The 56,649-nt window shown below is 65.8% G+C and carries 55 protein-coding genes and 1 pseudogene; 33 read left to right on the top strand and 23 right to left on the bottom strand.

What is annotated here, in order from left to right; all coding sequences use genetic code 11:
- Positions 1-55: 55 nt before the first annotated feature.
- Positions 56-1,621, bottom strand: a complete 1,566-nt coding sequence (locus G406_RS47175) for a DHA2 family efflux MFS transporter permease subunit (protein ID WP_051342154.1) — start codon at positions 1,619-1,621, stop codon at positions 56-58.
- Between the two features lie 171 nt (positions 1,622-1,792).
- Here G406_RS47175 and G406_RS59725 point away from each other — a divergent pair, with 171 nt between their 5' ends.
- Positions 1,793-1,987: a transposase gene (locus tag G406_RS59725; protein WP_169736705.1), complete on the top strand. Its 195-nt coding sequence runs from the start codon at positions 1,793-1,795 to the stop codon at positions 1,985-1,987.
- A 541-nt stretch (positions 1,988-2,528) separates the two neighbouring features.
- Positions 2,529-2,879 carry a DUF1330 domain-containing protein gene (locus tag G406_RS0115560; RefSeq protein ID WP_028934560.1) on the top strand — a complete coding sequence of 117 codons (351 nt, stop codon included), beginning with the start codon at positions 2,529-2,531 and terminating at the stop codon, positions 2,877-2,879.
- 848 nt (positions 2,880-3,727) lie between these two features.
- On the opposite strand, the gene G406_RS47170 is transcribed toward G406_RS0115560, so the two are convergent.
- The gene (locus G406_RS47170; RefSeq protein ID WP_064742933.1) at positions 3,728-4,750 is read right to left on the bottom strand and encodes a sigma-70 family RNA polymerase sigma factor; all 1,023 of its coding nucleotides are present in this window, start codon (positions 4,748-4,750) and stop codon (positions 3,728-3,730) included.
- Positions 4,751-4,864: 114 nt separating this feature from the next.
- On the opposite strand from G406_RS47170, the gene G406_RS0115550 reads away from it, so the two are divergent.
- Together G406_RS0115550 and G406_RS56830 are read left to right on the top strand one after the other, a co-directional pair.
- Entirely contained in the window at positions 4,865-5,323 is a 459-nt protein-coding gene (locus tag G406_RS0115550) for a YybH family protein (RefSeq protein ID WP_028934559.1), read from the top strand.
- A gap of 278 nt (positions 5,324-5,601) precedes the next feature.
- Positions 5,602-5,775 (top strand): hypothetical protein, encoded by a 174-nt coding sequence (locus G406_RS56830; protein WP_156934897.1) that lies wholly within the window; start codon positions 5,602-5,604, stop codon positions 5,773-5,775.
- Between the two features lie 9 nt (positions 5,776-5,784).
- On the opposite strand, the gene G406_RS0115540 is transcribed toward G406_RS56830, so the two are convergent.
- Positions 5,785-6,606, bottom strand: a complete 822-nt coding sequence (locus G406_RS0115540; RefSeq protein WP_028934558.1) for a hypothetical protein — start codon at positions 6,604-6,606, stop codon at positions 5,785-5,787.
- Positions 6,607-6,961: 355 nt separating this feature from the next.
- On the opposite strand from G406_RS0115540, the gene G406_RS54050 reads away from it, so the two are divergent.
- The 3 genes from G406_RS54050 to G406_RS55680 are packed head-to-tail and all read left to right on the top strand — an operon-like array spanning position 6,962 to position 9,944.
- Positions 6,962-7,579: a hypothetical protein gene (locus G406_RS54050; protein ID WP_156934896.1), complete on the top strand. Its 618-nt coding sequence runs from the start codon at positions 6,962-6,964 to the stop codon at positions 7,577-7,579.
- A gap of 39 nt (positions 7,580-7,618) precedes the next feature.
- Positions 7,619-9,277, top strand: coding sequence for a protein translocase subunit SecD (secD, locus tag G406_RS0115530; protein WP_028934557.1), 1,659 nt, complete (start codon positions 7,619-7,621; stop codon positions 9,275-9,277).
- A gap of 28 nt (positions 9,278-9,305) precedes the next feature.
- Positions 9,306-9,944, top strand: a complete 639-nt coding sequence (locus G406_RS55680) for a GNAT family N-acetyltransferase (protein ID WP_169736704.1) — start codon at positions 9,306-9,308, stop codon at positions 9,942-9,944.
- Here the strand turns inward: G406_RS55680 and G406_RS0115520 are convergent.
- A complete protein-coding gene (locus G406_RS0115520; protein WP_028934556.1) occupies positions 9,829-10,707 on the bottom strand; it encodes an alpha/beta hydrolase in 879 nt (292 codons plus the stop codon). The two genes, G406_RS55680 and G406_RS0115520, sit on opposite strands and share 116 nt — an antisense overlap.
- 1,103 nt (positions 10,708-11,810) lie before the next feature.
- Between G406_RS0115520 and G406_RS0115515 the strand changes: the two genes are divergently transcribed.
- From G406_RS0115515 to G406_RS47155, 4 genes are all read left to right on the top strand, one after another.
- On the top strand, positions 11,811-12,311 hold the full coding sequence (locus G406_RS0115515; RefSeq protein ID WP_028934555.1) for a hypothetical protein: 501 nt from the start codon (positions 11,811-11,813) through the stop codon (positions 12,309-12,311).
- A gap of 237 nt (positions 12,312-12,548) precedes the next feature.
- Entirely contained in the window at positions 12,549-12,827 is a 279-nt protein-coding gene (locus G406_RS0115510) for a hypothetical protein (protein ID WP_169736703.1), read from the top strand.
- A gap of 71 nt (positions 12,828-12,898) precedes the next feature.
- Positions 12,899-13,342, top strand: a complete 444-nt coding sequence (locus tag G406_RS0115505; RefSeq protein ID WP_156934895.1) for a hypothetical protein — start codon at positions 12,899-12,901, stop codon at positions 13,340-13,342.
- Positions 13,343-14,023: 681 nt separating this feature from the next.
- Entirely contained in the window at positions 14,024-14,749 is a 726-nt protein-coding gene (locus tag G406_RS47155) for an ATP-binding cassette domain-containing protein (RefSeq protein ID WP_064742932.1), read from the top strand.
- A 56-nt stretch (positions 14,750-14,805) separates the two neighbouring features.
- Here the strand turns inward: G406_RS47155 and G406_RS47150 are convergent, their stop codons facing one another.
- Entirely contained in the window at positions 14,806-15,348 is a 543-nt protein-coding gene (locus G406_RS47150) for a hypothetical protein (RefSeq protein ID WP_037076801.1), read from the bottom strand.
- 470 nt (positions 15,349-15,818) lie between these two features.
- On the opposite strand from G406_RS47150, the gene G406_RS0115490 reads away from it, so the two are divergent.
- The 7 genes from G406_RS0115490 (at position 15,819) to G406_RS47135 (ending at position 24,267) form a co-directional block, all read left to right on the top strand.
- Positions 15,819-16,733 (top strand): LysR family transcriptional regulator, encoded by a 915-nt coding sequence (locus G406_RS0115490; protein WP_028934552.1) that lies wholly within the window; start codon positions 15,819-15,821, stop codon positions 16,731-16,733.
- A gap of 103 nt (positions 16,734-16,836) precedes the next feature.
- A complete protein-coding gene (locus G406_RS0115485; protein WP_028934551.1) occupies positions 16,837-17,418 on the top strand; it encodes a TetR/AcrR family transcriptional regulator in 582 nt (193 codons plus the stop codon).
- A complete protein-coding gene (locus G406_RS0115480; RefSeq protein ID WP_211241165.1) occupies positions 17,415-18,182 on the top strand; it encodes a hypothetical protein in 768 nt (255 codons plus the stop codon). Before G406_RS0115485 ends, G406_RS0115480 begins: the two co-directional genes overlap by 4 nt.
- Before the next feature lie 232 nt (positions 18,183-18,414).
- Positions 18,415-19,707, top strand: a complete 1,293-nt coding sequence (locus G406_RS0115475; protein WP_084216100.1) for an ROK family transcriptional regulator — start codon at positions 18,415-18,417, stop codon at positions 19,705-19,707.
- On the top strand, positions 19,704-21,005 hold the full coding sequence (locus tag G406_RS47145) for an ABC transporter substrate-binding protein (RefSeq protein ID WP_084216099.1): 1,302 nt from the start codon (positions 19,704-19,706) through the stop codon (positions 21,003-21,005). The genes G406_RS0115475 and G406_RS47145 overlap by 4 nt, the downstream gene beginning before the upstream one ends.
- A gap of 226 nt (positions 21,006-21,231) precedes the next feature.
- On the top strand, positions 21,232-23,430 hold the full coding sequence (locus G406_RS54045) for a hypothetical protein (protein ID WP_051342150.1): 2,199 nt from the start codon (positions 21,232-21,234) through the stop codon (positions 23,428-23,430).
- Between the two features lie 78 nt (positions 23,431-23,508).
- Positions 23,509-24,267, top strand: coding sequence for a hypothetical protein (locus G406_RS47135; RefSeq protein ID WP_051342149.1), 759 nt, complete (start codon positions 23,509-23,511; stop codon positions 24,265-24,267).
- Between the two features lie 43 nt (positions 24,268-24,310).
- Here the strand turns inward: G406_RS47135 and G406_RS47130 are convergent, their stop codons facing one another.
- Positions 24,311-24,634: a hypothetical protein gene (locus G406_RS47130; RefSeq protein ID WP_051342148.1), complete on the bottom strand. Its 324-nt coding sequence runs from the start codon at positions 24,632-24,634 to the stop codon at positions 24,311-24,313.
- A 233-nt stretch (positions 24,635-24,867) separates the two neighbouring features.
- Here G406_RS47130 and G406_RS47125 point away from each other — a divergent pair, with 233 nt between their 5' ends.
- Entirely contained in the window at positions 24,868-25,530 is a 663-nt protein-coding gene (locus tag G406_RS47125) for a GntR family transcriptional regulator (protein WP_051342147.1), read from the top strand.
- Positions 25,531-26,382: 852 nt separating this feature from the next.
- Positions 26,383-26,826 (top strand): roadblock/LC7 domain-containing protein, encoded by a 444-nt coding sequence (locus G406_RS0115440; RefSeq protein WP_028934548.1) that lies wholly within the window; start codon positions 26,383-26,385, stop codon positions 26,824-26,826.
- Positions 26,827-27,996: 1,170 nt separating this feature from the next.
- Here G406_RS0115440 and G406_RS0115435 read toward each other — a convergent pair.
- A complete protein-coding gene (locus G406_RS0115435) occupies positions 27,997-29,211 on the bottom strand; it encodes an ABC transporter permease (protein ID WP_028934547.1) in 1,215 nt (404 codons plus the stop codon).
- Between the two features lie 303 nt (positions 29,212-29,514).
- Here G406_RS0115435 and G406_RS59720 point away from each other — a divergent pair, with 303 nt between their 5' ends.
- Entirely contained in the window at positions 29,515-29,793 is a 279-nt protein-coding gene (locus G406_RS59720) for an FDXHR family putative zinc-binding protein (protein ID WP_037076797.1), read from the top strand.
- 30 nt (positions 29,794-29,823) lie between these two features.
- Here G406_RS59720 and G406_RS0115425 read toward each other — a convergent pair whose 3' ends face one another.
- The 5 genes from G406_RS0115425 to G406_RS47115 all read right to left on the bottom strand — a co-directional run bounded on the left by G406_RS0115425 (position 29,824) and on the right by G406_RS47115 (position 35,550).
- The gene (locus G406_RS0115425; protein ID WP_281172441.1) at positions 29,824-30,513 is read right to left on the bottom strand and encodes a response regulator transcription factor; all 690 of its coding nucleotides are present in this window, start codon (positions 30,511-30,513) and stop codon (positions 29,824-29,826) included.
- Between the two features lie 114 nt (positions 30,514-30,627).
- On the bottom strand, positions 30,628-32,070 hold the full coding sequence (locus G406_RS0115420; protein ID WP_028934545.1) for a DedA family protein: 1,443 nt from the start codon (positions 32,068-32,070) through the stop codon (positions 30,628-30,630).
- A 17-nt stretch (positions 32,071-32,087) separates the two neighbouring features.
- Complete coding sequence (locus G406_RS55195) at positions 32,088-34,208, bottom strand: glycosyltransferase (RefSeq protein WP_028934544.1); 2,121 nt, start codon at positions 34,206-34,208, stop codon at positions 32,088-32,090.
- On the bottom strand, positions 34,205-34,951 hold the full coding sequence (locus G406_RS0115410; protein WP_156934893.1) for a DUF998 domain-containing protein: 747 nt from the start codon (positions 34,949-34,951) through the stop codon (positions 34,205-34,207). Before G406_RS0115410 ends, G406_RS55195 begins: the two co-directional genes overlap by 4 nt.
- A gap of 41 nt (positions 34,952-34,992) precedes the next feature.
- A complete protein-coding gene (locus G406_RS47115; protein ID WP_245607124.1) occupies positions 34,993-35,550 on the bottom strand; it encodes a class I SAM-dependent methyltransferase in 558 nt (185 codons plus the stop codon).
- A gap of 251 nt (positions 35,551-35,801) precedes the next feature.
- Between G406_RS47115 and G406_RS54035 the strand changes: the two genes are divergently transcribed.
- The 3 genes from G406_RS54035 (at position 35,802) to G406_RS0115390 (ending at position 39,181) form a co-directional block, all read left to right on the top strand.
- Positions 35,802-36,977, top strand: coding sequence for a sensor histidine kinase (locus G406_RS54035; RefSeq protein ID WP_051342146.1), 1,176 nt, complete (start codon positions 35,802-35,804; stop codon positions 36,975-36,977).
- 937 nt (positions 36,978-37,914) lie between these two features.
- Positions 37,915-38,271 (top strand): hypothetical protein, encoded by a 357-nt coding sequence (locus G406_RS0115395; protein ID WP_028934542.1) that lies wholly within the window; start codon positions 37,915-37,917, stop codon positions 38,269-38,271.
- A gap of 49 nt (positions 38,272-38,320) precedes the next feature.
- On the top strand, positions 38,321-39,181 hold the full coding sequence (locus G406_RS0115390; protein ID WP_169736702.1) for an NAD-dependent epimerase/dehydratase family protein: 861 nt from the start codon (positions 38,321-38,323) through the stop codon (positions 39,179-39,181).
- A 143-nt stretch (positions 39,182-39,324) separates the two neighbouring features.
- Here the strand turns inward: G406_RS0115390 and G406_RS47105 are convergent, their stop codons facing one another.
- Positions 39,325-39,768, bottom strand: a complete 444-nt coding sequence (locus tag G406_RS47105; RefSeq protein ID WP_211241164.1) for a hypothetical protein — start codon at positions 39,766-39,768, stop codon at positions 39,325-39,327.
- A 1,175-nt stretch (positions 39,769-40,943) separates the two neighbouring features.
- On the opposite strand from G406_RS47105, the gene G406_RS56825 reads away from it, so the two are divergent.
- Positions 40,944-41,336 carry a hypothetical protein gene (locus G406_RS56825; RefSeq protein ID WP_156934892.1) on the top strand — a complete coding sequence of 131 codons (393 nt, stop codon included), beginning with the start codon at positions 40,944-40,946 and terminating at the stop codon, positions 41,334-41,336.
- A gap of 197 nt (positions 41,337-41,533) precedes the next feature.
- On the opposite strand, the gene G406_RS58855 is transcribed toward G406_RS56825, so the two are convergent.
- A complete protein-coding gene (locus G406_RS58855; RefSeq protein WP_245607123.1) occupies positions 41,534-42,100 on the bottom strand; it encodes a GNAT family N-acetyltransferase in 567 nt (188 codons plus the stop codon).
- A gap of 197 nt (positions 42,101-42,297) precedes the next feature.
- On the opposite strand from G406_RS58855, the gene G406_RS0115370 reads away from it, so the two are divergent.
- Complete coding sequence (locus G406_RS0115370; RefSeq protein WP_028934539.1) at positions 42,298-42,642, top strand: VOC family protein; 345 nt, start codon at positions 42,298-42,300, stop codon at positions 42,640-42,642.
- Positions 42,643-42,872: 230 nt separating this feature from the next.
- The gene (locus tag G406_RS0115365) at positions 42,873-43,724 is read left to right on the top strand and encodes an alpha/beta fold hydrolase (RefSeq protein ID WP_028934538.1); all 852 of its coding nucleotides are present in this window, start codon (positions 42,873-42,875) and stop codon (positions 43,722-43,724) included.
- Between the two features lie 6 nt (positions 43,725-43,730).
- Here G406_RS0115365 and G406_RS47095 read toward each other — a convergent pair whose 3' ends face one another.
- A complete protein-coding gene (locus tag G406_RS47095) occupies positions 43,731-44,189 on the bottom strand; it encodes a heavy metal-responsive transcriptional regulator (protein ID WP_064742929.1) in 459 nt (152 codons plus the stop codon).
- Between the two features lie 51 nt (positions 44,190-44,240).
- On the opposite strand from G406_RS47095, the gene merA reads away from it, so the two are divergent.
- Positions 44,241-45,692 carry a mercury(II) reductase gene (gene merA / locus G406_RS0115355; RefSeq protein ID WP_028934537.1) on the top strand — a complete coding sequence of 484 codons (1,452 nt, stop codon included), beginning with the start codon at positions 44,241-44,243 and terminating at the stop codon, positions 45,690-45,692.
- Between the two features lie 18 nt (positions 45,693-45,710).
- The gene (merB, locus tag G406_RS47090; protein WP_084216096.1) at positions 45,711-46,337 is read left to right on the top strand and encodes an organomercurial lyase MerB; all 627 of its coding nucleotides are present in this window, start codon (positions 45,711-45,713) and stop codon (positions 46,335-46,337) included.
- Positions 46,338-46,372: 35 nt separating this feature from the next.
- On the opposite strand, the pseudogene G406_RS55670 reads toward merB, so the two are convergent.
- Positions 46,373-46,846: pseudogene (locus G406_RS55670) on the bottom strand (methylated-DNA--[protein]-cysteine S-methyltransferase); the annotation flags it as partial.
- A gap of 52 nt (positions 46,847-46,898) precedes the next feature.
- Entirely contained in the window at positions 46,899-48,365 is a 1,467-nt protein-coding gene (locus G406_RS0115340) for a DNA-3-methyladenine glycosylase 2 family protein (RefSeq protein ID WP_028934535.1), read from the bottom strand.
- A 235-nt stretch (positions 48,366-48,600) separates the two neighbouring features.
- Here G406_RS0115340 and G406_RS47085 point away from each other — a divergent pair, with 235 nt between their 5' ends.
- On the top strand, positions 48,601-48,933 hold the full coding sequence (locus G406_RS47085; RefSeq protein ID WP_051342175.1) for an Ada metal-binding domain-containing protein: 333 nt from the start codon (positions 48,601-48,603) through the stop codon (positions 48,931-48,933).
- A 271-nt stretch (positions 48,934-49,204) separates the two neighbouring features.
- Here the strand turns inward: G406_RS47085 and G406_RS0115330 are convergent, their stop codons facing one another.
- The gene (locus tag G406_RS0115330) at positions 49,205-50,026 is read right to left on the bottom strand and encodes a glutaminyl-peptide cyclotransferase (protein ID WP_084216094.1); all 822 of its coding nucleotides are present in this window, start codon (positions 50,024-50,026) and stop codon (positions 49,205-49,207) included.
- Between the two features lie 180 nt (positions 50,027-50,206).
- On the bottom strand, positions 50,207-51,214 hold the full coding sequence (locus tag G406_RS47080) for a septum formation family protein (RefSeq protein ID WP_084216093.1): 1,008 nt from the start codon (positions 51,212-51,214) through the stop codon (positions 50,207-50,209).
- Positions 51,215-51,434: 220 nt separating this feature from the next.
- Between G406_RS47080 and G406_RS0115320 the strand changes: the two genes are divergently transcribed.
- Positions 51,435-52,004 carry a GlcG/HbpS family heme-binding protein gene (locus tag G406_RS0115320; protein WP_211241163.1) on the top strand — a complete coding sequence of 190 codons (570 nt, stop codon included), beginning with the start codon at positions 51,435-51,437 and terminating at the stop codon, positions 52,002-52,004.
- Between the two features lie 59 nt (positions 52,005-52,063).
- On the opposite strand, the gene G406_RS0115315 is transcribed toward G406_RS0115320, so the two are convergent.
- The 3 genes from G406_RS0115315 to G406_RS0115305 form a co-directional block, all read right to left on the bottom strand.
- Complete coding sequence (locus G406_RS0115315; RefSeq protein WP_028934532.1) at positions 52,064-52,297, bottom strand: hypothetical protein; 234 nt, start codon at positions 52,295-52,297, stop codon at positions 52,064-52,066.
- 371 nt (positions 52,298-52,668) lie between these two features.
- A complete protein-coding gene (locus G406_RS0115310; RefSeq protein WP_028934531.1) occupies positions 52,669-53,019 on the bottom strand; it encodes a PASTA domain-containing protein in 351 nt (116 codons plus the stop codon).
- Between the two features lie 104 nt (positions 53,020-53,123).
- A complete protein-coding gene (locus G406_RS0115305; protein WP_084216092.1) occupies positions 53,124-53,939 on the bottom strand; it encodes a FadR/GntR family transcriptional regulator in 816 nt (271 codons plus the stop codon).
- Positions 53,940-55,185: 1,246 nt separating this feature from the next.
- On the opposite strand from G406_RS0115305, the gene G406_RS0115295 reads away from it, so the two are divergent.
- Both G406_RS0115295 and G406_RS0115290 read left to right on the top strand, forming a co-directional pair.
- On the top strand, positions 55,186-55,749 hold the full coding sequence (locus G406_RS0115295; protein ID WP_028934529.1) for an RNA polymerase sigma factor: 564 nt from the start codon (positions 55,186-55,188) through the stop codon (positions 55,747-55,749).
- Positions 55,739-56,065, top strand: a complete 327-nt coding sequence (locus G406_RS0115290) for a hypothetical protein (RefSeq protein ID WP_037076788.1) — start codon at positions 55,739-55,741, stop codon at positions 56,063-56,065. The genes G406_RS0115295 and G406_RS0115290 overlap by 11 nt, the downstream gene beginning before the upstream one ends.
- A gap of 207 nt (positions 56,066-56,272) precedes the next feature.
- Here G406_RS0115290 and G406_RS59715 read toward each other — a convergent pair whose 3' ends face one another.
- Positions 56,273-56,641 (bottom strand): SDR family oxidoreductase, encoded by a 369-nt coding sequence (locus G406_RS59715; protein ID WP_425414594.1) that lies wholly within the window; start codon positions 56,639-56,641, stop codon positions 56,273-56,275.
- Positions 56,642-56,649: the final 8 nt, after the last annotated feature.

The following is a 56,649-nucleotide window of genomic DNA, read 5'->3' as shown; positions in this document are numbered from 1 at the left end:
GAGGTCTGCTGGCGCTTGCATTCGTTGAGCGGTAGCCGACCGGTCATGGTGACCATCAGTGCATCATCCCCGCTATCGATTTGCGATCGGGTTGGACAGGCTCGCCCGGCTCGCCGTCGGCCGTTGGGCGCTCGCCCGCGCCGGCGTTCTGGTCGGCCTTCGGGATCTTCAGCCATATTCCGCTCAGTGCGCCCAGCGCGGTAGCGATCGCAGTCACCAGAAAGACGTTGCCGTAGGCGTCGGTCAGCGCCTCTAGCCGCAGCTGCCGCCACATGCGGTACAGCTGGGTGAGGCTGTGTGTGTCGAGCTGGGCCGGGAACGTGTGGTGCTGCCCGGCTAGCTCTGAGCGGTCGGCGGTGAGTTGCGCGCGGGTGTTGGTTTCCAGCGCGACGATCAGCGCTAGGCCCAGCGCGGAGGCTACCCGCTGCGCGACGTTGTTGATCGCGCCACCGTTGCTGACCAGGTGTGGGGGCAGGATCGCCAGCCCGGCCGCGAAGATGCACATCATTGCCAGTCCGTTGCCGGTCGCTCGTACGCAGGTCCATAGGATGATTTGGCTGTGTGGGGTGTCGGGGGTGATGCCGGCCATCAGGTAGGCGCCGTAGGCCGCGATGAGTAGTCCGATCGTGGTTGGCCAGCGGGGCCCGATCTTGTCGTAGAGGATGCCGGAGACGGGGGTGAGTACGGCCATCACCAGTGCTTCGGGCAGCAGGATCAGCCCGGCGTCGAACGGCAGGACGTTCTGTCCGGCCTGGAGGAACTGTGGGATGTAGAACAGCACCGCGAACAGGCCCACGAATAGGGTAACGAGCAGGATCAGCGAGTTGGTGAACGGCCAGACCAGGAACAGCCGCACATCTAATAGCGGTTCGCTCAACTCCAGTTCGATCACCACGAACAACGCGAGGCTGAGTACGCCGCCGGTGATCAGGATCAGGACCGGGTAAGAGGTCCAGCCCCAGTCGGGTCCCTTCGTCAGTGCCAGCAGGAGCACGAACAGGCCGGCGGCGATGGTGACAAAGCCCCAGAAGTCGAACGAACGGCGCGGTGCGATGGGGAATTCCCTGAGCACGATCGCGGCTGTGATCGTGCCGGTGATGCACACCGGGGCGTTGATGAAGAAGATCCAGCGCCAGTCCAGGTTCTCCACCAGCCAGCCCCCGATCGACGGGCCGGCGGCCGGTGCGAAGACCACGCCAAGGCCGTAGATACCCATCGCGGTACCGATCTCTCGGGGCGGCACGAGCTGGTAGAGCATCGTCAGCACTACCACCGGCAGTACGCCGCCCGGTATCGCCTGCAGGATGCGGAACACGATCATGGTCTGCAGGTCCCAGGCGAGGCCACACAGCGTGGATGTCACCCCGAACATCACCAGTGAGAGCAGGTAGATCTTGCGTAGCCCGATACGGTCACCGAGCCAGCCGCTCGCGGGTACCAGCACACCGAGGGTCAGCGAGTAGGCGGTGGTGATCCACTGGATGTCCTCGGTGCTGACCCCGAAGTCCTTCTCCATGTCCGGGATGGCGATGTTCACGATGCTCACATCGAGCACCGAAACGAAGTTCCCGACGATCAACACCAGTAGCGGAGCCAGCCAGACCGGGAGTTGTTTTGTCATGGGACCGCCGCCTGTCCTGAGACTCGGTTCCCCGTGAGACTCAGTGTCAAGCCCGAACACCCACCCGTCAAGGGTTCGACGAGCCTCACCAGAGCGCTCGCAAAACGCTATCGGTGCCTCACGTCGGAATGAACCGCATCATGGTCCGGGAGTCGACACACGGTTGCGCTGGTGTTTGAGCAGGTGGTCCAGTATTCGTCGAAGTGGGCGGCGATTGTGTCGATCGCGGGGAAGGTGGGTGTGTCGACGGAGTCATTGCGTCGGTGGGTCCGTCAGGTTGATGCGGGTGCTCGTGCGGGATCGACGAGTGATTATTCGACTGAGTTGAGGAAACTGCGTCAAGAGGTTAGGAACTGCGTAGAGTGAATGAGATCTTGAAGGCGGTCTCGGCTTTTTCGCGAGGGAGCTGAACCCTCGACCGCCTCGCTCGTAGCGTTTATCGCTGAGCATAAAGGACGGTTCGGGGTTTAGGACGAGTGCCAGGTTGGGTTGCTGTAGCGACGGGTAGGGCGTCCTATGCGGGCGTCGGGTCGTCCTCCGGTTGGTCGTAGGGAACATCGGAAGGTGTTCTGGACGGCGATTGCGCGTGGAGCGAAAATTACGGATGCGGGGCTCGCGGCCGGCGTATCGAAGGTCGTTGGAACCCGGTGGTTCGGCGAGCGTGGAGGGTGATTCCTCAATCAGTCTTTCATGCGGACTCGGGCCGGTATCTGTCGCTCACCGAGCGTGAGTTGATTGCACTGTGGCGCGCGAAATAATTGGGTGTTCGAGAGATCGCGCGTCGCCCCGGTCGCTCAGCGAAGCTGTGCGACGCCCGTCCCATCTGCCTGTGCGTTACCTGTCGGGTAATCGACGCAGGTACGTCTGTTCGCTACCATTATCGGTCCAGGCCGACTAGGAGGAGACCGTGCCTGCTTACGTCATCGCCAACCTGCACGAGGTGACCCTGCATCCGGAGATCGCCGAGTACATCGAACGGATCACCGCGACGTTCGAGCCGTTCGGCGGCCGGTTTCTCGTGCACGGGGCCACGGGGCAGGAGGTGAAGGAGGGTGGCTGGTCCGGGGACGTCGTGATGATCGGCTTCCCCGGGATCGCCGAGGCACGGGCCTGGTGGGACTCACCTGCCTATCAGGAGATCGCGCCGCTGCGCTCGCGGCACATCAAGAGCGACATCATCCTGATCGACGGCGTGGCCGCGGACTACGACCCGGCGACCACGGCACAGAAGATCCGAGCCACCCTGCCCGCGCGGTAGCGCAGGCTCCTGCGGCGATCGCCGCAGGGCTGATTGCGGTGGTCGCCGTGCGTCTGCTGCGCTCTCGCCCCTCATGAGGTTCGGTCGACAGGCAGCCCTTCGGCGCCGGCGACATCCGAGGGTCGCCGCCTCGGGGGATGTCCGGATTCGCCGAAAAGCGGGCGCCCCGGCCAGCGCCCGGTTGTTCGTCGGAATCCCTAATGGATAAATAAATTTTGCGCGGTCGCCATATTCGCCTCGGTGCTGTTGCTGCCGGGGACGGCCGCAAGTGTGGTGTTCTTGCTGGGCATGATCGCTGGACTGGTGCTGTTGTCCGTGATGACCAATGCCACCCGAAATCTTGCGCTCGCGCCCGACGACGCCCTCGACGAGAGACTGATCCGGTTGCGAGACTCCTACCGCTGGAAGGCCTACAGATTGCTCTCGCTGTACGTAGGGGCGACCGCGGGCCGTCTTGATCGTGTTCACGGATATCGCACCCCCGATCAGCCATGGCGTCTTCGAGGCCGTCATCCGACCCCTGGTACTACTCCTCGTAGGGCTGCCCACGCTCGTCACCTGTTGGTCACTGCCCGAGTGATGAGAAATCGGCCGGACAGAATGGCCCGAAGGGACCTGGGCTAATTCTCTGATAATAGGGGCATAAGGTCGCTGGCAAGGTGAACCGGCGGCCTGACCTTGTGAGATATTACTGCTGAGGGCGCGCGGACAAAGGAGATTGCTACCCCCTGGCCTTTGTCTGCGCGCCCTCAGCTTGCAGCGGCGATTCACCCTCGGAGCTACTGACAGAGCTGCCCGAATCGCGGCGCCGATCTTTCACTGTAGATGACCGCTTACTGTGCACAGATCTAGTGTCCCGCGCCAAAAATTCGCCTGCTAATTCCGGCGCCCAGATGCCGCCTGGCCGCGTTGCCGTCGTTGCGAGTACCCCGGTACGAGCTGCCTCCGGCGCCTTGCCAGACGACATCTGGATCACCGGACTTAGTAGGCGAATTTCCGACGCGGGACACGAGCTGACCGAGCCGATCCTGGTCGGCCAGGATATCGATCGATGTGATGAGCCCATTCGACACCGTGAAACTGAGTACCGAGAACGGCTGACCTGCTTGGCGATAGAAGACGCCGGGTGTGCCGTTGACGAGCACCGGGATTCCCAGCAAACCCAGCCGCAGATAGGCCTGCGCACTGCCCGCAACCGTTCTCGCACCGCGCACCTCGATCGCCGCGTCCGCTCGATCCGCACCGAGCTCCGCTCGCAAGACGACCTCGGGGTCGAGCACAGCGATCAGGGCATCGAAGTCTCCGTCGCGGGATGCGGCGAGAAAAGCCGCCACTGCCACCCGCTGCCCAGCGAGATCACCATCGTCCAGCGGCGCGAGGCGACGGATCCGACGCCGAGCACGGCTGGCGAGCTGGCGAGTCGATTCCGATGAACGCTGCACGACCGGGGCGATCTCAGTGAACGGAATGCCGAACATGTCGTGCAAGACGTAGGCGAGCCGCTCGGGCGGGCTCAGTGTCTCCAGGACGATCATCAGCGCGACGCCGACCGCGTCTGCTAGCAGCGTTTCGTGCTCCGGGGACACTCCTTCAGCGGAATCCATCACCAGATCCGGAAGGTGGAACCCGATGGGCTCCTCAGGTCTGGCCCGCCGTGCACGAAGCATGTTGAGGGACACCCACCCGACGATCGTCGCGAGCCAGGCACCCAGGTTCTCTACCTGGCTCGTGTCCGCGCGGATCGATCGCAGCCACGCCTCCTGAACAGCATCGTCAGCTTCACTCAGCGACCCGAGCACGCGATAGGCAACCGCTCGCAGACGTGGGCGGTGCTCCTCGAAACGCTCGCTCAGCCAGTGCTCGTCGCCCATCGGTCACATTCCTCAATCCCGGCGTGTCATAAGAGTAGGTCCGTAAGCGCGCTGTGCAGCGAAGCGGTAGGGCGGCACGGGCCAGTGACCACATCGACGTATCGAGGAGAGGCCATGGTCGAAAACAGCAGCCGAGCTGACGAATTCGCATCCGACGAGGACCGCATCAGAGCTCTCTTGGACACAAGAGTGGAGGCACTTCGAGTCAAGAACATTGATGAGGTCATGTCGCTCAACTTGAGCGATATCGTTGTATTCGACATTCCGGCCCCGCTCCAGTACCTGGGAAATGAAGCATACCGGAAGAGTATCGTGTCCTGGCTGGAGTCGTACCAGGGGCCGATCGCATTCGAGACTCGCGATTTGAATATCACGATAGGTGGTGACGTAGGGTTCGCCCATCACCTGTTCCGAGTGAGCGGAATCCTGCACAGTGGGATTCAAACGGATCACTGGGTTCGCCTGACTTACTGTTTTCGCAAGATCAATGAGGAATGGTGGATTGCGCATGAGCATATATCGCTGCCGATCGACCTCGATACCAGCAAAGCAATCCATGATATTCAGCCATGACTACACAGCTCGTCGTCACAAAGCTCGGAGTCGAGGAGGCATTTTCCGAGTGCAGGCTACAAGTACCCGTCCGAAGATTCGTCGTGACCGTCGACGGCCGCCGGTCCTCGGAGATGACCGAGGCTAACATGGTGATAATAGCGACATAAATTAATTGAAAAATGAATTCGCGGCGCTGGAGATGTGAGAAGGTAGCGGCTGAGGATGCGCGGGCAAGGGAGAATCCGACCCCCTGAACCTTGCGCGCGCGTCCTCAGCCTGCATGGGCGGTAGAGAGCGTGACGCTGGGCTACCACGACTACGGCAAGCCCGCGCCGATCACCGCGCCGATTGCCGGACATTCACCACCTACCGCGCCGCCGGAAACGCCGAACAGCTCTGGGCGCCGAAGGTCGGTCGAAATCTCCCTGGTGTTCGGCGCCGACGATTCGCCGGGAAAGCCGAACGCCTGACCCGACGCACTACCGCGCGACGGCGTCCCGTCTCGCGCGCAGAGCGTCACCTGCGTGCTGAACGGTGCGGCGCAGGTCTGTGTCCTCGGCGTCGAGCAGGACGTGGTCGGTCAAGTCGGACAGGTAGTGCACCGCCAGCGTCAACCGCGCCCAGTCCCGGCTGACGAATCCGGCCCGCGCAGGATCACGCCGAGAGCCGCCGGGTGTCGGCTTCGGGTCGCCGGTCAACGTGCAGAGCCGAGCGAGAACGGTGTCGACGGTGTCGCTGTCGGTGACGGTGAGCGTGTACTGGCGCACGGCGGCGCTGGGCGTCGTCAAGACCCCGATCTTGTCGTCCCAGGTGTGGACGATGAACGGCCGCTCGGCGGACAGAGCGCGACGTGCGGCCCGCAGCTCGCGGGCCAGTCGCATGGCGACGGTCTCCCCAGCGGGCCGCGTGACGGTGTCGAGCGCGTCCAGATAGGGAACCAGCGCGAATCGGTACTCGTGCTGAATCCGGCCGGGGTAGGTCTGAGCCGGTTCCCAGATGACCGTGTCGTCTTCCCGGCGAACCCGCATCCACAGCGCGCCACATCCCGAGCCGCCGTAGGTGCAGACACCGATCGTCACCTCGGTCGGTTCGGTGGTCGCGAGCAACGACCGGGAATCGGGAGGCAGCAGTGTGAACGAGTCGGCAGGGCGGAAGCGACAACGGTTCGGCTGTGGCGTGTCCGAGGGGAGTAGCGGCGATTCCTCGAGTTCGAGGATGTCCGTGCCGTCGACCATCAGCACCGCTGATTCGCGGTGCCCACGGATATCGACGCAGACGGTGAGTGCGTTGAGCCGCGTCATGCGGCGAGGGACGTGTCCGATCCTGAATACGACGAGGTCATGCGGACGAGTGTAGCGCGGCGGCATAGCGACATGGGTACTACTGGGCCTCGGGAATAGCGGCGATCGCGATTATCGAACAATACTCGGTGTCGATCGCTAACGCGATGATAATGGGGATATAAATTGAGCGGAGAATGAATTGTCGACCCTTGAGCTGTGAGAAGATAGCCCCTGAGGGTGCGGCGCCCTCATCGGCGTACGAAGGGTTCGGTCGATCATGTGGGGAGCCGCCCGCAGTCCGGTTACGGCAGACGAGCAAGCATGGGTCGAGCGGTCGATGCGATGGTTCGTCGGCGAGTTCGGAGCGGCATCGTTGAATCGGGCGGTGGTACTGCCCACCGAGGGATACTTCCAGGGCACGTTCGGCGGTACCGAGCAGGATGTGCGCGCTCTGCTGGATCGAGTGTGTGCCTACCTGGGCGTCAGTCCCGAGCGGGTGGAGCTGGAGTTCTTCACCGATGGCCACGAGCAGCTGCGTCAGAGCAGCTCGCTCTTCGCCGAGGGCCGCTACCAGGGCGTGGCCGGGCACTATCGCCGGGAGCATGGCCAGACCATCGTGTCGATCAACGGTTCGCAGGTGGGTAACCTGCCTGGGCTGATTGCCACGATCGCGCACGAGCTGTGCCACGAGCGGCTGATCGGCGAGCATCGGGTCTCCGGCGACGAGCTGGACCACGAGCCGCTCACCGACCTGCTGACGGTCTATCTGGGTATGGGCATTTTCACCGCGAACTCCGCGCTGACCGTTGTGCAGAACAGTTCCGGCTGGCGCACCGAACGGCTCGGCTATCTGGACCCTCGGCTGTTCGGCTACGGGCTGGCCTACTACGCGTGGCTGCGCGGCGAAACGAAACCACCGTGGGCCAAGCACCTCAGCACGAACCCGAGGGCCTACCTCAAACAGGGGCTACGGTTCAAGAACCGCCAATAACCGCCCGGTGCGGACACCGGCTGAGAGAAGGTCTCCACGTTGGCACCACCGGCCGGACACATCCGCCCAGCGCGGTATCTGGCGGCGTTCCTCGGCATCGTCGTCCTGCTCTACGCACTGGTGTTCTTCACCGGTGACCGCCGGCCGAAACCTAAGCTGGGGATCGACCTCGAAGGCGGCACGCGGGTCACGCTGACCGCGCGCACCGACAACGGCAGGCCACCCACCAGGGAACAGCTGACTCTCGCCAGGGGAATCCTCGACCTACGGGTGAACGGGCTGGGTATCGGTGGCACCCAGGTAGTGCAGGACGGTGCCAACCTGATCATCACGGTTCCCGGCGACGACGGGGAGAAGGCGAAGGATCTCGCGCAGCCGGCTCAGCTGCGACTGCGAACCGTGATCGGCGGGCCCTTCGCGGCCGCGCCGCCGCCCGGCGAATCACCGAGCAAGCCGCCCAGGCCAGGTGCACCGGGGCCGGGCTCATCGGCTCCGCACGCCGCGGCCACCCGGCTCGACGGGCCGCACGCGGCGCCGAGCCCCCACCCGCCGCCACCGAATCCGGCCGACCCCACCCAGGCCGTCGCCGATCCTCGCCTGGTCAAGGACATCGCACAGGCCAGGACGACGCGGCAGAGCACAGATCCGAACATTCAGCAGCGCGCGGTGCAGAACCTGCGGTGCGGCGGCAACGATGTGCTGAGGGGCTACGACGATTCGGCCAGACCGTTGGTCACCTGCGACCAGAACGGTACCGAGAAGTACATCCTTAGCCCGGTTTTTCTGGAAGGCACCGAGATCGACAGCGCGATCGCCGGGTACGACGACAAAGCGGCCTCGAACATCATCAACGTGACGTTCAAATCGAACGGCGCCCGGATCTGGTCCGACTACACGACCGCTCACGTCGGCAAGCAGGCCGCCTTCGTGCTGGACAGCGAGGTCGTCTCCGCTCCGGTGATCGACGGACCGATCAACGGGCCGACCGAGGTGAGAGGACGGTTCTCCCGGGCCGAGGCACAGCACCTGGCCGGCATCCTGAAGTTCGGGGCGCTGCCGCTGTCCTTCGCCACCTCGGACGCGCAGACGGTGTCGGCGACCTTGGGGCTCGCGTCGTTGGAGGCAGGCCTGCTGGCGGGGGCGATCGGGCTGGCGCTGGTGTTCGTCTACTGCCTGTTCTACTACCGGGCACTTGGTGTGCTGACGATCCTGTCCCTCGTTCTGTCCGCGGTGCTGGTCTACGCGGTGCTGGTGCTGCTCGGCAGATCGGTCGGGTTCAGTCTCGATCTCGCCGGTGTGGCCGGCTTCATCGTCGCGATCGGTATCACGGCGGACTCGTTCGTGATCTTCTTCGAGCGGTTGAAGGACGAGGTCCGGGAGGGACGAGGCTTCAAGGCGGCGGTACCGCGAGCCTGGGTCCGGGCACGCCGGACGATCCTGTCGGCCGACGCGGTGATGTTCCTGGCCGCCGCGGTGCTGTATCTGTTGGCGGTCGGGCAGGTCAAGGGCTTCGCGTTCACCCTCGGCATGTCCACCATCCTTGACCTCACGGTCGTCTTCCTGGTGACCCATCCACTGGTCGCGATGGCCGGCGACTCCCGGGTGTTCAGCAGCCCGAGATGGTCCGGCCTCGGCGCGGTCGCCCGAATCGGGGTGGCCCGCAGACGACGGCTGGCCGCGGCCAGAAAGAGCGCTTGACGACCCGGAAGGTGGCACGGTGATACCGGTGTCGGCGGTGCCTGACTACAGCGACGGTGTCGTGCTGTTGACCGAGTACGTCCTCGGGGACCTGCGGGCGCATCTGCTGGGCGAGGACGAGGAGACCGCACGGCGTTTCGGCTGGTGGCCCGAGGTGTCGACCGAACAGTCCGTACTGGCGGCGTTCGAGGACTGGGCGACGAGCCGGCGCACCGGCGGTTCGGTCCACACCTTCGCGGTGCGGCTCGTCGACGTCGATGAATTGGTCGGTGGATGCCAGCTGCACGCCCAGCCGGACGGCTCGGGCGAGGTGTCGTACTGGACCGGTGTCGGGCATCGGGGCAACGGCTACGCGACGCGTGCGTTGCGCCTGCTGGTCGGGCACGCGTCGGCGGTCGGGGTCGGCAGAATCGGCGCGGAGATCGCGGCGGACAACCTGGCGTCCCGTGCGGTCGTCGAGGCCGCCGGCTTCATGATGGCCGGGGAGTTCGATCGGGACGGGGTAGGGCACGTTCGCTACACCAGTGAGGTCGCCGGGGATCCAGGACAGCTCAGGGCCCCGGCGGGGCGGCCAGGAAGCGCAGCGCCTCCGGTAGGACACGGCGCCAATAGCCGGGAGTGTGCGCGCCGGGCGACAGCCGCGCGAGCGCTGGGTGTTGCTGGGTGACGAGCTGTCGGGCGGCGGGGTAGAACGGGTCTTCCTGCCCGCACCACACGCCGAGCCGGGGCAGGGGTGTCGGGTGGAGCAGCGGTTCGGTGGCCGACCAGACGGCCACGCTGTCGAACGCATGGCTGGCGAGCGTGTCGTTCCAGGTCGGGAACAGTGCCGGGCTGAGTACGGCGACGGCCGGGATGTCGCCGGTCGCGCGAGCGCGGGCGCGGGCGTAGTTGAGCGCGCCGTAGCAGCCCGCCGAGATGCCCAGCACGGATGTGGGCGTCCCATCGTGCGCGGCCAGACCGAACGAGGTGAGCCAGCGGGGCAGTTCACTGCGCAGCATGGCCTGCGGATCGTCGCCGGGGGTCTGCTCCACCCAGTACGTGTGGCCGGCGTCCACGGTGACCACCGCGAACGGAGGGTCACCCGCCGCCACCGCGGCGGCCAGGAACTGAGGCAGCCCCAGCGTGACCATCATGGGTGCGACGTTGTCGCGGCCGGGTAGCAGCAGACAGACGGGCAGCCGGGACGGTGGTATGCCGTCCGGGACCATGGTGATCACGGTGATGTCCCGGTTCCGGGCCGCCGAGTGCAGGCGTCGCGTGGTGACGGTGACCGGGCCGGGCGCGGGCACGGCTCCGTCCGGCCCGGTCAGGCCGAGTACCCGCCGTGCCTGGTACTCGCCGGGCAGCGCGCCGTCCCACAGCGCCGCACCGGTGCCCGCAGCGCCGAACGCGCCCGCCGCGCCAAGCAGAGCCGTCCGCCGGGTGATCACACCAGGGGATGGTACTTCGGGATCACCGCAGCTACCCAACCCCTTCTGGCCAGCTGAAACAGGTTGTTACCGCGTTGTTGCTGCAAGGGTCGGTTGACTGGCACTCTCTTGGGTGTGATGACGACCAGAAAGGCCCATGCCGCGTAATCGGCCCTCAGTACTGCGCGCGCGGGGGAAGGCGGTGTCGATCCCCGGCGTTCCCCTGTCCACGAGTCGGGCGCTGGATCGGCTCGGCAGCCGGCGGTTGAGTTCAGGCGCCGTCGCGCTGGCGCTGTGGGGCTGGCAACGAGCGACTCGGATGCCCGCAGGCTTCTGCTGCTACTCATGGGATTGTGACTACTGCTGGTGGGAGACGCCGTGGGAGGCGGGGCCGCCGTGGTATCGGGATGTGCTCGAGGCTGTCCTGCTGGCACTTCCGGCCCGGCACGCGCCGCCGTTACGTGCGGTCGTGGTGCAAGCCGATCGACTGATCCAGGCCAAGATCATCCAAGACCCGGCGGCCGATCCGAATCAACCGTGGTGGTGGTGCAGACTGAGACAGTCGCCGAACTATTAGTTCGGGACCCAGCCATTCAACCACCGCCTTAGGCGTATTCAGTTTCTAGCGTTGGCATCGAATGAACGCTGCTGACTCCGTTCGGATCGAGCGCTCGCTGAGCTGGGGTCGATGAGTATCGACCGCGGGCGACCAGCGGAAGTGCCGTGAATTAGGAACGAGTTAGCACGCCGTTAGTCGCACCGCTGATTGGCTGACCGGCGGGGGCTTCGTGGAAGAGGTGAATCATGCGCAACCATCAGCGGGGGAATGGTTCGGCTGAGAGGGAGCGCCACCAGCGATGACCTGGCCCTACCTCGAATCCAGTCAACCTCAGCGGCTGACCGAACCTTGCCCTCGGCCGCGGGCGCCCTTCGGCACAGAACGAGACGTCTGGCGGGCTCCCTCGGCGACGCGACCGGGCGGCGGCTTCGATACTCCCTTCGGAGGCGATCCCCTGTGGACGGCTCAGGACGCTGTACCGGAGCCGGGTCCGTACCCGGGCGTCAGCCGGGTACCGGACCGGCTCGGTGGGACCGGGACCGGGACCGGGTCCGGTCATCGGTGGGTGGCGGTCCGGGCGTACCTGGTCGGCGAGTTCGAGCAGATACGCGAGAGGCTCGCCCGGGCAGTGGTCACGGTGTCCAGGGCCGATCTCCGGCAGGGACGGCGGTGGGTCGTCACGATCATCGGCGGGCTGCTCGCGCTAGCCGGCGTTCTCATCGGGTTGCTGGCCAGTAACCCGCAGCCGACGTCGTTCCCTCTGGTGAGCTCAATGAACCGAGGCGCGGTCGCGCCGCCGCAGGCCCACCCGCAGATAGCTCAACCAGACGCCCGACCTGCCCGGATTGCGTCCACCGACCCCGACGACGGCACTCGCGCCGACCAAGCGGTGTCCGAGCCGAGGCCGGTAGCGAAGGCGCGGACCGCGGAACGCCATGCCCAGCCGCTCGGATCGGTGCGCGGTCGGGGACAACCGACGCGGTCGCCAGTCGGTGGTGGACAGGAGATGGCCGAGAACCTGATCGGCTCCTTCGCTTCGGGTGGGTTCCCCGGCTCTGGCCACTGAACCGACGCCGCAACATTAACGACTGGTTCAGCCGAGCATAAAACGGCGCCAAGAGATCGAGGCCAGGTTTACTTTTAGAACTAACTTAGGCTCGCATTAAGAAATGGTGTGCTTCGCTGATCGCTGACAAGGGCTGGGGGATTGCAGCCTTCGACAATTTCCGCTCTCACGAAAGAATGGCCCATGCATCGTACGAAAATTCTGGTGGTTGCCGCGGCGGTTGGTGTCTTCGGGACCTTGTTCGGCACCGTAGGCAGCGCGTACGCCGCTGAGCCGAGGCTCAGCGGGCACAGCGGATACGACTGTGGTGACGACTGGTCGTCGTGCATGGACGACTGGGAGAAAATCGCGCACCACGGTGGACCGGACTGGGACTCCTCGGGTAAGGCCATCGCCTGCTCTGACGGCTACCACACGGTGAAGGACAAGAAGGACAAAGAGGGCGAGGGCCTGTCGGTGAAGCACGGCCATTACAAGGGACACGACGATTGCTGGATCGTGCGTTACGACGGCTAAGGTCGGGTCCCACACCCGGTGTCCCCGGTGGATCGGGGACACCGGGTTCTCTCTGCACGTCGAGGTGGCGGATGAATGAAGTGGTGGCCGGTGCCGGCCTGTTCGCGTTCATCTCCAGCTTTCTGCCGTGGTACGGCTCGACGGTGACGGTCCTCGGTCTGCGCTCCACGTCTAGCCTCGACGCGTGGGATAGCGGCTTCGCGGCCTGGTTCGCGGTGCTGCTGCTCGCCGGCGCCGGGGTACTGGCACTGCTCGGGCTGGTGGACGGCCGACAGCGGCGCTCGATCCCGAGATGGCTGGCCATGCTGGGTCTGTCGATACTGGCGTTCGGATTGATCCTCGGCCGTTGGGCGACCTTCCGCGATCAGGCCGTCCTTCAAGGAACGTCGCAGCACTTCGACATCAGTGTCGGCGGGGCGTTCTCGGCCTCCGGCGGTGTCCAGAGCGGTCTCTATCTGTGTCTGCTCGCCGCGATCGTGGCGGTCGTGGGCTCGATCCGAATGCCTCGTCCCTGATCACCGAGGGCCGGGGGCTGTTTCTCCATGGTCGAACAGCCTCCGGCCCTCGGTGGCCACGGCCGCCGGGTTCGACGTCGTCCCGAGGGGCGAAAACAGCGTCTCCGTTGAAGCTACTGATGGTAGCTATGGAAACTTAGGCATCCGTTAAGTTTTGACTGTGCTCCTGTCCAGCACACTGCGAGGCGACTCGCATGTGATCGAGGACGGAGAGCACGATTTGATGAGCACTCCCGCGATTTCCGAAGTGACGGTGCCCCTGAGTGAATTACGGGCTGGGGCGCCCGCACCGCGTCCTTGGCCACCCGGTGAGACGCTCGACCAGCATGACTCCGCGCCCGCGGTCCGGCGGCGTAGGGGTCCAGGGATGCGGATTCAGTTCGTCGTCACCGACTCCGATGGAGTTCAGGTGATGTCGGGTGGAAGTCCGACCGAGGCCGGTGAGCTGGGCAGTCTGGCCAACGTCGGCCATGTCGTTCGATTGCTGCGGGCCGATAATGTGGTTCTTCAGCCGGGCCAACGACTGACGACATGGGTCGAGAAGTACCCGCCGAGATCGCCCCGAGATGTCGACGAAGGCCAGTAATACAACGCTCAATCGAACCCAGGGTTCCGCCGCCTGCCGGTACATTTGCTCGGCTCGTTGGATAAGGTTCCCACTGGACGGGATATTCGTCGGAGATGACCGCTTTCTCAGTACGCGACCTATCGTTTCTGAGCGACGACGTCCAACCCCTGTCCGATATATCTTTTTGGGCTAGAGCGGGGGAGATCACCGCTCTGGTCGGGGGTCATGGCGCCGGCAAATCGGCGTTGGTGCGATGTCTGTCGGGTATGTGCCCGCCGACCAGCGGGCAGGTACTGATCGACGACCGGTCGCTTCGATTGAGCAGCGTCAAGGACGCCCATCGCGCCGGTATCGAGACGGTCCATCAGGGCGTGGCAGTGGCCGAGGAGTTGGCAGTCTGGCAGAACCTGTTCTTGAATCGGGAACTGCGGACCGGTCCGTTCCTCGACCGGTTGACGATGCAGGCCTACGCTTCCGTCGTCCTCGCGGAGCTGGCGGTGGACATACCCTCGGCAGGTACGCGGGTGCGCAAGCTGTCCCGTGGACAACGTCGAGCGATGGCGGTCTGCAGAGCCGACCTGTTCGATGCCCGCACAGTGATCATCGACGATCCGACCGCCTCGCTGAGCGCCGGCGAGGCGGAGAGGGTGGAACAGCTGATCAGAAGGCTGCGCCGCCCCGACCGCGCCGTACTGTTCCTCAGCCCGGACTTCGAGCAGGGACTGCGTCTCTCCGAACAGATCTGGGTGATGCGCGCTGGTCAGGTGATCGGTGGCCGCCGATCCCGGCTCACCACCAGTGAGGAGATCGGCGGCATGTTGGCGGACGCATCTCGGTAGCCGCGGGCCGGCCTCCGAACTCGTGGCGGTCGCCGCCATCCGGTTCGTGCTCGTCCTCAGTTGCTGAGCAGCGTGTTCGACGAGGTCAGGTCGTTGAGGCCGGAATCGTCGTCGTCGTCGGAGCTCCTCGACCGGTGCGTGGGCTTGTGATCACCGCCCTCGCCGTGCCGGTCCGGCTGTTTCTTCGAATCCGGCTTCTGGGCGCCGGCATGTTGGGTGTTCCGTCCGTCGACCAGCTGTCGTTTCGGCTGCGTGAGCTTCGAGGCGACGATTCCCGGCGTCGGAATCGGTGGCTGTATGCGAACCGGGGCCGGTGGCTGTGGGGGTAGTGGCGGGGGCAGCGAGATGGGTGAGGCCGGTGCGGAGAACGCCGGGTCGGTGGGCAGCCGTTCCGGTTGCGGTGTCTTCCTCGGGTGAGTGTCGCTCTTCAGCGAGACCCCTTCGGTGCCTGCCGAGCCGATCCAGGAGCGGATGTCGACCGAATGCAGCGGACCGTCCGGCGCGATAGTGGCCGCCACACCGCCGACGAGGGCGAAGGCCAGCACGGAGAACGCGGCTGCGGTCACCCACCGTCGCCCGGTCCAGCTGGAGCGCGTCACGACCGGGGGTGTCTTGGATCTCGCCGTCTCTCTCAGTGCGTGACGTCCGGCGCCAGGCCCTGGTGCGAGCGGCTCGTCGCACTGTCGGGACTTCCGCGCGTCGAGCTTGCTGTGGATTCCAGCCACTGGAGCCTCCGTGGGGCTCTGCGCACCGTCCCCGGCGCTGACGTCGTCATTTCCCCGAGTGGTGAGCGAGGGCGCCCGGGCAGGCGACGAGGCAGCCCGGGCGTCGTCGGCAAGGCACTGAAGCACCAAAGTCCTTAAGAGTGCGATAAATGGTCCGCAAGTCGGCAATAAGAGCGACATCTCGAATCCGTAATGGCGCCATGACGGTTAGCTGAGCAGACGGCTCTCGCCGAAGTGGCGGATTTCGCCAGGAGCGGGCCTGTGACGCTAAGGCCCGCGCTACGATCATTTCCGCAAGCGGAACATCTCGACGCTTTACATTCGATCCTACTGGAAGATTGGTGATGTTCGACCTGCATCGGCTCAAGCTGCTCCGCGAATTCAAACATCGCGGCACACTCAGCGCCGTCGCCGTTGCGCTCTCCTACAGCCCCTCGACCATTTCGCAGCAGCTGTCCCAGCTCGAGCGTGAGGTGGGGGTGCGGCTGCTGGTGCCGGACGGCCGCAGGCTTCGGCTGACCCCTCAGGCGGAGATCCTGGTCGGGCACGCCGAGGTGATACTGCGACAGGTGACCGCCGCCGAGTCCGACATCGCCCGGTCGATGGAGGAGCTGATCGGCACGGTGTGTATCAGCGCATTTCAGACGGTGAACCTGTCACTGATCCCGATCATGCTGACCGAGCTGAAGGAATTGCACCCCGGTCTGCGGGTCGAGGTGGCCCAGATCGACTCGGAGACCGCGCTGCGCACGATGCTCGCCGGTGATCTGGACCTGGTTGTCGGCGAGGAGTACCCAGGGCATCCGATCAGCAGATCCGCAGAGCTGGAACGGGTGGAGCTGTCGGTGGACCGGGTGCGGCTGGCCCACCCGGCCGGTCACCGCCTTTCGCCCGATACCCGGGGGATGGCCGATCTGGCGGGTCGGGCGTGGGTGATGGAACCGTCCGGCTGTGCCTCTCGGCAGTGGGCGGTCGAGTTGTGCCGCGATGCGGGTTTCGAGCCTGACGTCCGGTACGAGACCAGCGACATCATGATGCATCTTCGGCTGGTCGAGCAGGGGCACGCGGTGGCGTTGTTGCCGGACCTACTGTGGTTCGAACAGCCGCCGACCGTGCCGTTGCGGCCGCTGGTGCGGCGCCCGGACACGCGCAAGCTGTTCACCGCGACCCAGCGAGGCAATGGCGAGCATCCGGCCGTCGCCGCGTGTCGTGACTCGCTGCTCCGCGCAGTTCACGCATTGGCGGACATCTCGATTTAGCCCGGCATGTCATTGCGTTAGCCCCCGGTTAGCAATTCTTCGATGACCCTGACTGCCGAACCGGAGATCATCGATTCGGCGGGCCGGCGAACAGGGTAGGATTATGAGAACCAGTGCGACCGGGCCTTCGGTGCGCAAGCTGACGCTGCTCGAGTCGGCCTATGAATACATTCAGCGGCGAGGGTTGTCGGATCTGTCCCTGCGCCCTCTTGCCACCGAAGTAGGGTCGAGTCCCCGGGTGCTGTTGTTCTTGTTCGGCAGCAAGCACGACCTGATCCGGGAAGTGCTCGCTCGGGCCCGCACGGACGAGCGGCGAATTCTGAATCAGCTGCGGAGACACGACCGACCTGAGCCGGCCGGCATCGAGCGGGCCGCGATGGAGCTCTGGACGTGGCTGAGCGAGCCGGTGCGTCGGCCGCTGCTCGCGCTGTGGGCGGAGGCGTACGCGCGCTCGGTCACCGCGTCGCCGGGACCAACTGAGGGTTTCGCCAAGGACGCGGTCGAGGAGTGGCTGGCGGCACTGGCCGCCGCGCAACCGGCCGACGTGCGGGCAAGCGTGGCGGGCGCGACGCAACGCACCCTGATCTTGGCCGTATTGCGCGGGGCGCTGCTGGATCTGCTCGCCACCGACGATCTCGACCGGACTACGTCGGCCGTCCACCACCACCTCGCGGTCTTCCGTTGAGTATCCCGGTCCGAAACACCAAGGGAGACATCGTGCCGGGAAGTGTTCACGATCTGCTCGTCATCGAGCGGATTCTGCGGGACCGGGGCGGAATCTGGTGTCAGGTTCACGACAAGCGGGACCTGAAGGCGCTGATCGTGCGGATGGCGACAAGCTCGATCATCTCGCTGGCGTGTTACGGCGCGGTACTCGGCGCCTCGCACAGCGCGGTGCAAGCACTGTCGTCCGCGGTGAAACTGCCCATCCTGTTTGTGGTGACCATAGCGATCTGTCTGCCGACGCTCTACCTGTTCAACCTGGTCTTCGGCGCCAGGCTGTCGGTGTCACAGGCGCTGGCGCTTGTTCTGCTGGCCGTGACCGTGACGTCGGTACTGTCGCTGACCTTCGCGCCGATCAGCCTGTTCTTCCTGGTCACCGCACCACAGTATGAGTTCTACAAGCTACTCAACGTGGCCATCCTGCTGCTGACCGCACTCGTGGGCCTGCGGTTTCTCATATCCGGGATGAATGGGCTCAACCGGCTCGCCCGCCTCGGGGCGCAGCCGAGCGAAGAGAGGGATCCGGCGCAGTCCGCACAATCCGAGGGAAACACCGCGGCCCCCACGTTGCTGTATGTGTGGGTGCTGCTGTTCGGGTTCGTCGGGACTCAGCTTGGGTGGACGTTGCGTCCTTTCGTCGGAAGCCCCGGCGAACCATTCCAAATCTTCCGGCCCATCGGCGGAAACTTCTACGTCGACATCGTGCGCACCATCGCGCACATGTGATCCGGGCGGATCGATGCTCTCGCCTCTACTCCATCGACGAGCCGAACACGCCGTGAAGTAACGATCATCGAGCGGGTGATGGGCACCACGGGTGCGACCCGATTCGGAGGAGATGCCTGATGGTCAGATCGGCGATTCTCGTCGGGGAGTTCTCGTGTGTGCCAGGCCGAATGCTGAAATCAGTACTCTTTAAAGGGTTGACACTGACAGCGAGGGGTGAACACTCCGTCATATGTTGACCCACCAAACTAATCAGTCCTCGGCCTTCACCGCCCAGGCGATGGTTCGCGGGGGCAACCTGGGCGCGGTGCTGCGTGCGCTGAAAGCAGAGCGCACATTGTCAAGGGCTGACGCGGCCAAGATCACCGGTTTGAGCAGGGCCACGGTGTCCAGCCTGGTCAGCCAGTTGCTCGAAGCAGGGTTGGTTCGGGAGGTCGGTATCCGGACCGGGTCGGTCGGCAGGCCGGGCACGCTGTTGGAGCTGAACCCGCTCGGTGGCTCGGTGATCAGTGTGGAGATCGGCGGGGACTTCGTCGCGACGCGGCTGTCCGACTTCGTCGCCACCCCGATCTGGCAGCGCCGCATCGGCCTTGCCGAAGACAGTGCACTCTCCGTCGTGCTCGAGGTGGCCACCGAGCTGGCGACGCTGGCCATGGAACAGGCTCCCGCCGAGGTGATCGGGGTCTGTGTCGGTGTCCCCGGTCTGGTCGACGTCGAACGCGGTGTCCTGGTGCACTCCAGCGAACTGGACTGCACCCAGGCGCCGATCCGCTCTTGGTTGAGCGCCCGACTGGATGCACCGATCCACTTGGTCGAAGAGGCGAACCTCTCGGCTCTCGGGGAAGTGTTCTCCGGGGACAGCGGTGCCGCGGGGAGCATCGACGCGGTGCTGGACAGCATGGCCGGTCTCGGGCGTGCCCGGTGCGCGGACGTCCTCTACCTGAGTGTGGGGTCCGGTATTCACGGCGGGTTCGTCGTCAACGGGCAGCTGATGTCCGGGCACCGAGGTTTTGCCGGCGGTGTCGGGCACATGGTCGTAGACCCGGGCGGGGCGGTGTGCCGGTGCGGTGGGCGCGGCTGCTGGGATACTCGCGCGAGCCAGCGCGCCCTGTTCGACCAGGTGCATGCGCAGGCACGGCGCGGGATGCACTCGCCGTTGCTGCGGCTGACCTCCTACCAGCTCACCGTGGACCGGGTGGTGGCTGCCGCCAGGTCAGGCGACCCGGTTGCGGTGGCCGCGCTCGCCGACGTCGGGCAGTGGCTGGGCCTGGGCATCGCGAATCTGGTGACCGCGCTCAACCCGGCGAGGATCGTGCTCGGTGGCACTCTCAGCCCGGCAGCCGATCTGCTCATTCCGACCATCGACACCATGCTGCGGGACACCAGCCTGGTCTGGGCCGCTGGGCCGGGTGAGGTGCTGCCCGCGTCGCACGGGCGCGACGCGTGCCTGGTGGGCGGCGCCGCGACGATTCTGGCCGGGGTGTTCTCCGACCCGCTGTCGCTGACCGGACGGAAAGCCGGATGATCACCGGTTTACTCGACACCCCTACCGGCTACGGACCACCAGCTCGGTCCCCTCGCTGGAGCCTTGCGGCAGCGGCCCGCCCATTGGCGGGCGTCGAGATCACTCTGCCGGTGCTGGACCGGCCGGGATACCCGGCGGCGGTCGAGCTGGCCGCCGAGTTCGCGGCGCTCACCGGTATCCGGGTGCGGTCCCGCGAGTTCGATTACCTCCGGCTGCGACACGACCAGGCCGAGAATCTCCGCGACGGAGCCGGTGCGTTCGACCTGCTGCTGGTCGACTGCATCTGGATCGGCCAGTACGTTTCCGAAGGTTGGCTGGTTCCGCTCGGTGAGTTCTACACCGATCCGGAACTGGCTGATCCCGGGCTGGAGCTGCACGGGTTCTTCCAGGTACTGCTCAGTGTGGTGGGCACCTGGCGGCGTGCTGTCTACGGGATGCCGTTCGAAAGCTCGGCCGGATTGCTCTACTACAACAAGACCCTGCTGAGAGAAGCCGGGCTGTCCGGTCCGCCGGTGCACTGGTCGGAGCTGTTGGCGTTGGCTCCCCGGCTGACCAGCGGCGGGCGTCACGCGTTCGCGCTGCCCTCGCTGCGCGGTGAGACACAGACCGCGGGCTCGTTCCTGCGGATGCTGCGCCAGGCGGGCGGCGAGCTGCTCGACCCGGCGACGTTCGAGCCGCGACTGCACAGCCCCGCGGCCCGTGACGGGTTGGAGTTCCGGCGGCGGCTGCGCGAGTACATGCCACCGGATGTGACCGAGTGGGGCGACCCGGACGCGCTGCGCGCGCTGGCCGAAGACCGGGTGGCGATGATCACCACCTGGAATCCCGGATTCGAGGTGCTGCCCCCGCACATCGGGGTCGCGGTGGAACCGATCGGGCTCGATGGTGAGCGGCATGCGCCGTTGGGTGGCTACGCCCTCGGTGTCAGCTCTCAGGTGGCGCCCGAGCGGCAGCGCGCGGCCTGGCTGCTCGCCCAGTGGCTGACCTCCGCGCCGGTGGCGGCCCGACACATCGACGCTGGCGGCAGCCCGGCACGCCGTGGCGCATACGCCACGCCGCCGTCCAAACCACGTCACCCGAGGCTGGACCCGTTGCTGCGGACCTGGAGCAGCTACGTCGATCCGGCGTATCGGCCCCGGTTCGCGGAGTATCCGAGGGTTTCCGAGCTGATCTCCCTCGAAGGTCTGCGCCTGATGCGCGGCGAACGCACCGTGCGCGGAGCCATCGGAGTGATCGAGTCGGGACTCCGGGAGCTGCTCGACGACTACCTGACCGGAAGCAGGGCCAAGGTGCTGTGAGGCGATGGCCGTGCGACGCGGCTACGCAAGAACGCGGTCCGAGGCAGCGGCGAGACAATCCGGTCCGGACTTGAAATGATTTTGGTGCGCGAAAATGTGGACCGATGAGGGAGAATAAATCTGAGCTAAAACCATTCTAATTCAATCTCAAGACGGTAGTGATCGGGATGCGACGTCGCCGATGATTCATAGTCCACGAATTATGACTTCGCTGAGGAGAAACCTCGTGATCCTGTCCCGCGACCTGATCGACGCGTTGGCGCGGGTGGTGGCCGAGGCGGTTCCGGTACTGGTCGCGGCTACGCCCCACGAAGCGGCTGTCGATCTCGGCAGGCACAATCTGCACGATCCGTTCAGCTCGTTCGGGCGGAAGTTGCCTGTCGGCCTGCCCGACCTGCTGTACCCGGTGCTGGAGCGGATGGCGCTCGTTCCGCCCACCGAGCTCGTCGACCATCCCGCGCTGGCGTTGACCGATGAACTATGGGGGCAGCTGGACGAGCAGCTGCACATGCAGCGGCGACTTCGGGAGTCACCTGACGGAAGTTTCTCCCTGGTCGGCTTCTCGCGACCGGCTGAAGGACCCCGGCCTGAGCCGCTACCGGATCCACTGGCGAGTGCACGAGAGCTGCTCAGGGCTTCGGTCCTGACGTTGGTGCGACACCGACTGATCATCCCGCTGCTGGCCTCCTCGGCGCGGACCGAAGCGGAGCTCGCGGCCGCCCACGGTGCCGGTCATCTCGCCGTGTGTCTGGCCACCGCACTGGCGATCCAGCGAGCCATGGCGCATGTCGCGAGCGACCCCGATCTGATCAGATCGCTCGGCTGGGTCGGGTACTGTGAAACGTACGTGCTGCTGAGTCGGGCGCTGCCACCCGACGGATACGATGCGGCCGCGCTCGCCGCGCAGCGGAGCGGATACACCTTGCCGCGCACCGCCGTCACCTGGGTCGGGGCGCCACAGCAGCGGTTGGTCCTCGTCGAAGGCTTCTCCGCCGCCATGCGGATCACTCAGGTCCAGCACGTCGATCCGGTGCAGGCGACGCGCAACCGCGAGTACGCACCGGTCAGCGAACTGATCCCGGACACCGTCCAGGATTTCACCCGCAACGGGCTGGTCGCCGTGGTCGACGGGGTGCCGATCATCCGCACCGGCGCCCCCGCGCACCTCGTCGAGGTCTGCATGGAACTTCATGACGCCATGCCTGAGCTGGACATCCAGAGCTGGGACGAGGTCGTCGAGATCTCCTGGACCGCCGTGCAGGGGGCGGGCACAGTGCTGGGGACGATCACCCCGTGGCCGAGTCCCGTCGGCCTGCAGACCCCGCCCTGGCCTGGCGACTATCGAATCCGAGTCCACGCGGTGGGCCGCGACGATCGGTCCCTCGGCGGGCGCTATCGACTGCTCGTCTGGCCGGCGCCCACCGCGCCGGAGATCGTGCACAAGGCAACGGACCAACTCGGCCGCCGTCTGCGCGGCGAACCCTACGGTCATCAGCATCCGTCGTTGCGCGGGACCGAGAACGTACATATCAGCTACGGGATGTACTGCATCGGGTATCCACCGGACGGTGTTCCGACGGTCGGGCCTCACGACCGAGGCATGCTCTTCTCAGACGGCCATCACGGCGCCATCGTTACGACAGGGACCTTCTCCGGCCAGGTCGAGATCACGGTCGAGATCGGCGGACCACTTGAACCGCACCCGGGTGACCAGGCCTGGGACCTGACCGAAGAGGTCACGATCACCAGCACCGGTGATGAGGTCGCGGTGTGGCCGCTGTTCGACGGCGGAGTAGAACTACCCCGCCTGACCACGACACCGGGACAACGCTACCGGCTGCGCGTCTCAGCGCGCGGCGGACGCGATCTCGGTGACCTGGACCCGGATGAGGCTCCGGTGGAGTCACATCTGGTCCAGCTGTGGCCGGAACAACGCGCCGTGATCGATCTGACCATCCGGATCGACTACAGCCAGGTGTATGTCTACGGTGGCCCGCCGCCCGAGGAGGACACCGTGCTGCGCTCGCTCCGCCATGCCTACGACAGCGCTCTTTTCGTCGGCTGCGCGGACGACTTGATCACCATCCTCACGCCGGTGCAGTGGAACTTCGATGCACCCCTGCGCATCGAGATTCTGTCCGCGCCGCCACATCCGGACCTCGAGGACTGGGACCATGTCGTGGACGTCGATCTCGACATCCCGCACGGCGAGCTGTCGTTCGAGGCCTCCGGCGGGGATGATCCGATCACCTGCCAGGTCCCGGCCGGTTTCTACCGTGCCTGGATCGCCGGACGAGGTTATGACGAGGCAGTCCGACAGTGCGGTGGTGGCGCGGACTCCTACCGCTTGCAGCTGTGGCGCGGCGCGGCACCGGAGCCACCTGAACTGCGCAGGAGCTGGCCGGGATTCGCCACGTATTCCTGAGTGCCCCCGGCGTGACGACCTGTCCACCGGAGAGCTGTCGCGCTCGACGTCGCCTACGAGTCATCCCAGGGACCTGCCATGAACATCGGTGTCGTGCTGACGATGGGCATCACTGGGATCGTCCTGTTGGCCCTGCTGTGGCCGGACCGGACTCGCGGGTTTCGGTTGCTCGAACGGTGGCGGGTGATCCACCCGACCGAGGCCGAGGTGACTGTCGCCGTCACTTATTTGAAGCGCCGGCGTATCTGGTATCCCTTGCTGTTCCTGGGGGTGACATGGTCGGTCTCATCGCCGGAGTCAGGTTCAGTCAAGCTCTCCTCGCTGTTGGCCACACTCCTGTTGGGGGGATTGCTGGCTGAGCTGTGGGGGCAGTGGGCTTCCCGCGGCCGCGCATCCGCCGAGTCGTCGGCGGTGCGGGCACCACGGGTCGGAGACCTGGTGTCCCGCTGGTCGATCTGCGCGGTCGCCGTGCTCTCGGTGTGGCCGGCCGGGCTGGCCGCGCTGGCGCTGACCGGCGTCGGTTGGGCGCGGCGGATGCAACCTGATCCGGGGACGGTGCTGGTCGGGGTCGTGGTGGTGAACGCCGTCGGTTGGGCGTTGGCCTGGCTCTCGACGCGACAGACCTCGACAGGCCAGCCGCGGGCCGACCAGGCACTTGCGCGGCGGGGTGCCCGGGTCGCGGCGGGACTGACCGCGGCGATGTCGGGTGTCGCCTGCTCTCCGACAGGGTTCGGGGGCGGTGTCACAGCGTTGATCGGGCTGGTGTGCTGGTTGACGATCGCGACACCACCATCGCGACGGCCTCCGAAGACGAGATCACTCAACGACAAGAAATAGATCATCGATGATGATGCGTGCTGCTGCAGCCCGATGCTCCTGGTCATGGCGATGGGCGGTGGTGCTCCGGAAGTGGGGTATGTCCGATCGCGTGCAGGATGTCGGCCAACTTGACCAGGTCCGAGGGCGTCGGTTCGGAATCTTCACGCAACATCGCGGTGAGAGGTTGCCAGGATTCAGACAGCCTGCCGATCGTGAGGGTATGTGGAGAGAAGCTGTACACGTCGTACAACTGATCACCGGGGATCACCCAGAAATAGTTGTCCTCGAGGGTGATTTCATGAGTCCCGCCGCGTTCGAGATGGGTGAGGATCTTTTCGAGAACGGTGCGCAGGTGATCGACTGGGAGGGTGATGTGTCCGCGCATGGCCGAGAAGGATACCAAGTACCTCGCTTCACGCGGGTAGGGAGAATCATAATTCTTTCCTAAGGATCTCTGCGTAGAGCTCTTCAGTAAATCCCTAAAGGAGGGTAATGATTCAGTGAAGTCGATGCGATGAACCCAATCTCGCTATATTGTATCGCCCGACTCCTCTGCGACGACTACGGAAGTGAGATATGAACCCTAGGGCCCACACTCCGGTTGCCGGGTCCGTTTCGGTGGTCGAGCGAGTCACCAATGCACTACGCGCGGAGATCCTCGTCGGCCGGATGAAGCCGGGGTTGGAATTCACTCAGCGCGAGGTGGCGGCCCGGTTCAGTGTCAGCTACATCCCGGTGCGGGAGGCGCTGCGGACATTGGAGGCGGAGGGGCTGTTGCTCACCAGTCGGTCCCGTGGCACCCGTGTCGCCCCGGTGAACGCCGAGGAATGCGTGGCGATCTTTCGGCTACGTCGCCGCATTGAACCGGAGCTGGCCGCCCGCGCCGCCGTCGAACACCCGAGTGAGAGCCTCGACTCGATCGAGCGCATGTTGGGGGCTTGCGGTGATCCGTTGATCACGAGGGAAGAGCATGACGAGCTGCACCAGGAGGTACATCTGAGCCTCTTACGGCCCGCGATGACCAGTTGGGACCGCAACCTGGTCCAGATGCTTGCGCGCGCCAGTACCCGTTACGGGTGGCTGGCGTACGCGGGGGCAGGTGGACACGAGCGGCACGGCTACGCCGCTGTGCACGTCGAGGCCCACCATGATCTGGTGCGGTCCCTTCGGGCAGGCGACGCCGTCGCTGCCCGGGAGATCATGCGCCGCTATCTGGACACCGCGGGCCGCGCCGCGGTGGGTGCGCTGGAGGTCGGGTATCAGTCGGATCATCCGGAGTGACGGATGGTCTCCGTGCGCCGCCGGTCTCCGCTCCAAGGGGCGTGGCTCGGTCGTCTGGGGCCGGGACTGAAGATCGATTCGGTGGTTCTGAGAATTTACTCAGGACAGGAGGCCGCTCAACGCATCAGAGGAACCGTTCGTCGCGCGAAAGTGGTTGCTGAACAAACTATTGTCAGTGGGTGCGCTTCAGCATAGATTCTAGAAACTGCGCGGATACTGCCAGAACTTTGAGCGGATACTTCCATTTCGGTGGTGGTTCAAGGTGGAGGTCTAGCCGGAATGACTGGCCAAGCGGCTTCTGAGTGGACTTACCCCGGGTGCTGGGCCGAGTCGGATTCTCCTTCTGTGGGAATTCCGGTTGGAACGGAGCAATCGAGTACGTCCACGAACGACTCGATCGGATCATTCGGGGACGGCCGGTCGAGGCCGCGGTCACCCAGCGAGGTCAGTCCACAGGCGAGTGGGTTGCAGGAAATGCTCGACGCACTGGGCCGTGAGCTCGAGGCCGCGATACATCGGTGTGACCTCATTGGGGTGCGGGAGACCGTTGCCGCGCGGGCCGCGACCTGGATCGCGCTAGCCGACTTGGCACAAATCGCTCATCCCGCGTATGCACTGGCCTGTCACGCCGCAGCATATTGGGAATGGGAGACCGTCGAGGATCTGTCTGATAAAGTCGGAAAGTCGGAGGATCGGTCATCCGCGACGGGCTGGAGTTCTGAGCAATCGTCGTTTGCACAAGAACCGGAGCAGTCGCACCTCGTTCGAATCTTGCTTGCCGCAAGTGGTAAATCGTTCTGAGAAATGATGTTGTTGAGTTCAGTGTCTTGTCCGAGTATGACGCTGTGATAGATGGGTGGAGAGGTACTGTCCACTATGCGCCGTAATGACCTCGACTGGCTGCTCACCGGGTTCGTCAACCGGGTTGCGGGTATCGACCATGCCTTGCTGGTGTCATCTGAAGGATTGCTGCTGGCGAGTACTCCTGAAGTGTCGCCCGCTCTGGGTGATCAGCTCGCCGCGGTGACTTCCGGGGTGATCAGTCTCAGTCGCGGTGCGGCGAACTTCCTGCGTGCGGGCCAACTCAACCACACGCTGCTGGAGATGGAGGGCGCTCTGGTCCTCCTGATGTCGATCAGTAATGGGTCGTTCCTCACCATCGTCGCCTCACCGACGGCTGATCTCGGGCTGGTTGGCTTCGAAATGGCTCGGCTTACCGAACAACTCAACCATACGTTCACCCCGGTGGACCGTGTCCCGCAGCTCAACATGGGCAGACATCAGAAGATTCGCTGAGTTCCGGCACGGCAAGAACGCCCGCCGCCACACGCACAGCGTGAGTCACCACGAACCGGATTGGGTTCCCAGCCACCCCTGTAGCAAGCGCCCAGGAATGTCATCAATGATATCGGGTCGAACGGGGCGGATGATTCCGTGGGCACTTCTGTTCTTTGACCGCCGTTGACCGGTTGTTCGGTGTTGGGCAGGCGGACGTTGTGCGCGAACGGGTTTCGTCGGAGCTGGATCCGGGATCAGCACCGGCGCCGAAGGGGCGGGGAGCTGAAAGGCCGCCGAATCGTGGACGATTGCATTGGCGATGGCGGGTGGAACGGGTTGACGGCTCATCGGTAGCGAGGTGAGCAGTACCGCTGACAGTCCGAATAGACCGAACACCCCGACCGTGAGCCAGATTCGGATCCGTTCCGACGGCAAGGACGTCGTGGCCGCGTGGCGGGAAGTGGTGGAACCCTCAATTTTCCCGCACAGCGCGGTAACGACCCCCTTGTTTCGTGTGGTTGCGCTGTGGGCGCCCGCTCGCTGACTGGATAGTGTTGTTCGAGACGTGGTGGCGGCGCGGTTGAGTATCTGTTGAATCGGGATGGCGCACGAGGGGTGGCGGCCGTGGCGCGCGTCGGATGAGACGCGGACGGTCTGCTTCGTTGACACGTGAAGCAACGTATGAGACGAAGGTGACTTCTGTCTATGGTTTGTTCACTGACCGGTTCGCGCATTCTTTACTGGGTTTTATGTCGGGTCTAGTGCGGTGGTAATCGCTGTGCGTTTGGACTTCGGTGGTCCAGCACGTCTGGGGCCCATTCGGGCCGGAGGTACAGGAGAGGTCGAATGAAACGCAGATTGATCACGGTGATCGCGGCGTCAGCGCTTGCGGTCGGGGCCGGCTTGATCGCCGCGCCTCAAGCGATGGCCCACCCGAGCGGGTCGGTCTTGGCCGAGGGAGCGGGAGGCGTCGAGATTGTCACGATAGAGGCGTCGAAGAGTTCGCCCGGGTCTCAGCAGCCGCCTGCTGAGCCTGGGACTACGGCACCGGAACCGGGATCGGCACCGGGCAGCAACTAGTGTTCATCCGCGTCGGCTCCCACGGCTCGATCGCGGGGCCGGCGCGGAACACGGGCCTCTCAACCGGTAGCCGGCGTCGCCGACGATACATGGGACGAGTGTGCCAGGTCACTGATAGCGCAGGGCTTCGATGGGCTGGAGGCGGGCGGCGCGGAAGGCCGGATAGCCGCCCGCGATCAGGCCGATGGCCAGGCTGACCGCGAAGGCGATCGTGACCGCAGGGATCGAGACCTGCGGGACGCCGAAGTCCTCGGTCACCGTGGGGATGATCCTTGCCGCGGCGAGCACGATCCCCACTCCGAACAGGATCCCCATGAGGCCACCGAGCCCGGCCAGCACGGTGGACTCGATCAGGAACTGTTTCAGGATCGTGTTGCGGCGTGCGCCGATCGCCTTGCGGATGCCGATCTCCCGGGTTCGTTCGGTGACCGAGACCAACATGATGTTGGCCACCCCTATCCCGCCGACGAGCAGCGAGATGCCTGCCACGGCGACGATGAACAGGGTCAGGAAGGTCATGAACTGGTTGATCTTGTCCAGCTGGTTCTGCAGTGCGGTGACCTTGAAATCTTCTTTCGCCGGGTCGGTGATGTTGTGCCGTGCGGACAGAACCCGGGTGATCTGCTCGACGGCGGCGGGCACGTCGGCGATCGTGGTCGCCTTGGCGACCAGCCCGCTGATCGTCTTGTTCCCGCCGAGGAGGTAGGCCCTGGCGGTGCTCAGCGGCATCAGCGCCACGTTGTCGGAGCCGCCGTCCGACTTGAGTACGCCGATGACCTTGAAGTTCGACCGGCTGATCCGGACGGTCTTGCCGTATGCGGCGGCCGCGTCACCGTTGAAGAGGTTCGCCACCACCTCCGGACCGATCAGCGTGACCCGGGCGGCGGACTTCAGATCGGCCTCGGTGAACATCGAGCCGAGCACGATCTGCCGGTTGCTCACGGTCAGGAAGTCCGTTGTCGAGCCGGTGATCTGGCCGCGGAACGGAGCACCTGGACCGTTGTGGATGTTCCCGGTTCCGACCAGCTGCGGCGTCACCGAGGCCAGCGCTGGCGCCCTGTCTCGCAGGGCCTGTACGTCACCGTCCTTGAGCGCGCGAGGTTTACCACTGCCCGGTACCTCGCCCTCGATCTTGCTGACGACCACCGCGGTGGCCAGCGCACCGAAGGACTTGCTGAATCCGGCCTTCATGCCGTCGCCGAGCCCCACCAGGACGATCACCGCCGTCACGCCGATCACGATGCCGACCGTGGTCAGCGCCGAGCGCAGCTTGTTCGCGCGCAGGCTGCGCCCTGCGATGATCATCGTCTCTGCGAAGTTCATTCATGTGTCCGTCCCGCTCGTCGGCCTCTCGAGCATCGCCGGGCGCGGGTCACCGGCGCATATAGGTCGATACCAAATGCGTCGATCGACGGTCACAAAGTAGTACCGCCTCGCGGGTTCTGGTCGATGACGTTGCCGGAATGGAAGTGCAGCAGCGGGATGACTATCCCGACGCTATGCGGACCATAAGGTCGAGTAAGGAACGGTCCATACCGCTCCGGTGCCCGGCGATTCGGCGAGCATGACACGCCGTCGGCCGCAGGCTGTGAATTCTGTGAGCTGAACGGATTAGCCTTACCGTCCGTGGAAGACCGTGCGTATCTGCTGGCGATTTGCTGTGGGGGGTGCCTAAATCGCTGGGCCGGCAGTGAGCGTGCGCATTGCCGGGTATGCCATGCGACTTTCGATGACGTCGAGCTGTTCGATCTTCATCGGGGTGACGGACGCTGTCTGTCAGGACGGGCGTTGGGTCTGGTCATGACCAAGAACGGTATCTGGCATCGAGAGGCGGGCCGCGGCAATCCCGGGGTCCCGTCACCGATCAGCCGTCGATCCGTCGCGGGGTCACGGACCGTTGACTGACCTCGCTCACGCTCGATTGTGATCAACGGGTCAGGAGAGTAAGGCGCTGGACTCCACCTGGATCGCCAGTACCGCCAGTTGCACTCGGTTGGTGCGCCCGGTCTTGTTGATCAGCGACGCGATGTGGGTCTTGACCGTGGTCACGCCCACATGCAGCCGGTCGGCGATGTCGTGGTTGGAGGCTCCGCTCGGCAGCAGGAGCAGGACCTCCCGCTCTCGGGCGGTCAGGTTGATGGGTGCGCCGGAGCCGCAATGGGTGGCCGGGTCCGAGGGCGCGGGCTGGTAGGTGGCCTTGGCCACGATCCGGGACAACACGTCCGGGCTGAACGCCGGTTCATCGCGGGCGACGCTGCGGATCGCCTGCACGATCTGCGCGGCGGATGCATGTTTGGCCAGAAAGCCGCGCGCTCCGGCGGTCAACGCGTGGTAGAGGTGTTCGTCGTCGTCGAACGTGGTCAGCACCAGGACTCGGGCGCGGGGATGCTCACGTGCGAGCCGAGTGGTCGCGGCGGTGCCGTCCATTCCCGGCATCCGCAGATCCATGACGACGACGTCGACCGGGTGGGTGCGCACCAGCTGCAGCGCCTGCGTACCGTTGTCCGCCTCGCCGACGACTGTGATATCGTCGATAACATCTAGCATCATCCGCAGTCCAGAGCGCACCACGGGCTGGTCATCGACCAGGGCAACCTGGATCACCTCGGACCTCCACGGCCTCATTCATCGGCCGGGACACTGCCGCTCACCCGTGCGCACTGATGGACCCGGCTCGGGGCGTGATGATACCGACCCGCGCGATTCTCGCTGCAGGCGAGGTGTTTGTGACGAATGAGATCACCCAGCCAGGCTCTTCGACGGTGCAACCGCATCCGCAGGGATAGTTGTCCGCTCGACCGGCTCCGAGGTGCGGCCGGTGGGATGGGCAGCGGCGTTGGTCAGCAACAGCGCCCAGCCGGTGCCGAGTAGCAGAGCGGCGAGAGTGTCACTGGGCAGAGCGAGACCGGTGTAGAGGCGAGCTCCCGCCAAGGCCGAGACGATCAAGGCAGCGCCGGTCCACAGCGCGGTGCGAGTGGTCCAGCCGCCCGCTCGGCCGCAGCGCCAGGCGGTGAGCGCTACGGCGCAGGTGACGACGGCGGTCTGGGTGGAGAACAGTTCCCCACCCTCCAGGACCCTTGGCGCGTCCGTGATCACTGAGAGCCGATCGGTGACTCCGGCCAGGATGGCGAGTGCGGCGAAACCGCCGATCGTGCTCAGCGCGCGCTGTGTCCTCGACCTGATGGGGTGGGGGACGGCCAGTGCGCGGCGTATCGCGAGCAGCGACAGCGCCGCGGCCGCGATGAGGACGAACGACGTGCGCAGCACCGAGACCAGTATCAACGCGGGACCGGTCAGGTGATAGTCCTGATGCGCGGCCAACCACTCGGCGACCGGAACGTCGATGCTGCGCGGACCGGCATGGCCCGCGATCCAGGACGCACTGAATTGGGTGAGTACCGCGAGAGTGATCGCCGCGGCGGTGAGCACCAGCAGGTTGACCGCGAGCGCACCGCGCGCGTTCGTGTGCCGTCGCAGCCACGCGGTCCACCTGCCTCGACGCCTCGACATGATCCGCGACATCGCCCGCGCGGGCTGGGTCGCCGACAACGCCGTGGCGGCGGCGTGCACAGGTTCCGGGTGGCGAGCGACCCAGCGACCGCACAGGATCAGCAGCATCGCGGTCGCCACCGCGACCAGCAGGACCGTGGTGGCGGAGCCGAACGCGGATGAGATCGCCTCGTACGAAGCGCCCGCCAGGTAGCCGCCCACGATGAACCCCGGTACCCACAGTGTGATCGCGGGCAGGCTGGCGGCGGCGAAATGGCGGTACCGCTGGCCGTTCATCCCGGCCAGCCGGGGGACCAGGGTGCGGGCCACCGCGACGAACTGGCCGAAGAACACCGCCCGGCGACCGAAGCGGGCGAACAGCTGATCGGCGCGGTCCCACTGGGCGGCGCCGACCCAGTGGCCCCACCGGCTGCTACGGACCCGCGTTCCGTTGCGGCGCCCGGACCAGAATGCGGCCGTGGTGCCCGCCACCCCGGCCAGAACAGCGGTGCCGAGCGCCGAGGGCAGGCCCACCAGTCCGGCCCTGGCGAAGAAGCCGAGCAGCAACAACGCGGTCGTGCCTGGCAACGGGACGCCGACGACCACGGCCACTTCGAAGGTCACCGAGAGGCCGAGGACGAGTAACAGCAACAGGGGCGGCAAGCCGCCCAGATAATCGCGAACGGCACTCATGAGTTCTCCCGTGATGCTCATTCCGGATGCGCGGCAGGCACGGGTATGTCGTGCTCGAGCACTGAGGTGTAAAGGGATTCGAAGGTGGTGAGGGTGGCGTTGATGTCGTGCGCGGCGATGAGCTGTCGGCTAGCCGCCCCCATGGCGGCCAGCGCATCGGGTTGAGCGCAGGTGGTGGCGAGCAACTCGGCGAGCACGGTGGACTCGCCCGGCGGGAACAGCCATCCGTTGCGGCCGGGCCGAACGAGGTGCGGCAGCGCCACCGCATCGGCCGCGATGATCGGCTTTCCCGCCGCCATTGCCTCCATGGTCGCCAGGCTCTGCAACTCGGCGGTGCCTGGCATGCAGAACACCGTGCACCGGGCGTAGGCCCGCGCGAGCTCAGCCTCACTGACGAAGCCGTGGAATCTGACCCGGTCGGCGATACCCAGTTGCTCCGCCAGCCGGGCCAACGTGGTGCGCAGCGGGCCGTCGCCGACGATGTCCGAGGTCAGGTCGGGTACCGACGCGACGGCGCGCAACAGCACGTCGACGTGCTTCTCCTCGTCCAGTCGCCCGACGAACAACACGGAAGGAGGCGCGTCGCCCAGCTTCGCGCTCGCGTGATCGGTGAGCAGGTTCACCCCGCAGGAGACGGCCAGGGTGCGCGAGGACACGCCGTACCGGGTCAGCAGGCTGACCGCGGTGGGCGTCGGAGCGGTGATCACACGGGCAGGCCGCAGGACCGAGACGAGATCCCGCCAGGCCAACGAACGGGCGGCTCCGCGCAGCCAACGTGGCACGCGCAGGTGACCGAACAGGTTCTCCGGCATGAAATGGTTCGTCGCGACGATCGGTATGCGCAGCGCGGCCGCCTGTCGCACCAGTGCTCGGCCGACCAGGAAATGAGCCTGCACGTGCACCAGGTCAGGACGCAGCGCGGTGAGCAGTCTCCGCGCGCCCGCGTGGGCTCGCCACAGCAGACAGATCCGGAATGACGGGTGCATCGGGGTGCGGTGTGCGGGCACTCGGTGCAGGGTGACTCCGTCGACCTCGTCCACCCGCTCGCGACCGGTGTCGGACGGGCAGAGCACGTGCACGTCATGGCCCCGTCCCGCCAGCCCGCCCGCGAGTTGCTGTGCGAACCGGGCGGCACCGTTGATATCGGGCGGGAAGGTGTCCGCGCCGATCACGACCCGCAACTGCCGATCCGACGGCAGGTCCGGCAGGCGCTGGCTCTGGGGCACAGGTTGCTCGCTCAGCCGATACCCGTCGACCCCGGCGGTGGTGGCCTGGCTCCCCGACGCGAAGGTCGGGCCGGGCCGCAGGGCGAGGGCGATCACGCCGATGATCGCCAAGGTCGCGCCGAGGGCCTCACCGATCGCGGCGGTCGTGTCGGCCGGGTGTCCCTCGTGGAACAAGAACATCCCGATCAGCACTCCGACCAGGGGGTCGACGACGGTCTGGGTGGCTTGCGCCGTGTCGACCCCGCCGCTGGCATAGGCCTGCTGCAGACAGGCCGCACCCGCCACCAGTAACAGCGCGATCCCCAGCAGGGGCAGTGTCGGCAGGTCGGTCACACCGCTGTCCCACAGGGGACTGGCCACGATCCTGGTCAGCGCGGACACCGCCGCGTACGCGACGCCGGTAGCGGCCGCGAAGGCCAGGCCGCGCGTCCACCCGCGCATCGTGAGCGCGCAGACCACCAATCCGGTAGTGGCCACCCCGGCGATCGCCATCACCTGCCGATCGGCGCCGGATGGAATACGGGCGGCCCCATTCGCTTGCCCGGCCACCAGCACTACGAAGACGACGATGCCGAAACCGCTGGTCAGGGCGGCGATCACGGTGTGCCGACTCGGGACGGTTGAGGAGAACAATACGGCGAACCCGATGGCGAGCACACCGATGGGTTGCACCACGGTCAACGGTGCGCAGGCCAGCGCTACGGCGTGCAGAGCGGTGCCGATGCCCAGGGCAGCCAGCCCGATCCGCCAGTTCCGGTCGCGCACCAGCTTCCGCAGCGTCGCGGTGGAGAGCGGGGCGCGGCGGCCAGGCCGCGGATCGGGGAACGCGTGCACGGCGGCGTGCTGAACCTGAGCCGCGACGGCGTAGGTGAGGGCGGCCATGGTGGCCAGGAGAATCCCCAGGAGGATCACGCGCACCTCCGGTCGCGGCGGGCGCCTGCCAGCGCGGTCGCCGCCAGCAGCGCGAGGTCGACGGTGAGCAGCACCCGCTCGCTCAGCCCGCGCGGCGCCAACTTGGCGATCACGCCCGCCATCGGGATGCCAGGGGCTATCCGGGGCAGGTGGCTGATCAGGAAGACCGCGCCCGCCGTGACACTGGCCCCGAGCAACCCGCGCAGCAGGACGGCCGGTCGGTCGATGCGCCGGGCCACCGCACTCGCGGCGATCGGCAGGCCGAAGAAGAACACGCCGACACCCCAGCGGTGCAGCACGGTCGACAGTGAGGCGGCGGATTCCGGCGCATTGGTCGGGAAGATCGTCGAGATCACGAGGCCGAGGCACCCCGCACTGAGCAGCACGCAGACCGGCGCCGGATCCGGCAGCTCCGAGCGCACCAGCACGACCGGTACCGCCGACGTGGCGACGGCCACGGCCAGGGTGACCGCCCCGAGGCGCGCCGGGCCTCCAGGCAGTGAGGCGTAGTCGCTGATCGTGGTGGTCAGCGGGTCGAGCCGACCCGCCGACCACACGTGCAACCCGGCCGAACCGGCACCGGCGACCCCCAACGCCCCGATCGCCAGCATCAGCGGCCCGGTCGGGTCGACCCTGCCGATCTCGCCGGGAGGAACGTAGGTCGTCGGTCGCGGGTGGTTCGTCCGCCGGCCCCCGAACCGGGTCGACCTCGCTCGGCGTCCGACGTCGTTGATCGGGTTCACGGTCTCCACCGCCAAGTGGACGCGGGCCCCGTGCTCGGGGCTCAAGCTCCCGTTCCCGCCGTGCGCGGTACCGGGTATCGACAGACGTAGGTGAGTGCCGGCAGGAAATTGGCCCAGACGGTCTGGGTGGGTAGAACTTCGCCGAAGTGCTGGTGGAGCAGCCTTCGGAACCGCCGCGCCGGCTGGAGGGGGGTGGCGTTGAGATAGGCGAATGTGGTGAACACGCCGGTGGGATGCAACGCTGTGGTGATCCGGTCGAGCAGCGTCGCCTGGACATCGGCTCGGAACAGTGTCCACGGCAGGCCGCTGATGATGACGTCGGCTGTGTCGAGCCGGTGCCGCGCGAGCACGTCGAGGAGGTCGGCGGCGTCGGTGTGGTAGGCGACGACGTCCGGGTGGCGGGTACGGAGGTAGGCGATCAGGCCGGCGTTGGTGTCCAGCGCGAGATGCAGGCCGCGTCCCCGCAGTCGGCGGCCGATGGCTGAGGTCACCGGTCCGGTACCTGGACCGAGTTCGACGACCGTGGGGTCGCCGTCACCGGGGATGACCTCGGCGAGCCTGTGTGCCAGACGCGCTGAGCTGGGAGCCAACGCCCCCACGGTGAGGGGAGACCGCACTACAGCGGCGGCGAAAGCCGCCCATGCGGATCCACCCCCGGAAGGTTCTGCGACGGAGGTCGTCGGGGAAGCGGTTGTTTCGTTCACCGGATCACGGTGTCGGGCCGATGCGCACGGCGAACCCTCCGAACGGTCGAAGGTGTGTGCCCTGAGGGAGGAGCCGCGGTGTCCGTCGGGTGGAGTCGTCAAGGCTGCGGGTACGGGATGCTGCTTCTGTGACGAGTTGGTCGACGATGGCGAATCGGATCCGGGTGCGTGCGATCCACCTGAGACTGCTCCCGGTGGTGTACGCCCTGGGCTATCTGACGATCGTCACCGACCAGCTCGGCACGCCGATCACCGACCTGGTGGACTGGAGTGTGGTGGTCACGGCCGCGGCGGTGTCATTCGGCGGAGGCCGTCAGCCGCTGCCGACCCTGCTGGCGCAGTGCGTTCTCATGGCGCTGGCCAGCCTGTACGGGCAGCAGGCCGGGATGGAGGCGGCCTTCACGTTCCTGGTCGTCGCGGAGGTGGAACTCGCGGCCCGGCGCGACGGTACCCCGATCGTGGTCGGCTCCGTGGCCGCGACGACGGTGACGGTGCTGGCCGCCGGCCGCTGGCACGTCACGCTGATCACCCTGCCGTTCGTGCTGATGGTCGTCTGCATGGTGCTCGCCATGCTGGTGGTGGGCAGGTACGTGCGGTCGACGCGACGGACAGCCGAGCTGGCCCGCGACCGGGCGGTTCAGCTGGAGACCCAGCGCCACGTCCTGGACACCGCCGTGCGCGCCACCGAGCGAGCTGCGATCGCCCGGGAACTGCACGACATCCTGGCCCACCATGTCTCCGCCATCGCGGTGCGAGCCAGCGGGGCACAGTACGGTGCCACACCGGAGATGGCCGAGGTGCTGCGGGACGTGCACACCGCCGCGTGCACCGCACTGACCCAGCTCCAGCAGCTGGTGGCGATCCTGCGCGACGCCGATGCAGGGGAGCGCGACATCGCCACGCTGCTGATCGCACCCACCGGGCTGACGGCGGCACTGGATGAGTTGGTCGAATGGGCAGGCAAGCACACCGAGTTGAGCGTGCGCATCACCGGGTGTCTCGACGGGCTGGACCCGGCGCACGGGTTCGCTGTGATGCGAGTGGCTCAGGAGGCGCTGACCAACGTGGTCAAACACAGTCCGGTGGGAAGCCGTACCACGCTCACGGTGGACGCCACCTCGCCGGCGACGATCGTGGTGCGGGTCGATACGGTCAATCCTTCGGGGGTGGGCCCGAAGACGCCGGTGTCCTCGTCCCCGGGTGGCTGGGGGTTGGCCGGCATGCGCGAGCGCGTCGAGCTGCTCGGCGGGGTGTTGCACGCTGGGCGTACCGACGCCGGCTGGCTGGTGGAGGCGTCACTGCCCTGCCTGGTGTCCGGGTAGACCGCCCAGCCCCACGGCCGCCGCTTGACCGTCCGATGTCAAGACAACGGACGATCAAGCGGCGGCCACCCTAAGAACTGGGCGAGAAATGCCATCTTTTCGGGTTGCGCGGCATCGGGTTATTCGGCGCGTGCAAATTTGTAGGGTGTGGATTACCTGCCGGGTGTGGGAGGTACGGGAGCAGTCCCGATTGCGGTTTGAGGATCATACTGCCCACCGCCAGCCGAATACTGCGGAGGATCTCCGGGCTTGGTATTCGTCTGGATGCATCTTGGAGCACTAGTGCACGCTGAATCAATGTCCCCATTACTATCTTTACCGTATGTGCCACTATATGGAGAAGGCTTGCCGGGGTCCGTGCCATGGTCGTGCGCTAATACCTCGGGGGCGACGCCGCCGCTGGTGGGTGTACGTGCGCTCCTATCGGCTTCCTCGGCGGCGGCGTTCTGCTCGGTCTCGGAGTTGCGGACCACACGGCCGTCGGGGGTCTGCACGCCGCCATCGCCGGTGGGCGTTCCGCCACTGCCGATAGGCGAACCGACACTGGGGGCTGCCAAGCCAGCGCTGGCGTCATCATCACCGGGCCCGACTGGCGGCGCCGCGGTAGGTGCAGCGTGTGCGGGGGTGGCCGCGAATGCCGTAGGCGCCAGACTGACCATGGGAACGAATAAACCAATAGCACCAGCGACCACGGTCGAGCCGATCCTTGCTGAAACACGCATCGCGCGAGTCTCCGTTCCGCCGTAGCGAGTGATTTGAGCGCTTAATTTCTCTGATCTTACCGCCGACACTTGGTAATACTACTCTCAACTACTTTGGTCGACCGCGCGGACTATCGTTACTCAACTTAGGGTTAAGTAAGAGATATAATCTGTTTAAATAATGCCGATAATGCTGCGTGGAAACGCCTCAGGCGTTTCAGGGTTCGGTTGATCGAATGACCGGCGAGTTCAGCCCGATCGCTCAATGGGCGGGCGCCGACAAGTTGGTGCTCTCCCAGATCAGCGTGGAGGGGCACAATGGACTTACCTGGAGTGGCGCAGGGGTGAGGACATTGGCCGAAGAAGACATCGATCATCAGGAGCAGCGCAGGGAGACGCGCAGGATCAGCGTCGGAGTGATGATCTTCGGGGCGCTCGCCGCGCTGTCCGCGATCTTCCGAGGGGTGGAGCGGTTCCTCAACGCCATCGCGACCGTCGTCGGCGTGACAATCATGATCTCCATTCTCCTGTGGGCGCTCGTGTGGGCGGTCGCGGAGATCAGGTCCCGACATCCATCAGGTCGGGGCCGGTGAGCACTCGTGAAACTGAATTCCTCGACCGACTCGCCATGTGGAGCTGGATGTGCGGGTAGTGGTGACCGGCGCGGCCGGGAGTCTCGGGAGACGGGTGGTGGCCAGGGCCCTGCTGGCTGGGCACGAGGTGGTCGCGACGGATCTGCCGTCGGTGACGGCCACCGCCGACGACGAGGCCGGGGCGATCTGGCTCGGCGCGGACCTGACGGTCCTCGAGGATGCCCGCCGGCTGCTGGCCGGGGCGGCGGCGGTCGTGCACCTGGCCGGGCTGACCAGTCCGAGGGCGGCCGAAGAGCCCGAGGTCCATCGGACGAATGTGGGCGTGACGTACAACGTGCTGTTGGCCGCTGAGGAGCGGGGCGTCGCGGCGGTGTGTACCGCGTCCAGCGTGAACGCCATCGGTGGTTTCTACAGCGCCCGCCCGCACTACGACTATTTTCCGCTGGACGAGGTCCATCCGTCCTACTGCGAGGACGCGTACAGCCTGTCCAAGTGGGTTGGTGAACAGCAGTCGGCGGCGTTCGCCCGCCGCAGGCCCGAGGCGGTGTTCGCCGCGTTGCGGCTGCATGCCCTACGGGAGGACATCACGGACGCCGTCCACCCACCCGACACGGGACCGGAAAAGCGCCTGCGTGACCTGTGGGGTTGGACTTCGTTCGATGCTGCGGCCGCCGCCGTGCTGCGTGCACTGCGGCGGCCCGATCCGGGCCACGCCGTGTACAACATCGTGGCCGCGCGAACCACGTGCGAGATCCCGTCCTCGGAGCTGGCCCGCCGTTTCCACCCCGAGGTCCCGCTTCGTTGTCCGTTGCCGGGTAACGCAGGCTTCTACGACACCACGCGCGCGGCGGCGGAGCTCGGTTGGCACGCCCACGACGAGCACCCCGCGATCAGCGCGGCCGAGCGCTGAGGGTGCCCCGCCCGATCCGGCTGCTCACGTCATCAGTTCAGCGGAATGGGGTGGCCAGCAGCGGGATTCGACGCAGGTCTTCGAGAGTGCAGCACAGGCCAGCGAGGGCGCAGACCACTCGCAGATAGATTCCGTAGTCGGGCTCACCATCGGCGAGGTGACCCTGTTCCACTATCCCGGCCGCTTCGAACGCCGCGCGTAGACCTGCCCGGCATGCCCGGCAGGTCCAGGTCCCTGTCCAGGCTATCTCGCCAGGCCAGCCGCGTCCCGTCGACGGCGTAGCAGAGGCCGGTGTCCCCGGTGATGGACTGATGCCCTGTTGCCGCCGTGCGCCCGTCGGCGGACAGCTTCGCCGTGAACTCTCGGTCCGCGGTGAACGCCAAATCGTCGTAGACGAACGTCCAGGCGCCGATGCGTCCGGCCAGCAGCGTCGCACCGTCGGCAGAGTCGAAGCCGAGCGCCGCGGCCGGCAGGGAGGTCCACTCGTCCGGTTTGCCCGAGGGCAGGTCACACGGCTGAATCGACCGCGGTGTGGGGACCAGCAACGTCAGCGCGTCGGCCGGATCGAGGTCTCGGACCACATGCACGGCATGGTTCGGGTCCTCGAATGCCAACCCGGCGATCCAGATGGGGTTCCCAGTTCGTCGAGCGTGTGTGGTGGGAATCCAAGCGTCGGCATCGATTACCTCTTCTTTCACTCGCGTTCTCTGAACAAAGCATTCGCCCTATGTGTCCTATTCCGCGTGGGTCCGCGAGATGGGATGCACCCGTGCTGTCCCGGCGGTCCATCTGGTTGATCGTACTGCTGATTGTGGTGACCGGCGCGGTTTTCTGGGCCGCCGATACACCGACGATGGCGAACTCTTTCGCATACGCCCTGCCCAGCGAGAACGGGCTTCCCTTATAAGCTCCGGTACAACGACTGCGGCTATACCAGCTATGTGACCCGCGCAGGTGCCGACTGGTGTGGCGCGGGGAGCGAGAATCCCGCCGCGTGGGAGAAGGCGTACTGTAAACCCAATAACGGCTCCTCGGAGAGGACCGGTAAGTTGCTTACCTTGCAACGCGTGGGGGACGTGTTCACCTTGTTTGGGACACCCCACGATATATTTATCCGCACACCTGGTGTGAGCGTGCAGGGGTCGCTGCCTTCGGTGGGGGCACTCTACGTCGAGGCCGATCCGGGCTGTTATGTCAGCTACGGCATGGTGGGCGGACCATAACGAATAACCGGATTAGTTCGTGCCGCATCGAACCAGCGATCAAGATATCGACGCGGCGTAGCATCGACGAATGTCCTTGCGGTTCACCCCCATTGCCATGGCCGTTGCGATTGTTGCAACGGCCGCGATGCTGGTTGGTTGCGCCCTGGCGCCGAGCGCGGGTGGAGAAGCTTGCGTCCTGCCTGACAAGCCATCTGCGGAGGATTGTTCAGCTCGGCTCACGTTGCGGTCAGGCGTGCACTTTCCGTACTACCACACGCACTCACTCGAGGGTGCGGACTCGGTGAGTCAGGCAGTCGTTGTCGTACACGGCATCCTGCGGAACGCGCAGAACTACTTCGCCTCGGTAGCCGATTCCGCCGCGGCCGTCGGAGCTGATCAGCGAACCGTCGTCATCGCCCCCATTCCCAGATCGTCGATGACCATCCGGTCGCGGGCGATGCGTTCTGGACCAACAGTGGAGTCAACTCGTGGAAAGATGGAGGAGATTCTGTCAGTCTCGATGGAACCAGCTCTTTTGCCGCGATCGTTTCCCACGCTTGACCAGCATCACTCTAGTCGGACACTCGGCCGGTAGCCAGCTCGTTCAGCGCTACACTGCGAGCGGACGCGCTCTCGCACAGTCGAAGGGTGTCGGGTTCCGGGCCGTTTCGGCGAATCCGTCATCGTATCTCTATTTCACGCCTGCCCGTCCAGTCGATATCGGCCTGCCTGCCGCGTGTCCACAGTACGATGACTACAAGTACGGTGTGCATAAACTGAACGGCTATATGGGTGCGCTCAGTGGCCCGCGGCTAGCCGATCAGTACATCAGCCGCGATGTGACGTACCTGCTGGGCGACCGCGACCTCTATCAGGATCATTTCATCGATGACTCGTGCATGGCGAAGGTTCAGGGAGAGAGTCGGCTGGAGCGCGGCATCAACTACTAATCCTACATCAGGACCATCTACCCGGCGAGTGTCCGGCATGCACTGGTGATCGTTCCCGGAATCGGCCACGATTTCGCCGCCATGTTCAATTCTCCGCAAGGTCGCCAGGCGATCTTCAGTCGGCACTGAGCGTTGCCTATGATTCGTACAAGTAGCCGCATGAGGCGATCTCGTCACGCGACCCCCTGCCGAGCATGTCATGGCAGGGGTTGGCGGTAGAGGACGAACCCGGGCAGCTCCGCGACCTTGTCATACAGCCGGCGCGCCGTCTCGTTGGTCGCCTGGGTGTGCCAGTACACGCGTGCCGCGCCGAGGGTCCGCGCTCGTTCGTTGACCGCGGTGATCAACCCGAGGCCCACCCCCCGGCCTCTGGCCGGGGCGATGGTGAACAGATCCTGCAGGTAGCAGTCAGGCATGAGGGAGATCGTGTTTCGGTGGAACAGGTAGTGTGCGAGGCCGATGAGCTCCCTGCCCGACTCTGCCACGAGGGCATGTACCGGTTCGTAGGCGTCCAAGAATCGTGCCCACGTCATCCGGGTGACATCGGTGGGCAGCGCGGTGGCGCCCGACCGACCGTAGAACGCGTTGTAGCCGTCCCACAGCGGCAGCCACTGATCGAAATCAGCACGCTCAATCGGACGAACGCGCCAGCCGTTCGACGCCTGTAGAGCTGTCGTCTCGTCGTACCGGCTCATCATGCCGCCAGGGTCCGGCGGCCACCTGGCACGCACCAGCGCCATTTCGACCAGAACCGAGAGGGCCATTTGTCGCCTACCTTGCCCGGGAGAACACCACTCGACAGCGGGCCACGCCCACGGATCGGGCGCAAGAGCGGAGAGTTCTGGACTCTCCCCGTACGGGAAGGTCGACAGTGGCTGGTGTCGGGTCGTTCGACCTGGTCCTGGAAGAGGCCACGGCGGGCGAGCCAGACCTTCACACGAGCCGGATGAGGGAGTTCACGGTGAGCGTCACATTGTCCTCGGTCACGATCGATTGTGCCGATGCCGCCACGCTGGCCCGGTTCTGGGCGGACGTGCTGGAACGGAAGGTTGACGAGGGAGCGAGTCCCGAGTTCGCCTCGATCGGGTCCGAGATCGGTCCGGGGTGGTCGTTCGTGCAGGTGCCCGAGGCGAAAGGGCCGAAGAACCGGGTCCACGTCGATCTGTCCGTCCCCGATCTCGGGGCCGAGGTCGAGCGGGTGGTGGCGCTTGGCGCGCGGTCGATCGCCGATCGGGAGGAAGGTGGGTTCCGCTGGACGACCTTGGCCGACCCTGAAGGCAATGAGTTCTGCCTGGTTGCGGGGTAACGAGGCAGTCGATCGGCGCGGAATGCTCGATCGATGGTGAGCCGAAACCGGGATACCGGATAAACGGATACTTTCAGAAAGTCGAGTCGCCGATCAGACGTGCCTTCTAGACATTCGGTGAGGATGGCGTCGGAATCCTGCCAGCGCGCCGCCTGTGGTGATGATTTGATGACCGGGGTGCGAAACTCGACTCATCAAGATTCGACGACTCGAAGAAGCGAAGGAGAATCATGGGTACGCTATCTCGACAATTTTTGGACACTCCATCGGGTAAAATTGCCTACGCCGCGCAGGGCGATGGTCCGGTGGCTCTTTTCGTCCACGGCGTGATCTTGAACGCCGATGTGTGGAAACACCAGCTGGCGGAGCTGTCCACCGAGCGCCGATGTATCGCGGTGGATCTGCTCGGGCACGGGCACTCGCGCGCGGCCGAGGGCGCTGATCTGTCCTTCCAGGGTTTGGCCCGGATGCTCGTCGAGTTCATCGATGCGCTCGGGATCGAGCAGGTGGACCTGGTCGCCAATGACAGCGGAACGGGTATCGCCCAGCTCTTCGCGGTCACGTACCCGTCCCGTCTGCGGACGCTGACCCTGACCGATGGCGATGTCCACGACAACTGGCCGCCGGAGCCCTTCGCCGGTTTTGTGCAGATGGTCGCCGACGGCGGCCTTGCCACGACGCTGCGCGCTCTCGCGGACGACCCCGACGTCTTCCGCTCCGTCAACGGCTTCGGGCCCGCATTCGAGCACCCCGAAAAGGTTGGTGACGATGCGGTCCACGCCTATCTCGATCCGCTGCTGGCGCGGCCCGAAACGCTCGCGGACCTGGAACGGTTCATCCTCGCCTTCGACTCAGCACAGACCGTGCGAATCAAACCCGAACTCGAAAAACTCCGCGTCTCCACCCTGGTGGTCTGGGGAACCGCTGACATCTTCTTCGACAAGCGGTGGGCGGCATGGCTCGCTGACACCATTCCCGGAGTACAGCGCAGCGTAGAGTTCGAGGGCGCGGCCCTGCTCTTTCCCGAGGAACGAGCGGCAGAGTTCAACGATCTACTCCGCCAACACTGGGAGACGTCCTAGTCTTGGCTATGGGTACTGCTCATCGACCCTCTCGACCCGGCGTCGATCACAATGTTCGACGACGGAATGATCGGTGACCAGGATGCGGCAGATGTCCTCGGTGCCGCACTCTGCGGGGCTGATGGTCGACGCTCGTCGTCGTAGTAGATGCAGCGCATCCCGGGTGCTGCGCAGCTCACTGATGCGCTCCTCGATGTCGGCCAGACGCCGGTCGATGAGATCGCTGACGTGCCGGCAGGGTGGTTGACCACCGTCTCGGATGGCCAGGATGTCACGGATCTCCGCCAAGGTGAGCCCGGTGGCCTTGGCCCGGCGGATGAACGTGAGCCGCGCCAGCGCCTCAGGCGGGTAGTCGCGGTAGCCGCCTGAGGTGCGCGGTGGTTCGGGGAGCAACCTGATCCGTTCGTAGAACCGGATGGTCTTGACGGTCAGCCCGGCACGAGTGCTGAGGTCGCCGATCCGCATCGGATGACGGTACTTGACTCTCCCCCTTAGGGGAGTGTTTACGGTCGGCTGATGCGGACCAGCCGAGACCAGTCGCCCACTCACGACCTCGCGATCATCGGTTCCGGCGCGGCGGCGTTCGCCGGGGCCATCGCGGCTCGTCGGGAGGGGCTGTCGGTGGTGATGGTCGAGCGGTCCACGGTGGGCGGGACCTGTGTGAACGTGGGGTGTGTGCCATCCAAAGCGCTGCTGGCCGCCGCCGAGGCGCGCCGGGCGGCCTACACAGCGGGTCGGTTTCCCGGGATGGCACCGACGGTGGCGCCTGTGGACTTCCGTGCGCTGCGCGACGGCACCCACGGGCTGGTCGAGGCACTGCGCACGGAGAAGTACGCCGATCTGGTCGCCCACTACGGCTGGCGGATCGTCACCGGAACCGGCCGGTTCGACGAAGGTCCAGCGCTGGACGTCATCGGCGCGGACGGGGAGAGCACCCGGATCGAGGCGGAGCACTACCTGATCGCCACCGGGGCGAGGCCATCGGTGCCGCAGGTACCGGGCCTGGATCGAGCGGGGTATCTGACCTCGGCGACCGCGCTGGAGCTCGATCGCCTGCCTGCGTCGATGAGCGTGGTCGGTGGCAACGCCGTCGGCTTGGAGACGGCTCAGCTGTTTGCCCACCTCGGTACCCGGGTGACGGTGGTGGAGGCGCAGTCCCGACTCGCGCCGGACGAGGAGCCGGAGATCTCCGCCGCGGTCGCCGAGGTTCTCGCGGATGAGGGCATCGCCGTGCACGTCGGTGCGGAGCTGCTGCGGGTGCGCTGTGCCGATCAGCATCGGGCCGATCAGTGCCGGGTGTTGAGTATTCGTAGCGGAGAGGGCGAATTCGAGCTGCGCAGCGAGCAAGTGCTGGTCGCCACCGGTCGAGGGCCGGTCACCGACGAGTTGAATCTGGCCGCGATCGGCGTGGCGACCGGTGGCAGAGGCGAGGTGATCGTGGACGAAGAGTTGCGGACCGCGAACCCTCGCGTGTGGGCGGCCGGTGACGTGACCGGCGGTCCGCAATTCGTCTATGTCGCCGCCGCCCAGGGAACGACCGCCGTCGAGAATGCGCTGCTCGGCGGTCGATGGACGCCGGACTACACCGCGCTACCGAAGGTCATCTTCACCACGCCTGCCATCGCCTCGGTCGGCATGACCGCCGAGCAGGCCGTCGCCGAGGGACTGGTTCCTGACTGTCGTATCGTGCCGCTGTCTCACCTACCGAGAGCGCTGGTCGACCGGAACACTCGGGGTCTGGTCAAGCTCGTCGCCGAGGCCGAAACCGGCCGGTTGCTGGGTGCTCATGTCCTCGCCGAGGGTGCGGGCGAGGTCATCGCTGCCGCCGGGTACGCCATCGGACTCGGACTGACCGTCGGGCAGCTCGCGCACGCGTGGGTTCCGTACTTGACCATGGCCGAGGGGCTCAAGCTCGCCGCGCTGGCCTACACCACCGACGTCGCGGCGCTGTCCTGCTGTGCGGGATGAGGGCGGTATGCCCGAGAACTGGACAGCAGCATCGGTCGCACCTGTGATTCGTGGGTATGGCGTCCGCTGCTGACATTGCTCGTCGCGGGAAGGCCGGTCACCGTCGACGATCTCGCGGCGGCGACCGTGAGGTCTGTCGAGGAGGTCGCGGACGAGCTGGACAGACTGGGCGACACCGAGTACAACCGCGCCGGGATGATCGTCGGTCACGGCATCACGCTGATCCCCACCCCGCACCGCGTCGAGATCGATGGGAATCAGTTGTTCACCTGGTGCGCCTGGGACACCCTGTTCTTTCCCGTCCTTCTCGGCCGCCGCGCCCAGGTCGTCTCGCCGTGCAAGGTCACCGGAACCCCGATCCGGCTCACCGTGCAACCGGACCGGATCACCACTCTCGAGCCGGCCACCGCCATGATGTCCCTCGTCGCCCCGGACAACCCGACGTCGTTGCGTGCCAGTTTCTGTAGCCGAATCCATTTCTTCGTGACCCACGAGCTCGCCGCCGGCTGGCTGGTAGAGAATCCGGATGCCACCATTCTGCCGGTCGTGAATGCCTTCCTCCTCGGTCAGGCGATGTTCGGTGGTGTTGATTCGGCGAAGGCGCCGAACTCCATCGGACCTGTCCGGGGCAAACCTATGTCATAACCGAGCGGTGGCCGGGTTGTGGTGAACATATCCGCCCCGCGCTCGAAATCGAGCAGGTGTTGCTTGCGGGCCACGCCGCCGCCGTATCCGGTGAGACTGCCACTGGAACCGATCACCCGGTGACACGGGATGATGATGCCGATCGGATTCTTGCCGTTGGCCAACCCCACTGCCCGGCTGGCGCCGGGCCGACCGATCCGATCGGCGAGCTCGGCGTAACTCATGGTCTCGCCGTATCCGATCTCCCGCAGGCCTGCCCACACGGTGAGCTGGAACTGGGTACCGGCCACTGCGAGCGGCAGGTCGAATTCAGTGCGCCGGCCGTCGAAGTATTCGGTCAGTTGATCGCGCGGTGCCGCGAATGGCGTCGGGTTCGGCTCGCCGAAGGCCTCTGCCGCAGGCAGGTGCCGCTGCCGATCCATGTACAGCCCGGAAAGGACGCCGTCGGTCGCGACCAGAGTGAGCGGCCCGACGGGGCTGTCCACCACTGTATGCACGCGGTGTGGCATGACTGTCTCCTCGGTGTCAGGTCGTCGATCTCCGGCGCGGTGCCATCGGGGGTCAGGCCGGTAGCCGGTTGATGTCCTGTTCTCGGGCCGCCCAGAGGTACTGCACCGCGTATGCGCGCCATGGCTGCCAGGTCCGTGCGTGTTCGACCAAGCTGCGGCCACTGGGCAACCCCAGTACGGCGACGGCACGTTTGATGTCCAGGTCGGTCAGGTTGAACGCGTCCGGGTCGCCCAACGAGCGCATCGCGATGGTCTCGATGATCCACGGGTCGACGCCGGGCTGCTCGGCCAGCGCGGTGCGCGCGGCGTGCCAGTCGCTACCCACGCCGAGGTCGAGTGATCCGGTGGTCAGTGCACCGATCAGTGCGGTCACGCCGGCCCGCCGGTTGCCTGGCACGGCGAGTTGTCGCGGGTCCAGCGAGGCCAGCGTCGCGGTATCGGGGAACAGATGGGTTAGCCCGCCGTCCGGGTCCTCGACCGGTTCGCCATGCGCGGTGACCAGTCGGGCGGTCACCCTACGCGCCACCGCCTCGGACCCCTGCCCGCCAAGCATCGCCCGGACCGCGAACTCCGCGCCGTCCACTGTGCGCAGCACCCTACGACCAGGGTTCTTGGCGATTTCCGGGGCGAGTATCGGGTCGGCGCGCAGCTGTAGGTCCACCGCCTCGGGGTCGGCATCCAGATCCAGCAGCCAGCGGCACCGGCTGATCGCCGTGGCCAGGTCGCGGAGGTCGGTGAGCCGTAGACGACAGGCGATGTAGTCGGGAAGCGGGCGCAACGCCACCACTCCGTGCCCATGTGGCAGCCGCAGCGTGCGCCGGTAGGCGCCGTCGCGCCACTCCTCGATACCAGGTACAGCCGTAGCGGCCAGGTGTCCGACCAGGTTGTCCGGGCACAGCGGCGCTCGAAACGGCAGTCGCAGCTCCACCGTGCCGGCGCCCGCCGCGGGCAGGCCACGGGCCGCGCGGGCCCGCAGCTGGCTAGGGGTGAGCTGGAACACCTCCTGGACGGTGTCGTTGAAGGTGCGCACGCTGGCGAAACCGGCGGCGAACGCCACGTCACTCATCGGGACGGCGGTCGTCTCGATCAGCACCCGAGCGGTCTGCGCGCGCTGTGCCCTGGCCAATGCCAACGGGCCGGCACCCAGTTCCGCATGTACCTGCCGTTGGATCTGGCGGGGGCTGTAGCCCAGTCGCCGGGCCAGCCCGGTCACCCCATCGCGGTCCACCACGCCGTCGGCGATCAACCGCATCGTTCTGGCCACCAGATCGGCTCGCTCGTTCCACAACGGCGAGCCGGGGCTGGCATCCGGCCGGCAGCGCTTGCAGGCCCGGAACCCAGCCCCCTGCGCCGCCGCGGCGCTCGGGTAAAAGCGCATGTTCTCCGGCTTCGCGGGCGCCACCGGGCAGCTGGGCCGGCAGTAGATCCGAGTGGTGATCACCGCGATGAAGAACCACCCGTCGAATCGGGCGTCCTTCGCCCGCAGCGCGCGGACACAACGCTCGACATCCTCATGCATGGGCTCAGGATGACCGCCGACCGCTCCCTGAGCTGGCGAGAAAACGACGTCACGTGCCGGCGATCCATCGGTGGTCTCCGTTGGCGGGGGCAACGTCACGTCCGAAACCTGTCTGAACCGGCCGAAGAAGCTGCGTACGGTGGTCGCACGGAGCAAGGAGAATCGGGTGGGCCTTCATCGGCCATCGGACACAGGTGACGGCTCCCCGACCATGGAAGGCAGTGACCACGGTGCGATGAACACTTCGAACGGCGCGAGCAGCTTCACTCTGATCGGCCCGGACGGTGTCGCGTTCGACAGTGCGACGCCGGGCACGCTGGGCGGACATCGGCGCCTGCGCGGATACGGGCGGCTCGATTGCTCCAGTGCGCTGCGCTGGCTGGCGAAAGCTAAGTACGCGCGCCATCGTGTGTTCTTCGCCGACGAGGCCACTGCGATCGCCGCCGGATATCGACCGTGCGCGCGTTGCCTGCCTCGCCGCTACGCGGTGTGGAATGCCGCGCGGGCCGGGATCGGCACCTGGCCTGACCAGTTGGTCGGGCGCACCGAGGAGGTGCTTGCCTACTGATCTGTCTCGCGTGCTGGGCTGAACAGAACATGTCGAACCGCGTCGGTGGACACTCCGGACTGGGCGCACAACGTCGCCAGGTCGAACAAGAATCGCTCTGTTCTGCTCCTTCCCTCAAGCTTCTACACCCACGGCCGGTACTTCAAACACCACGTCCCGGTGAAGCACTTCATCGCAGCCGCAACCTCTTACCTGCTTTTGGCCTCGGCCAATTCCCGCACTAGCTCGAATCTGTAGTCGATTCTCATAGTGTTCCGCCTCGGCGGGAGTGTTATCCCTGGGCGAATCTGACCCGGTACATGTGTGGCCAGAGTTTTCCGGTTAGGAGGAACTGGTCGGTGCCCGGGATGGCGGCGATTCCGTTGAGGACGTCGGTGCTCCGGGGCAGGTCGGGTGGCAGCAGCCGGGTGGCGTCGACCAGAGCGGTGACCTTACCGTCCGGCAGGCTGATCTGGGCGAGCCAGCCGGTGGGGTAGATGTTGGCCAGCACGGTGTTGCCGCCGCCGCAGTCCAGTTCGTTGAAACCGGATAGTGCGCGCCCGTGGATGGTGACGGCGATGCTGCCTACCTGTGCGAGGTCGTCCGGAGACAGCAGCCGTAGCCGGTCGGTCCCGTCGCTGGCGATGAGCCGACCGGTGTCGGTGTGACACAGCCCCCAGCCTTCGCCCGGGTAGGGCACCGGGGAGTTGACCGCGTCGCCGGTCCATCGCAGCGCGACCTCGTTGCGATAGGTGAGCTGCCAGATCCGGTCGCCGAGCACGGTGATGCCTTCGCCGTAGAGATTGGTGGGCAGCGGGGTCCGGTGCAACACCGCGCCGGTGTTCGGATCGAGCTTGCGTAGTTCGGACCGGCCGGTCAGCCCGGTGCTTTCGTAGAGCACGCCGTCGGCGATCTCCAGGCCTTCGGTCCACGCCTGGGTGTCGTGGTCCAGGGTGGCGACGACCGTGGGATGCAGCACCGGAATGCCGGCGGTGGCCGCCTCGGTGGATGCTGTGCTCGGCCGGGATGCACAGCCCACAGCTACCGCGCCCAGTGCGATCAGGATCGCCGCGAACAGAACGGGGGCGCGCCGTATCCGAAATACCGTATCCATCGGAGGTTCTCTTCCCTGATCGCGCGTCGTGCCAGATGGCTTCGACCCGATCACCGTCACCGCGGGAAGACAACCTGTGAAGACGGGCTGGAGAGACTCTTATCCTGCACGTACGACTGGTTTAAAGGTATCTGTCGTGATATCAGAGTCTCTGACCTTTGGTCCCGAACTGGTTCAGCTTCAGCGCGGAGGGGACGCTGGCAGTGGGGGTTGAGACTCGACGGACGGGCCGCCGGGGCCGGTCGCGCCCGGATTGGTCGGTGAGCCGGGTTGGCCACCTATCTGGACGGGGCCCCTGACGCTGCCGACGATGGGCGCGAAGCCGCTCCTGTCGGGTAGTGGTGCGGCGAGGTTGCAGGCCACCTTGCGGCTGCCTGCGGTCCAGGACTCCTTGGTCAGGTTGTTCCACAGCACGAACAGGCCCTTCGCCGTGATGACGTTGCGATCACCCGCGTAGTCGCCCGCGAGCTCGGCGCACTGTGGCTGTAGGTATTTGTCCTGATCGTCGATCGAGGGGTACGCCCCGGTGAACCGCTTGCCGAGGTCGACCCAGCCGACGGATTCGATGGCGTGTGGGACGGCGCAACCCACCGGGTCGCCGACATGCGCTGCGTCGATGCCGAGGCAGATGCCGGGCGCGTGGATGTCGGATTGGTCCTGGCCGGCCACGGCGCCGACGATCGGGTTCAGTGCGCCGGAACGAGAGAAGCGTTGCAGGCCACAGCGCAGCGAGCGGTCGCCACCGGCCCATCCGGTCCGCGTCGGTGTGAGCGCACTCGCCCGGAACGCGCCATCGGGGTCGTATCTGCCGCCGAGGTAGTTGTCGACCAGCGGTGTACAGCGCTCGTTGACCAGCTGGCCCAGCTTCGGTCCGTCCGGCAACGGCGAGCCTGCCGGGAAGTCGGCCAACCGCACGGTGTCTGCCAGTTCGAACAGATGCGGGCTGGCGCAGTCGACGCCCGTGGCGTCGGCCATATCGGCGTGGCGCCAGCTCAGGCAGGTGCCGGGGGCCCCCGGCGGCGGAGTGCGTTGCGCGTCGGACGCCGCGATGCCGCTGGTGGCGTTCGTCGTCGCGGCCAGCAGCATGATCCCGGCACCGACGAACATCCCCACGATGACGCCGAGGGGCCCGCGACGCCTGGGTGTAGCTGAGCTGTCGCGGGGTGCGCGGGACGCGGTCGGATTCATGTCCTCGACATCATGCCGAGCGAACGGTCGTATTTCGAGAGCCCCAACCTGAGTCCAGAGTGCACGAATTAGACATCAGGTCTCTAGGTGACCTAGTGTGCTGATGGTGAATCCGAGGCCACTGAGGCCCCGATCAGACGGCGTGGGAGGAAAAGAGGCGCATGTTCACCAGACGTAGCGGGCAGCCGGTCCGATCGCGGCCTACGTGAGGGAGAGTCACATGTACCAGACGACGTCGGATATCTCGCAGCCCAGCGAGCCGATCCGCCCCCGACTGCAGGTGTCCAGGCCATCGAATCCGGTGGGCATCGTGAACCTGTCGAGCGGTCGAGCCGAGGCCGGGCACATGCTGTCGCTGGACCAGGCTTCAGCGATGGTGGACGCGGTTCTCGGCCACGGACGCACCCTCGACTGCGCTCCGCTGACGGTGGCGGTGCTTGACCAGGGTGGACACCTGCTGGTGCTCAAGCGGCAGGACGGCTGTGGAATCCTGCGTCCGAAGATCGCGCAGGCGAAGGCCTGGGGAGCACTCGGCATGGGCGTCGGCAGTCGCGCGCTGGCCGAAGACGCGGCCGGCGCGCCTGCCTTCTACGCCGCGCTCGCCAGCATCGCCGATGGTCAGATGGCGCCGATCCCGGGCGGGGTTCTGGTCCGGAACCGTTGGGGTGATGTCGTGGCGGCGATCGGTGTCAGCGGTGATAATCCCGCCAACGACGAGTCCTGCGCGGTGTTCGGAATCGAGACCGTCGGGTTCACCGCAGATCCTGGCGAGGACAGCGACCAGTTCTGACCTCGAGGTCGGTTGGCAGACTCACCCTCCGGTTCAGTTGGAACCGCTGAGTCTGAAGGTCAGCCGCTCACCGACTTCCTGTCGGACGTGCCTCCCTTGCAGGTGAACGTCTTGCCGGTCTTGATGACCTTGCCCTTGTCCGCGTGGCACTGTTTGGCGGTGACGGTCTTGGCCGCGGCGCGGCCGGCGTCCGCGGAAGGGGTACTGGCCCAGGCGGTGGCACTGAACGCCCCTGCGGTGCAGACGGCGGTGGTCGTGGCGGCGATGTAGGTGAGTACTCGGTGTCGGTTCATCTGGATTTCCTTTCGGTCCGGGATGCAGCTGAGGGAGCGGAACGGAACATTTCTGAGGAATTCCTGATATTCGCCGTGCTAGGGGCTTGGCTGAGAACCATGGAGTCCTCCGCGTCGCGGGGCTTTGATGTCGAACTCGGCAGATCGACGGAATCGACATCATATGCGTTATCGTTGCGGGTCGGGCCTCGCGCCCCGTGCGGTGCATCATGGCGGATTCCGCGCACGGAGGCCAGCGCTCTTGCGATGTTTCCTGAGAAGAGATGTCAGGTTGTGCCATGTCTTCTGTCAAGCGAATATCATGTCTAGTCCGGCGCCACACAGATTTGAGCGCCTTTCTGGTACGGGACGCCGGTGTCCGGGATGCTATTTTATGTTGAGGAGGGAGGTTTTCCGATGAATATGATGATCGACTTGTTCTTGTCCGCCAGCTGACCAGCAGGTGGATCCGTGCGGGTAACCACGCCGATCTTGGTCGGATCGGCGACGGCCTCCGCCTTGAGCGATGGAGCTCCCCAGCCGGCGTTCATCAGATTCATTCGCGCCGTCTCCTGCTGCTGGCCGACGAGATCAGGTATCGCGGCCGGTTGGGTTCCAAATAGGCTGCTGAAACGGCCCTCGCTGGCGAAGACCGTAATAGTGATGACAGCTATCAAGCCGACACCGAGCGCGATTATTCTATAGCTCGATCGGAACTGGCCGTTGGCGTTGATCAACCGCATTCTCGATCCCTCCGTTTCGTCTTCTGTCGACAACTCTGATCACCGTTCGGCGAGGAGTTCGGGCCTGGTCGCCTGACCGAGAGACCATGGGTGGTCGCCGACCGTCAGCCAATGGCCGAGCTGGGATTGGTGGTGAGCAGGCTGGCGAGCAGGTGCGCGTAGCCGGGATCAGAGAGCTGCATCTTCTCGGCCCACGGGGTCGACATGACCAGGCCGGCTGTGTGTGCGCCGAGCGCGTCGACCGCTTTGGCCACCCGGTCGCTGGAACGGCTCTCGAGAGCCTCGATGACCGCGAGACGGTCCGGGTGCAGCCCGCGTACGACTCGCCGCCACTCTGACTCGTGGCCAGAGGCTATCTCGCCGATCAACTCGATCTGCACGTCGATCATGTAGCGGCACAAGCCGATGAGCAGCGCGTTGTGAGAGATCTCAGACAGACGCCGCATGAAAGCCTTGAGCATTTGGTTGGTGCGGTCGATGGTGTCAGCCACGGCTAGCTTCTCGACGATCTCGCGCAGTGAGGCGATCTCGGCGTCGGTCGCCGCGTGAGCGGCGAGTTGGGCTGCATATCGGTTCAGCGCCGCGAGCACACCGAGTACCTCGGTCGCACCGATGTTGTGCAGCCGAACCACTGCGGCGATGGACATTCCGATCATCGTGTCAGAATTGGCGGTCACGAAGGATCCGATACCGTGACGGACACTCACCAGCCCCACTGCTGCCAGTACACGGACGGCTTCGCGGATGGTTGCGCCGCTCACGCCGTATTGTTCAGCCAATTCTCGTTCCGCCGGCAGTCGCGAACCGTGTGGAAGGGTGCCGCTGAGGATACGCTCACGTAGGTCGTCGACGATTCGGTCGGCGATCCGAGCACGTCCGATCCTGTGATCACCCTCTCTGCTGGCTGCATCCCGCGCCATCTACTTTTATCCCGCCAATCCTCAGGGCGTTATTCCCTCGATAGCGACCACCCTAACACTCGATCACCTAGACACCTAGTTTCTAGGTGATCGGCAAGGCGCGGTGATTTACAGCTTCCGCTTGCATTTGTCGGTGAGGTGGGGCGGTGGATGTCGGCGTTGCGGCCACCGCGCCTGGGCGGTGTGGAGACCCGGGTACTGGCGGCGGGCCGTGAAGCCGATGCGGCCTCCCCGACCCGTGACCGGCTTCATTACTGACTTTTAGCGACACCTTAGCCATTCGCGTGGTGTAGTCGCGGACCGATCGGTGTGCTCAAACCTGATCCACGCCACGGTCCGAAGTCGACACAAGGGGTCATCGTTCATGGGTATTCGGCATGCTGTCGTCCTGGCTTCGCTTGTGGTCGGGATCGGTACCACGGTGACCGGCACCGCGCTTGCTGAGGCACCCGGCTCGCCGTGCGATCAGCGTGGGGCACAAGAGCGCGTACAGGGGCAAACCGGGCAGCATGATACGCAGCACTACTGCGTCAGGGGATATGACCGCGTATACACATTCACGCAAAGTGAAGAGGAGCGGTGGCATCCGGAAACCGCGTACGACACACCGTCGGCGCACGATGATCACCGGCCATATGGTGACGGTAGGTCACCTGAGGGCGGCACGGAGGAGGACGTATGCCTCCATAAAGGATTGGGAAAATCCTTGATCGGCACTGATGGAAACCGGGAGACGTGGCGCTGCACCGACTCGTCCGGCAATTTTACGAACGACTATTTCCAGCACTACCGTTAGCCCCGTGGAATCGATCAGGGTGCTTGCGCACACCGGATGAGGTTCTCGCTGTCGACGATGACGCGATACTCACCGGCGGCAGGCGGCTGTACGACTCCTTGGGCCTCGTGGTGGAGCCCTCCGCTGTCGGAGTCGCGGCGCTCGCTTCCGACACGCGATTCGCGGGCAGCTCGGGTCGACATCGTCGTCCGCGGCGGTAACGTCACGGCCGAACGGCGCAATCGGTGGCCAGGAATCTGAACGGCCGCTCGGCGATTCGGCGGTGGAGTGCCGAATCCTTCTGTCTCCGGTGGATCTCCTGTCTGATGTGTCGAGGGCGACTCGGTACAGAAGACCACAGCTGCCCGGAGGTTCTCGTGAGCACCACCATGATCATCGTCATTGCTGTCGTCGCGGCTGTGCTGCTGTGTATGTGCAGTGTCGCTGTGCTGCGTAGGCGGGGTCGTTCGCGTGGTTGAGTCGCTGTGGCCTGATGAGCGTCTGGTCGAGGCCGCGCGGTGTGGTGATGTCGAGTCGATCGCGGCATTGGTGTCGGGTTCGCATCCGCATGTGCACCGGTTCGCCCGTTCGCTGTGTTCCTCACCCCAGGATGCGGAGGACGCGGCGCAGGAAGCGCTGATCATCCTGTATCGGAAGATCGGGATGTTGCGGGCGTCCGGTGCGCTGGGGTCGTGGATGTTCCGGATCGTGCGTCATGAGTGTCTGCGTCGGGCGCGGTTGATGCTGCGTCACCGCGAACCGGTGGACGGCCTGATCGCGGGGTCGGTAGAGGACCACGTGCTGCGCAGGTTGGAGGTCGAGTCGGTGGTGGCGGCGATCGTGGCTTTGCCCGCTGATCAGCGGCGAGTGTTGATCATGCGGGATGTGCAGGGGTATTCCGGGCCGATGGTCGCCGACGTGCTCGGCCTGAGTACGGCGGCGATGAAGTCGCGGCTGCATCGTGCTCGAGCGGCGGTTCGCGCCGCGTTGGCGGGCGAATCCGACTCACCTGAAGGAGATCATGATGACCGGTGAGACAACGACGCCGGTGGCGGACGAGCAGAGTTTCGCTAGCAGTTCGGTGCCGAGGCATCTGGCCCGCGGAGTAGTGGGTTTCGGAGCACTGATCGGGGCGGTCGCGTTCGTACCCGTGGCGGTCGGGTCTGGCGGCTGGTGGTTCGGTGCGGCCGGCGTAGTGGGTGGTCTGGCGCTCGCGGGTTTGGGTCTGTTCGCGCTGAGGGGATGCCCGACCTGCTGGGCGATCGGACTGGCACAGACGATCTCGAAGGGGAGGCTGCGGCGCACATGTGTCGATGGCCGCTGCGGGCTGACGGTCGCCGGCCATGACTAGCCCTGATCCCGATTCTCGGCCGATGGGTGCGGCTAGCAGTGCGTGATGATCGTGGCTGATGCGAAGCTGCACGGCGCGTTGAACGGCAGTCCGAACCCCAACTCGGCTTGGCCCTTCGTGTAGTTGTGGAGCAACATGCTGAGGTCGGGGTCAGCGATTCGGGACGCGCCCTCGGTGGTGAAATTTCGGCTGATCCAGCCGGCCGTATCAGGGCTTTCCGGGGCGTACTCCGCGCTGCGGACACGGAACCGCTCGGGCTGTTTCTTCCGCTCTTGCCAGAGTGTGATCCCCGCAAACCACCCCGCGACGTCGGCGATCCTGGCGCTGCAACCGGGCAAGGTGGTTCGCGCCGGGCGGTGGACGACCGGGCAGCTGGCCGGTACCCGGCCCGAGCTGGCGCTGCTCACCGCCGCCGAGGCGTTGACCGACGACTACCCCGTCGACCCCCAGTTCTGGGTCCAGGCCCGCGACATGCTCGACGCCGCCGTCAACGGGCAGGCAGACCCCGTTGATGTAGCTCGCCTCGGCCGAGGCGAGGAACACGGCGGCGGCGGCGACGTCCCACGGGCTGCCCATCCGACCGG

The organism is Actinospineispora spinosispora DSM 44797 (assembly GCF_000429025.1).
Lineage (GTDB): Bacteria > Actinomycetota > Actinomycetes > Mycobacteriales > Pseudonocardiaceae > Pseudonocardia > Pseudonocardia spinosispora.
This window is presented reverse-complemented; position numbering and strand designations above follow the sequence as displayed.

Bases quoted from the DNA above. Each gene is read 5' to 3' on its own strand.
- G406_RS0115290 (WP_037076788.1), top strand. From the start codon at position 55,739: ATGACCGGTGAGACAACGACGCCGGTGGCGGACGAGCAGAGTTTCGCT.
- G406_RS0115475 (WP_084216100.1), top strand. From the start codon at position 18,415: ATGTTGACCCACCAAACTAATCAGTCCTCGGCCTTCACCGCCCAGGCG.
- G406_RS47080 (WP_084216093.1), bottom strand. From the start codon at position 51,214: ATGAATCCGACCGCGTCCCGCGCACCCCGCGACAGCTCAGCTACACCC.
- G406_RS0115425 (WP_281172441.1), bottom strand. From the start codon at position 30,513: ATGAGGCCGTGGAGGTCCGAGGTGATCCAGGTTGCCCTGGTCGATGAC.
- G406_RS0115365 (WP_028934538.1), top strand. From the start codon at position 42,873: ATGGGTACGCTATCTCGACAATTTTTGGACACTCCATCGGGTAAAATT.
- G406_RS0115435 (WP_028934547.1), bottom strand. From the start codon at position 29,211: ATGAACTTCGCAGAGACGATGATCATCGCAGGGCGCAGCCTGCGCGCG.
- G406_RS47170 (WP_064742933.1), bottom strand. From the start codon at position 4,750: ATGGGCGACGAGCACTGGCTGAGCGAGCGTTTCGAGGAGCACCGCCCA.
- G406_RS0115320 (WP_211241163.1), top strand. From the start codon at position 51,435: ATGTACCAGACGACGTCGGATATCTCGCAGCCCAGCGAGCCGATCCGC.
- G406_RS0115315 (WP_028934532.1), bottom strand. From the start codon at position 52,297: ATGAACCGACACCGAGTACTCACCTACATCGCCGCCACGACCACCGCC.
- G406_RS47145 (WP_084216099.1), top strand. From the start codon at position 19,704: ATGATCACCGGTTTACTCGACACCCCTACCGGCTACGGACCACCAGCT.
- G406_RS47175 (WP_051342154.1), bottom strand. From the start codon at position 1,621: ATGACAAAACAACTCCCGGTCTGGCTGGCTCCGCTACTGGTGTTGATC.
- G406_RS0115540 (WP_028934558.1), bottom strand. From the start codon at position 6,606: ATGACGCGGCTCAACGCACTCACCGTCTGCGTCGATATCCGTGGGCAC.
- G406_RS0115305 (WP_084216092.1), bottom strand. From the start codon at position 53,939: ATGGCGCGGGATGCAGCCAGCAGAGAGGGTGATCACAGGATCGGACGT.
- G406_RS0115310 (WP_028934531.1), bottom strand. From the start codon at position 53,019: ATGCGGTTGATCAACGCCAACGGCCAGTTCCGATCGAGCTATAGAATA.
- G406_RS0115420 (WP_028934545.1), bottom strand. From the start codon at position 32,070: ATGAGTGCCGTTCGCGATTATCTGGGCGGCTTGCCGCCCCTGTTGCTG.
- G406_RS47095 (WP_064742929.1), bottom strand. From the start codon at position 44,189: ATGCGGATCGGCGACCTCAGCACTCGTGCCGGGCTGACCGTCAAGACC.
- G406_RS0115490 (WP_028934552.1), top strand. From the start codon at position 15,819: ATGTTCGACCTGCATCGGCTCAAGCTGCTCCGCGAATTCAAACATCGC.
- G406_RS47155 (WP_064742932.1), top strand. From the start codon at position 14,024: ATGACCGCTTTCTCAGTACGCGACCTATCGTTTCTGAGCGACGACGTC.
- G406_RS47135 (WP_051342149.1), top strand. From the start codon at position 23,509: ATGAACATCGGTGTCGTGCTGACGATGGGCATCACTGGGATCGTCCTG.
- G406_RS0115340 (WP_028934535.1), bottom strand. From the start codon at position 48,365: ATGCATGAGGATGTCGAGCGTTGTGTCCGCGCGCTGCGGGCGAAGGAC.
- G406_RS47085 (WP_051342175.1), top strand. From the start codon at position 48,601: ATGAACACTTCGAACGGCGCGAGCAGCTTCACTCTGATCGGCCCGGAC.
- G406_RS0115505 (WP_156934895.1), top strand. From the start codon at position 12,899: ATGAATGAAGTGGTGGCCGGTGCCGGCCTGTTCGCGTTCATCTCCAGC.
- G406_RS58855 (WP_245607123.1), bottom strand. From the start codon at position 42,100: ATGGCCCTCTCGGTTCTGGTCGAAATGGCGCTGGTGCGTGCCAGGTGG.
- G406_RS0115550 (WP_028934559.1), top strand. From the start codon at position 4,865: ATGGTCGAAAACAGCAGCCGAGCTGACGAATTCGCATCCGACGAGGAC.
- G406_RS54035 (WP_051342146.1), top strand. From the start codon at position 35,802: ATGGCGAATCGGATCCGGGTGCGTGCGATCCACCTGAGACTGCTCCCG.
- G406_RS0115395 (WP_028934542.1), top strand. From the start codon at position 37,915: ATGACCGGCGAGTTCAGCCCGATCGCTCAATGGGCGGGCGCCGACAAG.
- G406_RS0115440 (WP_028934548.1), top strand. From the start codon at position 26,383: ATGGGTGGAGAGGTACTGTCCACTATGCGCCGTAATGACCTCGACTGG.
- G406_RS59715 (WP_425414594.1), bottom strand. From the start codon at position 56,641: ATGGGCAGCCCGTGGGACGTCGCCGCCGCCGCCGTGTTCCTCGCCTCG.
- G406_RS47130 (WP_051342148.1), bottom strand. From the start codon at position 24,634: ATGCGCGGACACATCACCCTCCCAGTCGATCACCTGCGCACCGTTCTC.
- G406_RS0115485 (WP_028934551.1), top strand. From the start codon at position 16,837: ATGAGAACCAGTGCGACCGGGCCTTCGGTGCGCAAGCTGACGCTGCTC.
- merA (WP_028934537.1), top strand. From the start codon at position 44,241: ATGCGGACCAGCCGAGACCAGTCGCCCACTCACGACCTCGCGATCATC.
- G406_RS0115330 (WP_084216094.1), bottom strand. From the start codon at position 50,026: ATGGATACGGTATTTCGGATACGGCGCGCCCCCGTTCTGTTCGCGGCG.